This is a genomic window from Shimia sp. FJ5 (genome assembly GCF_032918335.1).
Taxonomy (GTDB): domain Bacteria; phylum Pseudomonadota; class Alphaproteobacteria; order Rhodobacterales; family Rhodobacteraceae; genus Shimia; species Shimia aestuarii_A.
The window spans coordinates 220124-276351 of the sequence record NZ_JAWJUV010000001.1 but is presented as its reverse complement, the minus strand read 5'-3'; the positions used below and the strand labels follow the sequence as shown (position 1 = coordinate 276351).

59 protein-coding genes and 1 tRNA gene (2 of these 60 running past the window's edge) are annotated in these 56228 nt (G+C 62.3%); 29 read left to right on the top strand and 31 right to left on the bottom strand.

Annotated elements, in window-relative coordinates; translation table 11 throughout:
• Positions 1-881 carry the 5' end (the start) of a dihydroxy-acid dehydratase gene (ilvD, locus tag R1W01_RS01505; RefSeq protein ID WP_297756414.1) on the bottom strand. 973 nt of this gene lie to the left of the window's left edge, so 881 of the gene's 1854 nt are visible here — the first part of the coding sequence; its start codon is at positions 879-881; its stop codon lies beyond the left edge, outside the window.
• Positions 882-1394: 513 nt separating this feature from the next.
• Here ilvD and urtA point away from each other — a divergent pair.
• The 9 genes from urtA (at position 1395) to R1W01_RS01460 (ending at position 11591) form a co-directional block, all read left to right on the top strand.
• Complete coding sequence (urtA, locus tag R1W01_RS01500; protein WP_297756415.1) at positions 1395-2675, top strand: urea ABC transporter substrate-binding protein; 1281 nt, start codon at positions 1395-1397, stop codon at positions 2673-2675.
• Positions 2676-2752: 77 nt separating this feature from the next.
• Positions 2753-4717 (top strand): urea ABC transporter permease subunit UrtB, encoded by a 1965-nt coding sequence (gene urtB / locus R1W01_RS01495; RefSeq protein ID WP_297756416.1) that lies wholly within the window; start codon positions 2753-2755, stop codon positions 4715-4717.
• 111 nt (positions 4718-4828) lie between these two features.
• Entirely contained in the window at positions 4829-6064 is a 1236-nt protein-coding gene (gene urtC, locus R1W01_RS01490) for an urea ABC transporter permease subunit UrtC (protein ID WP_297756417.1), read from the top strand.
• Positions 6061-6801, top strand: a complete 741-nt coding sequence (gene urtD, locus R1W01_RS01485) for an urea ABC transporter ATP-binding protein UrtD (protein ID WP_297756418.1) — start codon at positions 6061-6063, stop codon at positions 6799-6801. The genes urtC and urtD overlap by 4 nt, the downstream gene beginning before the upstream one ends.
• A gap of 3 nt (positions 6802-6804) precedes the next feature.
• The gene (urtE, locus tag R1W01_RS01480) at positions 6805-7500 is read left to right on the top strand and encodes an urea ABC transporter ATP-binding subunit UrtE (protein ID WP_243611276.1); all 696 of its coding nucleotides are present in this window, start codon (positions 6805-6807) and stop codon (positions 7498-7500) included.
• 139 nt (positions 7501-7639) lie between these two features.
• Positions 7640-9067 carry a circularly permuted type 2 ATP-grasp protein gene (locus tag R1W01_RS01475; RefSeq protein ID WP_297756419.1) on the top strand — a complete coding sequence of 476 codons (1428 nt, stop codon included), beginning with the start codon at positions 7640-7642 and terminating at the stop codon, positions 9065-9067.
• A gap of 4 nt (positions 9068-9071) precedes the next feature.
• Positions 9072-10013: an alpha-E domain-containing protein gene (locus tag R1W01_RS01470; protein ID WP_243611278.1), complete on the top strand. Its 942-nt coding sequence runs from the start codon at positions 9072-9074 to the stop codon at positions 10011-10013.
• A gap of 6 nt (positions 10014-10019) precedes the next feature.
• Positions 10020-10817, top strand: coding sequence for a transglutaminase family protein (locus R1W01_RS01465; RefSeq protein WP_243611279.1), 798 nt, complete (start codon positions 10020-10022; stop codon positions 10815-10817).
• A gap of 39 nt (positions 10818-10856) precedes the next feature.
• The gene (locus R1W01_RS01460) at positions 10857-11591 is read left to right on the top strand and encodes a proteasome-type protease (RefSeq protein WP_297756420.1); all 735 of its coding nucleotides are present in this window, start codon (positions 10857-10859) and stop codon (positions 11589-11591) included.
• 64 nt (positions 11592-11655) lie between these two features.
• Here the strand turns inward: R1W01_RS01460 and R1W01_RS01455 are convergent, their stop codons facing one another.
• Positions 11656-12801, bottom strand: coding sequence for an alpha-D-ribose 1-methylphosphonate 5-triphosphate diphosphatase (locus R1W01_RS01455; protein WP_243611281.1), 1146 nt, complete (start codon positions 12799-12801; stop codon positions 11656-11658).
• A gap of 49 nt (positions 12802-12850) precedes the next feature.
• Here R1W01_RS01455 and R1W01_RS01450 point away from each other — a divergent pair, with 49 nt between their 5' ends.
• Positions 12851-13546 (top strand): DUF1045 domain-containing protein, encoded by a 696-nt coding sequence (locus R1W01_RS01450; RefSeq protein WP_297756421.1) that lies wholly within the window; start codon positions 12851-12853, stop codon positions 13544-13546.
• On the opposite strand, the gene phnN is transcribed toward R1W01_RS01450, so the two are convergent.
• From phnN to phnG, 8 genes are read right to left on the bottom strand one after another with little or no spacing between them, the layout of a single operon-like run.
• Positions 13513-14061 carry a phosphonate metabolism protein/1,5-bisphosphokinase (PRPP-forming) PhnN gene (gene phnN, locus R1W01_RS01445; RefSeq protein ID WP_297756422.1) on the bottom strand — a complete coding sequence of 183 codons (549 nt, stop codon included), beginning with the start codon at positions 14059-14061 and terminating at the stop codon, positions 13513-13515. The genes R1W01_RS01450 and phnN overlap by 34 nt on opposite strands.
• Positions 14061-14741 (bottom strand): phosphonate C-P lyase system protein PhnL, encoded by a 681-nt coding sequence (phnL, locus tag R1W01_RS01440; protein WP_297756579.1) that lies wholly within the window; start codon positions 14739-14741, stop codon positions 14061-14063. Before phnL ends, phnN begins: the two co-directional genes overlap by 1 nt.
• Positions 14742-14751: 10 nt before the next feature.
• The gene (phnK, locus tag R1W01_RS01435; RefSeq protein ID WP_297756423.1) at positions 14752-15522 is read right to left on the bottom strand and encodes a phosphonate C-P lyase system protein PhnK; all 771 of its coding nucleotides are present in this window, start codon (positions 15520-15522) and stop codon (positions 14752-14754) included.
• The gene (locus R1W01_RS01430; protein ID WP_297756424.1) at positions 15519-16397 is read right to left on the bottom strand and encodes an alpha-D-ribose 1-methylphosphonate 5-phosphate C-P-lyase PhnJ; all 879 of its coding nucleotides are present in this window, start codon (positions 16395-16397) and stop codon (positions 15519-15521) included. Before R1W01_RS01430 ends, phnK begins: the two co-directional genes overlap by 4 nt.
• Complete coding sequence (locus R1W01_RS01425; protein ID WP_317275015.1) at positions 16394-16999, bottom strand: hypothetical protein; 606 nt, start codon at positions 16997-16999, stop codon at positions 16394-16396. The genes R1W01_RS01430 and R1W01_RS01425 overlap by 4 nt, the downstream gene beginning before the upstream one ends.
• Positions 16996-18093: a carbon-phosphorus lyase complex subunit PhnI gene (locus tag R1W01_RS01420; protein WP_243611287.1), complete on the bottom strand. Its 1098-nt coding sequence runs from the start codon at positions 18091-18093 to the stop codon at positions 16996-16998. Before R1W01_RS01420 ends, R1W01_RS01425 begins: the two co-directional genes overlap by 4 nt.
• A complete protein-coding gene (gene phnH / locus R1W01_RS01415) occupies positions 18093-18662 on the bottom strand; it encodes a phosphonate C-P lyase system protein PhnH (RefSeq protein WP_297756426.1) in 570 nt (189 codons plus the stop codon). The genes R1W01_RS01420 and phnH overlap by 1 nt, the downstream gene beginning before the upstream one ends.
• Positions 18662-19105: a phosphonate C-P lyase system protein PhnG gene (gene phnG / locus R1W01_RS01410; RefSeq protein WP_297756427.1), complete on the bottom strand. Its 444-nt coding sequence runs from the start codon at positions 19103-19105 to the stop codon at positions 18662-18664. Before phnG ends, phnH begins: the two co-directional genes overlap by 1 nt.
• A 102-nt stretch (positions 19106-19207) precedes the next feature.
• Between phnG and phnF the strand changes: the two genes are divergently transcribed.
• The 4 genes from phnF (at position 19208) to R1W01_RS01390 (ending at position 24066) form a co-directional block, all read left to right on the top strand.
• The gene (phnF, locus tag R1W01_RS01405; RefSeq protein WP_297756428.1) at positions 19208-19939 is read left to right on the top strand and encodes a phosphonate metabolism transcriptional regulator PhnF; all 732 of its coding nucleotides are present in this window, start codon (positions 19208-19210) and stop codon (positions 19937-19939) included.
• 193 nt (positions 19940-20132) lie between these two features.
• Positions 20133-21059: a helix-turn-helix domain-containing protein gene (locus R1W01_RS01400; RefSeq protein ID WP_243611291.1), complete on the top strand. Its 927-nt coding sequence runs from the start codon at positions 20133-20135 to the stop codon at positions 21057-21059.
• A gap of 134 nt (positions 21060-21193) precedes the next feature.
• Positions 21194-22714 (top strand): aldehyde dehydrogenase, encoded by a 1521-nt coding sequence (gene adh / locus R1W01_RS01395; protein WP_243611292.1) that lies wholly within the window; start codon positions 21194-21196, stop codon positions 22712-22714.
• Positions 22715-22884: 170 nt separating this feature from the next.
• Positions 22885-24066, top strand: a complete 1182-nt coding sequence (locus tag R1W01_RS01390) for an alpha-D-ribose 1-methylphosphonate 5-triphosphate diphosphatase (RefSeq protein WP_297756429.1) — start codon at positions 22885-22887, stop codon at positions 24064-24066.
• On the opposite strand, the gene R1W01_RS01385 is transcribed toward R1W01_RS01390, so the two are convergent.
• The 13 genes from R1W01_RS01385 to pcaQ form a co-directional block, all read right to left on the bottom strand.
• Positions 24067-24678, bottom strand: a complete 612-nt coding sequence (locus tag R1W01_RS01385; RefSeq protein ID WP_297756430.1) for a chloramphenicol acetyltransferase — start codon at positions 24676-24678, stop codon at positions 24067-24069.
• A gap of 36 nt (positions 24679-24714) precedes the next feature.
• Positions 24715-26025 (bottom strand): phosphonate ABC transporter, permease protein PhnE, encoded by a 1311-nt coding sequence (gene phnE, locus R1W01_RS01380; protein WP_411028148.1) that lies wholly within the window; start codon positions 26023-26025, stop codon positions 24715-24717.
• A 2-nt stretch (positions 26026-26027) separates the two neighbouring features.
• Positions 26028-26906, bottom strand: a complete 879-nt coding sequence (gene phnE / locus R1W01_RS01375; RefSeq protein WP_297756432.1) for a phosphonate ABC transporter, permease protein PhnE — start codon at positions 26904-26906, stop codon at positions 26028-26030.
• Between the two features lie 68 nt (positions 26907-26974).
• The gene (gene phnD / locus R1W01_RS01370) at positions 26975-27877 is read right to left on the bottom strand and encodes a phosphonate ABC transporter substrate-binding protein (protein WP_243611297.1); all 903 of its coding nucleotides are present in this window, start codon (positions 27875-27877) and stop codon (positions 26975-26977) included.
• A gap of 56 nt (positions 27878-27933) precedes the next feature.
• Entirely contained in the window at positions 27934-28728 is a 795-nt protein-coding gene (gene phnC / locus R1W01_RS01365; protein ID WP_297756433.1) for a phosphonate ABC transporter ATP-binding protein, read from the bottom strand.
• An 86-nt stretch (positions 28729-28814) separates the two neighbouring features.
• Complete coding sequence (locus tag R1W01_RS01360; RefSeq protein ID WP_243611299.1) at positions 28815-29738, bottom strand: PHP domain-containing protein; 924 nt, start codon at positions 29736-29738, stop codon at positions 28815-28817.
• A 133-nt stretch (positions 29739-29871) separates the two neighbouring features.
• Complete coding sequence (locus R1W01_RS01355; protein ID WP_297756434.1) at positions 29872-30948, bottom strand: DUF1513 domain-containing protein; 1077 nt, start codon at positions 30946-30948, stop codon at positions 29872-29874.
• Positions 30949-30951: 3 nt separating this feature from the next.
• Positions 30952-31980, bottom strand: a complete 1029-nt coding sequence (locus R1W01_RS01350; protein ID WP_297756435.1) for an imelysin family protein — start codon at positions 31978-31980, stop codon at positions 30952-30954.
• Between the two features lie 14 nt (positions 31981-31994).
• Positions 31995-33461: a di-heme oxidoredictase family protein gene (locus R1W01_RS01345; RefSeq protein ID WP_411028132.1), complete on the bottom strand. Its 1467-nt coding sequence runs from the start codon at positions 33459-33461 to the stop codon at positions 31995-31997.
• A 107-nt stretch (positions 33462-33568) separates the two neighbouring features.
• The gene (locus R1W01_RS01340) at positions 33569-34579 is read right to left on the bottom strand and encodes a hypothetical protein (protein WP_297756436.1); all 1011 of its coding nucleotides are present in this window, start codon (positions 34577-34579) and stop codon (positions 33569-33571) included.
• A gap of 88 nt (positions 34580-34667) precedes the next feature.
• The gene (locus tag R1W01_RS01335; protein WP_297756437.1) at positions 34668-35933 is read right to left on the bottom strand and encodes an imelysin family protein; all 1266 of its coding nucleotides are present in this window, start codon (positions 35931-35933) and stop codon (positions 34668-34670) included.
• A gap of 77 nt (positions 35934-36010) precedes the next feature.
• On the bottom strand, positions 36011-36166 hold the full coding sequence (gene hemP, locus R1W01_RS01330) for a hemin uptake protein HemP (protein ID WP_243611304.1): 156 nt from the start codon (positions 36164-36166) through the stop codon (positions 36011-36013).
• 77 nt (positions 36167-36243) lie between these two features.
• Positions 36244-37167 (bottom strand): pca operon transcription factor PcaQ, encoded by a 924-nt coding sequence (gene pcaQ, locus R1W01_RS01325; RefSeq protein WP_243611305.1) that lies wholly within the window; start codon positions 37165-37167, stop codon positions 36244-36246.
• A 94-nt stretch (positions 37168-37261) separates the two neighbouring features.
• On the opposite strand from pcaQ, the gene pobA reads away from it, so the two are divergent.
• The 5 genes from pobA to R1W01_RS01300 are packed head-to-tail and all read left to right on the top strand — an operon-like array spanning position 37262 to position 41109.
• Positions 37262-38431 (top strand): 4-hydroxybenzoate 3-monooxygenase, encoded by a 1170-nt coding sequence (gene pobA / locus R1W01_RS01320; RefSeq protein ID WP_297756438.1) that lies wholly within the window; start codon positions 37262-37264, stop codon positions 38429-38431.
• A 17-nt stretch (positions 38432-38448) separates the two neighbouring features.
• Positions 38449-38829 (top strand): 4-carboxymuconolactone decarboxylase, encoded by a 381-nt coding sequence (gene pcaC / locus R1W01_RS01315; protein WP_243611307.1) that lies wholly within the window; start codon positions 38449-38451, stop codon positions 38827-38829.
• Between the two features lie 43 nt (positions 38830-38872).
• Entirely contained in the window at positions 38873-39601 is a 729-nt protein-coding gene (pcaH, locus tag R1W01_RS01310) for a protocatechuate 3,4-dioxygenase subunit beta (protein ID WP_243611308.1), read from the top strand.
• Positions 39601-40221, top strand: a complete 621-nt coding sequence (gene pcaG / locus R1W01_RS01305; protein ID WP_297756439.1) for a protocatechuate 3,4-dioxygenase subunit alpha — start codon at positions 39601-39603, stop codon at positions 40219-40221. Before pcaH ends, pcaG begins: the two co-directional genes overlap by 1 nt.
• 57 nt (positions 40222-40278) lie before the next feature.
• Positions 40279-41109, top strand: a complete 831-nt coding sequence (locus R1W01_RS01300; protein ID WP_297756440.1) for a 3-keto-5-aminohexanoate cleavage protein — start codon at positions 40279-40281, stop codon at positions 41107-41109.
• Between the two features lie 224 nt (positions 41110-41333).
• Here the strand turns inward: R1W01_RS01300 and R1W01_RS01295 are convergent.
• The 3 genes from R1W01_RS01295 to R1W01_RS01285 form a co-directional block, all read right to left on the bottom strand.
• Positions 41334-41410: transfer RNA gene (locus tag R1W01_RS01295), tRNA-Met, on the bottom strand.
• 79 nt (positions 41411-41489) lie between these two features.
• Positions 41490-42527: a GlxA family transcriptional regulator gene (locus tag R1W01_RS01290; protein WP_297756441.1), complete on the bottom strand. Its 1038-nt coding sequence runs from the start codon at positions 42525-42527 to the stop codon at positions 41490-41492.
• A 55-nt stretch (positions 42528-42582) separates the two neighbouring features.
• Positions 42583-43491, bottom strand: coding sequence for a LysR family transcriptional regulator (locus R1W01_RS01285; RefSeq protein WP_297756442.1), 909 nt, complete (start codon positions 43489-43491; stop codon positions 42583-42585).
• Positions 43492-43599: 108 nt separating this feature from the next.
• On the opposite strand from R1W01_RS01285, the gene R1W01_RS01280 reads away from it, so the two are divergent.
• The 7 genes from R1W01_RS01280 to R1W01_RS01250 all read left to right on the top strand — a co-directional run bounded on the left by R1W01_RS01280 (position 43600) and on the right by R1W01_RS01250 (position 49528).
• Complete coding sequence (locus R1W01_RS01280) at positions 43600-44781, top strand: lipid-transfer protein (protein WP_297756443.1); 1182 nt, start codon at positions 43600-43602, stop codon at positions 44779-44781.
• 3 nt (positions 44782-44784) lie between these two features.
• Positions 44785-45252 (top strand): MaoC family dehydratase N-terminal domain-containing protein, encoded by a 468-nt coding sequence (locus R1W01_RS01275; RefSeq protein WP_243611314.1) that lies wholly within the window; start codon positions 44785-44787, stop codon positions 45250-45252.
• A 12-nt stretch (positions 45253-45264) separates the two neighbouring features.
• Positions 45265-45681, top strand: a complete 417-nt coding sequence (locus R1W01_RS01270) for a MaoC family dehydratase (protein WP_243611315.1) — start codon at positions 45265-45267, stop codon at positions 45679-45681.
• 16 nt (positions 45682-45697) lie between these two features.
• A complete protein-coding gene (locus R1W01_RS01265) occupies positions 45698-46846 on the top strand; it encodes an acyl-CoA dehydrogenase family protein (protein WP_243611316.1) in 1149 nt (382 codons plus the stop codon).
• Between the two features lie 11 nt (positions 46847-46857).
• Positions 46858-47682 (top strand): SDR family NAD(P)-dependent oxidoreductase, encoded by an 825-nt coding sequence (locus R1W01_RS01260; protein WP_297756444.1) that lies wholly within the window; start codon positions 46858-46860, stop codon positions 47680-47682.
• 11 nt (positions 47683-47693) lie between these two features.
• Entirely contained in the window at positions 47694-48779 is a 1086-nt protein-coding gene (locus R1W01_RS01255) for a CaiB/BaiF CoA transferase family protein (protein ID WP_297756581.1), read from the top strand.
• Positions 48780-49027: 248 nt separating this feature from the next.
• Complete coding sequence (locus R1W01_RS01250; protein WP_243611319.1) at positions 49028-49528, top strand: hypothetical protein; 501 nt, start codon at positions 49028-49030, stop codon at positions 49526-49528.
• A gap of 111 nt (positions 49529-49639) precedes the next feature.
• Here R1W01_RS01250 and hemE read toward each other — a convergent pair whose 3' ends face one another.
• A complete protein-coding gene (gene hemE / locus R1W01_RS01245; RefSeq protein ID WP_297756445.1) occupies positions 49640-50674 on the bottom strand; it encodes a uroporphyrinogen decarboxylase in 1035 nt (344 codons plus the stop codon).
• Positions 50675-50777: 103 nt separating this feature from the next.
• Here hemE and hemC point away from each other — a divergent pair, with 103 nt between their 5' ends.
• Both hemC and R1W01_RS01235 read left to right on the top strand, forming a co-directional pair.
• Complete coding sequence (gene hemC, locus R1W01_RS01240; protein WP_297756446.1) at positions 50778-51737, top strand: hydroxymethylbilane synthase; 960 nt, start codon at positions 50778-50780, stop codon at positions 51735-51737.
• 180 nt (positions 51738-51917) lie between these two features.
• Positions 51918-52481 (top strand): hypothetical protein, encoded by a 564-nt coding sequence (locus R1W01_RS01235; protein WP_243611322.1) that lies wholly within the window; start codon positions 51918-51920, stop codon positions 52479-52481.
• Positions 52482-52493: 12 nt separating this feature from the next.
• Here R1W01_RS01235 and hemF read toward each other — a convergent pair whose 3' ends face one another.
• From hemF to clpS, 4 genes are read right to left on the bottom strand one after another with little or no spacing between them, the layout of a single operon-like run.
• Positions 52494-53387 carry an oxygen-dependent coproporphyrinogen oxidase gene (hemF, locus tag R1W01_RS01230; RefSeq protein WP_297756447.1) on the bottom strand — a complete coding sequence of 298 codons (894 nt, stop codon included), beginning with the start codon at positions 53385-53387 and terminating at the stop codon, positions 52494-52496.
• Positions 53388-53418: 31 nt separating this feature from the next.
• Positions 53419-54222 carry an SDR family NAD(P)-dependent oxidoreductase gene (locus tag R1W01_RS01225; RefSeq protein WP_243611324.1) on the bottom strand — a complete coding sequence of 268 codons (804 nt, stop codon included), beginning with the start codon at positions 54220-54222 and terminating at the stop codon, positions 53419-53421.
• Positions 54223-54259: 37 nt separating this feature from the next.
• Positions 54260-55237: a class I SAM-dependent methyltransferase gene (locus tag R1W01_RS01220; RefSeq protein WP_297756448.1), complete on the bottom strand. Its 978-nt coding sequence runs from the start codon at positions 55235-55237 to the stop codon at positions 54260-54262.
• Positions 55238-55262: 25 nt separating this feature from the next.
• A complete protein-coding gene (gene clpS / locus R1W01_RS01215) occupies positions 55263-55601 on the bottom strand; it encodes an ATP-dependent Clp protease adapter ClpS (protein ID WP_411028131.1) in 339 nt (112 codons plus the stop codon).
• Positions 55602-55700: 99 nt separating this feature from the next.
• On the opposite strand from clpS, the gene R1W01_RS01210 reads away from it, so the two are divergent.
• Positions 55701-56228, top strand: the 5' portion of a protein-coding gene (locus tag R1W01_RS01210) for an HAD family hydrolase (protein ID WP_297756449.1). It continues 174 nt past the right edge of the window; the window shows 528 of its 702 coding nt (coding positions 1-528); it begins with the start codon at positions 55701-55703; its stop codon lies off the right edge, out of view.

The window sequence follows — 56228 nt, the reverse complement described above, 5'->3', positions numbered from 1 at the left end:
ACCTCGCCCTCATGCGCGATGGCAAGGAGGTGCAGCACCGTGTTGGTCGACCCGCCCATCGCAATGTCGAGCGCCATGGCGTTCTCGAAGGCGTCAAAGGTCGCAATCCCGCGCGGCAGGGCGGTTTCGTCGCCGTCTTTGTACCAGCGCTCGCAAAGCTCCACGATCTTGCGCCCGGCTTCCTCGAAAAGCCCCCGGCGCTTGGAATGTGTCGCCAGAAGCGAGCCGTTCCCCGGCAGCGCGAGGCCAAGCGCCTCGGCAAGACAGTTCATCGAGTTCGCCGTGAACATGCCCGAGCACGAACCACAGGTCGGACAGGCCGAGCGTTCGAGCTTGTTGACCTCGTCCTCGCTGCGATCCTCATCGGTCGCGCCGACAATGGCGGTCACGAGGTCGGCCTTATGCTCGCCATCCTTGAGAAGCACCTTGCCCGCTTCCATCGGCCCGCCCGAAACGAAGATCGCCGGGATGTTGAGCCGCATCGCCGCCATGAGCATCCCCGGCGTGATCTTGTCACAGTTCGAGATACACACGAGCGCATCGGCGCAATGGGCATTGGCCATATATTCGACGCTGTCGGCAATGACTTCGCGCGACGGCAGCGAATAAAGCATCCCGTCATGGCCCATGGCGATCCCATCATCGACGGCGATCGTGTTCATTTCCTTGGCGACACCGCCCGCTTTCTCGATCTCTTCCGCGACCAGAGACCCCATGTTCTTGAGGTGCACGTGGCCGGGCACGAACTCGGTGAACGAGTTGACGACGCAGACAATCGGCTTGCCGAAATCTTCGGTCTGCATGCCTGTCGCGCGCCAAAGCGCACGGGCTGCGGCCATACGGCGGCCAAAGGTGGATGTCTTGGAACGAAGATCAGGCATCGGGCTCTCCTCGGATATCGCGCATCCCCTCGCGGGGCTGAAAAGAGGACGTGCCACCGAGAACAACAATTTGCAAGGGAGTTTGGCAACATTGTTACCCTCCCGCACCGCTTTCGCGCCAATATTGTCCGCCCCCCACGGCGCGGAATCATCCGGCAGCTCGCAACGCGCCCGGCGCAAGACGCGCAGAAATCAGGCAGGCTGCGCACCGCACCGCGCCTCAAACCGCCTATTCCGAAGGCAATCCCCCCTCAAGACTGCCCGCAAAAAGGGCAACCACGGTCCTCCGCCCGGTTTTTCACCGCATATGTTTGCCGGATTGCCGCAACGCAGAAACTGTAAGGGCGCCCAGAGGGAACGCTCGCCAGACCCTTGGGGAGTGTGACGGCCAGACGACTTGGACCTCGAACAGGCCGCCACACGTTACGCAACACATGTTGCAGGGCACGAGCTAGGCTTTCTTGCGCATTGCGGCAAGGGGAGCGCGGCAAAAAGCCCTGCTGGGAGACACTTATGAACTTTCTTAAGAACACGCTCGCCGGCTCGCTGGTCATGGCCGGCCTCGCCTCCTCGGCGCTCGCAGCGGACGACACGATCAAGGTCGGCGTCCTGCACTCGCTCTCGGGCACCATGGCCATCTCCGAAACGACGCTGAAAGACACCATGCTGATGCTCATCGAAGAGCAGAACGCCAAGGGCGGTGTGCTCGGCAAACAGCTCGAAGCCGTGGTCGTCGATCCCGCCTCCGACTGGCCCCTCTTCGCCGAGAAAGCGCGCGAGTTGCTGACCGTCGAGGACGTGGACGTGATGTTCGGCTGCTGGACGTCCGTGTCGCGCAAATCGGTGCTGCCGGTGATCGAGGAGTTGAACGGTCTCCTCTTCTACCCGGTGCAATATGAGGGCGAAGAAAGCTCCAAGAACGTCTTCTACACCGGCGCCGCGCCCAACCAACAGGCGATCCCCGCCACCGACTATTTCCTCGAGGAACTCGGCGTCGAGAAATTCGCCCTCCTCGGCACCGACTATGTTTATCCCCGCACCACCAACAACATCCTTGAAAGCTATCTCAAGGGCAAAGGCATCGCCGAGGAAGACATCTTCGTCAACTATACCCCGTTTGGCCATTCCGACTGGTCCAAGATCGTCGCGGACGTTGTGGCGCTTGGCGCGGACGGCAAAAAGGTCGGCGTGATCTCGACAATCAACGGCGACGCCAACATCGGCTTCTATAAAGAACTCGCCGCCGCCGGCGTCTCCGCCGACGACATTCCCGTCGTCGCCTTCTCGGTCGGCGAAGAGGAACTCTCCGGTCTCGACACCACCAACCTCGTCGGCCACCTCGCCGCTTGGAACTATTTCCAGTCGGCAGAGAGCGACCTCAACGAGGAATTCATCGCCGCATGGAAAGCCAAAATGGGCGAAGAGCGCGTGACCAACGACCCGATGGAAGCGCACGTGATCGGCTTCAACATGTATATCAAAGCGCTTGAAGCGGCTGGCACGACCGACGTCGACGCCGTGCGCGAAGCGATGTATGGCCTCGAGGTTCCGAATCTGACCGGCGGCACCGCCGTGATGCTGCCGAACCATCACCTCGCCAAGCCGGTTCTCATCGGCGAGATTCAGGAAGATGGCCAGTTCGACATCATCTCCCAGACCGCCGAAGTTCCGGGCGACGCCTGGACCGACTTCCTGCCGGAATCTGCGGTTCTCAAGTCGGATTGGAAAGACCTCGGCTGCGGTATGTACAACACCGACACCAACTCCTGCGTGCAGATTCAGTCGAACTACTGATCTGATCGACCTCTCGGAAAGGGGGCTCCGGCCCCCTTTCTTTTCCTGACGCCCCTTTCTCCCAACAGGTAGGACTCATGCGGGTTTTCCTTCTGGCGCTTGCCGCCATCCTGTCCCTTGCGCCTTCGCTTCAGGCCCAGAGCGGCCCCGGCAATACCCCGGTGCAAGACCTCCTTCAGGTGCATCGCGCCCTGATCGAAAAAGGCTCGCGCAAATCCATCGCCCCGGCCATCGACGCCATTGCGACAAGTGGCCTACCCGCCGCCCAAACCGTGCTTCAAACCTGGCAGTCCAAGGACATGTGGCAGCGCGAAGAAGACGGGCATTTCTTCCGCGCCGAGGAAATCGCCAAGAAAACCTACCGCCTCTATGACTTTGATAGCGGCGATGCCGTCGGCGACTATGACAAGGACGCCCTCGACCAGCTCAAACCCAATAGCGGCGTGCGCGCCATGATCGGCACCGCGCTTGTCGTGTTCCAACTCTCCGACCCCGATCCGGCTCGCCGCCGCGATGCGCTCGACGCGCTGCAGCGCGACGCCGAGGCCAGCCACCTCGCCCCCCTGCGCGCCTCCCTCGAAGGTGAGGCCGACCCAGAAATCAAGGCCCGCAAGGAACAGCTCGCCACGCTCCTGACCCTGCGCTTCGGCGCCGATGACACAGCCCGCATCGCCGCCATCGAAAGCATCGCAACCGATATCTCCCTCGACGCCCGCGCCGCGCTGAACATGCTCCTGACCACCAGTCGCGAAATCGCCCAAGGCCCGGTGCCCCAAGGCGTGAATGTCGCCGCCATCCTGACGCCCGGCGAAGACATGCCCGAGGCCGAGGCCTATGCCATGCTCGCCGACAAGGGCCTCGCCCCGCCGCGCCTCTCGCCCGATGATATCCGCTCCACGCTCGCCGCCCATATCGACGGCGGCAAGGTCGGGGGCGTCCCTCTCGCCGCGCTCAATACGGACGCCGCCCGCGCCACGGCCTACGCCGCTCTTGTCGAGGCGGGCCTCGCCCCGGCCCAACCGACCGAAGCCGCAATCAAAGAGGCCCTCGCCGCCCATACGATCTACGACGCCTATGCCGAGCCCTCCACCGCCGTGACCGCCGCCGCCGAGGACGCGCTCGCCGCGATCAAGACCCGCGTCGGCCTGAACCAGATGCTCGATCTGGCACTCGACGGCATCTCGCTCGCCTCGATCTTCTTCCTCGCGGCCATCGGCCTCGCCATCACTTTCGGCGTCATGGGCGTCATCAACATGGCGCATGGCGAGTTCATCATGATGGGCGCCTATACCGGCTATGTGGTGCAACAGTTGATCCCCAACTACACCGTCTCAATCCTCGTGGCCCTGCCCCTCGCCTTCGCCGTGACCTTCGCCGCGGGCGTCGCGATGGAACGCCTCGTGATCCGCTGGCTCTACAACCGCCCGTTGGAAACCCTTCTGGCGACCTTTGGCATCTCTATCGCGCTCCAGCAGATCGCCAAGAACATCTTCGGCACCCAGGCCCGCCCCCTGACCTCTCCGGGCTGGCTCGATGGCGCGTGGGTGATGAACGATGTGGTCTCGATCTCCTATATCCGCATCGCGATCTTCGTCCTCGCGCTGACTTTCCTCGCGCTATTCCTCTTCATCATGAAGCGCACACGCCTCGGCCTTGAAACCCGCGCCGTTACCCAAAACCCCCGCATGGCCGCCTCCATGGGGATTAATCCCGACCGCGTGAACATGCTGACCTTCGGCCTTGGCTCCGGCATCGCCGGAATCGCCGGCGTCGCCATCGGCCTCTTTGCCAAGGTCACCTCGGAACTTGGCTCCGACTATATCGTCCAATCCTTCATGACCGTGGTTGTCGGCGGTGTCGGCAATATCTGGGGCACGCTCGCAGGGGCGGCGATGATCGGTTTCCTGCAAAAGGGCATCGAATGGATGAACCCCTCAAACACCCTCGCGGCCCAAACCTACATGATCATCTTCATCATCATCTTCATTCAGTTCCGCCCCCGAGGCATCATCGCCCTCAAGGGCCGCGCCGCAGGAGACTGATCCAATGCCGCTCTGTTTCCCCGCCCTCTTCACCTGTCTCCCCCCGTCTTCATCAAAAGAAAACGGCCCGGGATGTTCAAAGAGTTCCGCCCCCGCCACGGAGGCCACCGCATGACCCGGCAACCCTTCATCGCGCGAAACCCCTCGCTGCTGATCTTCCTCGCCTGCCTTGCTCTGTTTACCCTTCTCGTGACGGTGTTTTCCGAAGCCATGGGCACCGGCCTCATCTCGACAAGCTTCGTCAAAACGCTGGGCAAGACGCTCTGCCTCTGCCTCGTCGCCATCGCAATGGACCTCGTCTGGGGCTATGCGGGTATCCTCTCGCTTGGCCATTTCGCCTTCTTCGGGCTCGGCGGCTACATGATCGGCATGTGGCTCATGTATGCCCGCACCCGCGACATCGTCGTGACCTCCATGACCAATGCCGAGATCCCGCCAACCGACGCCGAGGTCATCTCCGGCATTGGCAACCAGATCTTCGGCGTCGTCGGAAGCTCCGACTTCCCCCTGATCTGGGCCTTCTCCCATAGCCTGACGCTGCAACTGATCCTCGTGGTCGCCGTGCCGGGCCTGCTGGCACTGGTCTTCGGCTGGCTGGCCTTCCGCTCGCGCGTCACGGGCGTTTACCTCTCGATCCTGACCCAGGCCATGACCCTCGCCCTCGCCCTCTACCTGTTCCAGAACGACAGCGGCTTGCGCGGCAATAACGGCCTTTCCGGCCTTCAAAACCTCCCCGGCGCCGACGCCATCCCGCAGGCCACGATCTCGCTCTGGTTCCTCTGGGCCTCGGCCATTGCCCTCGCGCTTGGCTATGGCTTTGCGACATGGGTCGTCTCGGGCAAGTTCGGCTCGGTCCTGCGCGGCATCCGTGATGACGAGGCGCGCGTGCGCTTCCTTGGCTACTCGGTCGAGGGCTACAAGCTCTTTATCTTTACCGTCACCGCCATCATCGCCGCCATCGCCGGCGCGCTCTATTACCCACAGGCGGGCATCATCAACCCCGCCGAAATCGCACCCATCGCCTCAATCTACCTCGCGGTCTGGGTCGCCATCGGCGGGCGTGGCCGCCTCTACGGCGCGGTCATCGGCGCGGCCTTCGTGTCGCTCGTCTCCACATGGTTCACCGGCGGCCAGGTGCCCTCGATCCCGCTCGGCTTCTACACGGTCGACTGGGTCGACTGGTGGCTCGTTCTCCTTGGCCTCTCCTTCGTCCTCGTGACGCTTTTCGCGCCCAAGGGCATCGGCGGCCTCTTCGACCTCATCACCGACCGCCACAGCCCGATGCGCCACGGCCAAGACCTCGGCCCTGACCAAGGCGCGCTTCAGGAAAAGGAGGCCGACGTATGAAAACCCTTCTCGAAGTCTCCGGCGTCTCGGTCTCTTTCGACGGCTTCAAGGCGATCAACAACCTCTCCTTCCAGATCGGCAAGGCCGAGATGCGCGCCATCATCGGCCCCAACGGCGCGGGCAAGACAACCTTCATGGACATCATCACCGGCAAAACCCGCGCCAACGAAGGCCGTGTGCTCTGGGGCGACAAATCCGTCTCGCTCCTGAAGATGAGCGAAGCCCAGATCGCTCGCGCCGGGATCGGCCGCAAATTCCAGCGCCCAACCGTCTTCGAGGATCAGACCGTCTTTGCCAACCTCCTCCTCGCGCTCAAGAAAGACCGTGGCCCTTTCGCCGTCCTGTTCTACCGCCAGAACGCTGCGGATACCGAGAAGGTCGCGGCGCTCGCCGCCGAGATCGGCCTGACGGATCACTTATCGCGCAAATCGGGCGAACTCTCCCACGGTCAGAAACAATGGCTCGAGATCGGCATGTTGCTGGCGCAAGACCCGCAACTTCTCCTTGTCGATGAACCCGCCGCTGGCATGACGCCTGAGGAACGCGAACACACAACCGCGATCCTTGTGGAGGCCGCCAAGACCCGCGCCGTGGTCGTCGTCGAACATGACATGGAATTCGTGCGCCGCCTCAACTGCAAGGTCACCGTCTTGCACGAAGGTTCGGTTCTCGCCGAAGGCGGCCTCGACCACGTGACAAGCAATCAGGACGTCATCGACGTCTATCTGGGACGCTAAGCGATGCTCAAACTCGACAATCTCACGCTCCACTACGGCAGCTCGCAAATCCTCAACGACATCTCGATGCAAGCCGACCTTGGCAAGATCACCTGCGTCATGGGCACCAATGGCGTCGGTAAGACCTCGCTCCTCAAGGCGATCTCCGGCACCCATATCCGAAGCGGCGGCGCCATGACCTTCAACGACGAGGACATCGGCAAACTCCCCGCCCACGCCATGGCCCGGCGCGGGGTCGGCTACGTGCCGCAGGGGCGCGATATCTTCCCGCTGCTGACGGTGCGCGAGAACCTCGAGACGGGCTATGCCTGCTTGCCGCCTTCCGAACACGTCATCCCGGACGAGATTTTCGAGCTGTTCCCGATCCTCAAGGACTTCCTGCACCGGCGCGGCGGCGACCTTTCGGGCGGCCAACAACAGCAGCTCGCCATCGCGCGCGCGCTCATCACCAAGCCGAAACTGCTGCTTCTGGATGAGCCAACCGAGGGCATTCAGCCCAATATCATCAAGCAAATCGGCAAGGTCATCACCTACCTGCGCGACCGGGGTGACATGGCAATTATCCTCGTCGAGCAGTTCTTTGATTTCGCCTATGACCACGCCGACGATTTCGTCATCCTGCGCCGAGGCAGCGTGGTCAAATCCGGTCCCCGCGCCACGCTCAGCCGTGATGAACTTCTCGAAGCGGTCTCTGTCTGAGACGCCTCTCAATCCACATTCCGCCTACTTCTTGGGCGCGGCTGCCTAAGAAATGGCGCAACCGCCCGGTTTTCACGTCAAGGTGATGGGAAATGAGGCATCTCATTGCCGCCATACCGGGGCGGCGTAGCGTGGTGATATGACAGAATCAAAGCCCCATTTTGACGAGATGTTCGTCTCCGAGGGTGCCCCCCGCGCCCCTTATGAACTTTATCACGATTGGTTCTCCGGAGAGGACATCAAGCACCTGCGGCGCAAGTCCGCCGAAGCCGAAGCTTTCTTTCGCCGCATCGGCATTACCTTCAATGTCTACGGTCAGGAAGACGCCGACGAACGCCTGATCCCCTTTGACATTGTGCCCCGTGTGATCTCGGCCCGCGAATGGGCCCGGCTCGAACGCGGCATCGAACAGCGCGTGCGCGCGATCAACGCCTTCCTGCACGACATCTACCACCGTCAGGAAATCCTGCGCGCAGGCCGCGTCCCGAAAGAGCTGATCGCCGGGAATGAGGCTTTCCTCCCCGAGATGATCGGCGTCTCGCCCCCCGGCGGCGTCTATACTCATATCGTCGGCGTCGATCTCGTGCGCACCGGCCCGGACGAGTTTTTCGTGCTCGAGGACAACGCCCGCACACCCTCCGGCGTCTCCTATATGCTCGAGAACCGCGAGACGATGCTCCAGATGTTCCCCGAGCTGTTCACCAACATGAAGGTGCGGCCTGTCTCCGACTATCCCCGCGCCCTGCGCCGCTCGCTCGCCGCCAGCGCCCCGCCCTGTGTGACCGGCAAACCCGAGGTCGCCGTGCTCACCCCCGGTATCCACAACTCTGCCTATTTCGAACATGCCTTCCTCGCCGACCAAATGGGCGCCGAACTTGTCGAAAGCACCGATCTGCGGATCACCGATGGCCGTGTCTCGATGCGCACGACGCAAGGCTACAAACCTGTTGACGTGCTCTATCGCCGGGTCGATGACGCCTATCTCGACCCGCTGACCTTTAACCCCGAAAGCCTGCTTGGCGTGCCGGGGATCATGGATGTCTATCGCGCGGGCAATATCACCATCGCCAATGCGCCCGGCACCGGGATCGCCGACGACAAGGCGCTCTATTCCTACATGCCCGATATCGTCGAGTTCTACACCGGCGAGCGAGCCATTCTTCAGAACGTGCCGACATGGCGCTGCTCAGAGCCGGACGCGCTCAAATACGTGCTCGACAACCTTGCCGATCTGGTCGTGAAAGAGGTGCATGGCTCGGGCGGCTACGGCATGCTCGTCGGCCCCGCCGCCTCCAAACGCGAGCTGGCCACCTTCGAGAAGAAACTCCGCGCCCGCCCCGCGAACTATATCGCCCAACCGACGCTGGCGCTGTCGACCGTGCCGATCCTGACCCAGAAGGGCCTCGCGCCGCGCCATGTCGACCTGCGCCCCTTCGTGCTCGTCTCGCCCAACGAGATCAACATCACACCCGGCGGCCTGACCCGCGTGGCGCTCAAGAAGGGCTCTCTCGTGGTGAACTCGTCACAGGGCGGCGGCACCAAGGACACATGGGTATTGGGGGAGTAACCAGATGCTAGGAAGAACCGCAGGTGGCCTGTTCTGGATGTTCCGCTACCTTGAACGCGCCGAAAACACCGCACGCCTGATCGAAACCGGCTGGCGCATCGCCCTGACCCGTTCTGAACGGGCCGAAACCGAATGGGAAAGCGTGGTGACGACCGCCGGTCTGCGCGACGCCTTCCTCGCAAAGTACGACAGCTTTGATCCCCAATCCGTCGTCAACTTCCTCCTGCGCGACCGCGATACCCCGTCCTCTGTGCTCTGCACCCTAAGCGCTGCGCGCTCCAACGCCCGCATGGTGCGCACCGCGCTCTCCTCCGAGGTCTGGGAGGCCACCAATGAATGCTGGATGGCCATCAAAGACGCGCTCTCCCGCCCGGTGACTACGCGCACCCTGCCCGAGATCCTTGCCGCGATCCGCTACCGCACCGCCGTGGTACGCGGCGCCCTGCATGGCACCATGCTGCGCAACGACATTTTCGCCTTTGCCCGCCTCGGCACGTTTATCGAACGCGCCGACAACACGGCGCGCATCCTCGATGTGAAATACTACGTCCTCTTGCCCTCCGCCGCCTTCGTCGGAAGCTCGATGGACAACACGCAATGGGAAACCATCCTGCGCTCGGTCTCTGCCGACCGCGCCTTCCGCTGGCTGCATGCTGGCGAAAGCTCGCCTCTCGCCATTGCCGACTTCCTGATCCTCGATCAACGCATGCCGCGTTCTCTCGCCTTCTGCTGCGCCGAGATCGGCGACAACCTCGCCATGCTCGAACGCGAATACGGCGAAAGAAGCCCCTGCATGGACCTCGCCCAGACCCTCTGCCAAGGCTTCATGTCGCGCAACATCGACGAGATCTTCGAAGACGGCCTGCACGAATTCCTAAGCGATACCCTATCCGCTGCCGCCTGCCTCGCCGGACAGATCGAGCAGGATTTCAGGTTCAACGGATAACATCACATGCGCCTCCGGATATCTCACAAGACCACCTACAATTACGACACACCCGTCCACTACGCGCTTCAACAGTTGCGCCTGCGCCCCCGAACCGGCCACGGCCAGACCGTCCACGACTGGACCACCGAGATTTCCGGCGCCACGCGCCAGTTGAGCTTTGAGGACCAATACACCAACCAGACCGACCTCCTCCTCGCGGATGATGGCACAACCCATATCGAGGTTCATTGCGAGGGCATCGTCGAGACCACGGATACCGCGGGCGTCATCGGACGGCACAAGGGTTTTGCCCCGCTCTGGCTCTTCGAGAACGAAACCGCGCGCACCAAACCCGGCCCCGAGCTGCGCCGCCTTGCCCGCGACGTCGCCAATGCCGACGACACGCTCGCCCAGATGCACGCCCTTTCGGCAACGATCTACGAACAGGTCACCTACGACATCGGCAAGACCGACAGCACGACACCCGCCGAAACCGCCCTCGCCGCCGGGCATGGTGTCTGTCAGGACCACGCCCATATCATGATCGCCGCCGCCCGCCTGCTCGGCCATCCCGCCCGCTACATTAGCGGCTATCTCCTGATGGAGGGCCTCGTGGAACAGGACGCCTCGCATGCCTGGTGCGAAGTCTGGACCGACTCGCTCGGTTGGGTCGGTTTCGATGTCTCCAACCGCATTTGCCCGGACGACCGCTATGTCCGCGTCGCCACGGGGCGCGACTATGGCGACGCCGCCCCGATCCTCGGAATTCGGCAAGGTATGGGACAGGAAGACCTCCATGTCGCCTTGCAAGTTCAGCAATAAAGCTGTTCTTAGGGTCAAACCTCAAAGGACGAGACGTCGATGACATATTGCGTTGGGATGATGCTGGACCGCGGGATGGTGTTCATGTCGGACACCCGGACGAATTCCGGCGTCGACAATATCTCCACCTTCCGCAAGATGGTGATCTGGGAGAAGCCCGGCACCGCCTGCATCACGGTGATGACCGCCGGAAACCTCGCCACGACGCAGGCCGTGATCTCGCTCCTCGAGGAACGCTCCAAATCGCCCTCCGAACGCGATCCCGATATTCTTAGCGCAAGCTCGATGTTTCAGGTCGCCACGATGATCGGCAACACCCTGCGCGAGGTCATCTCGACCCATGCCGACGAAGGCCAACGCGCCGACGCCGCCTTCAACGCGACGATCCTCGTCGGCGGCCAGATCGCAGGCGGCGAGCCGCGCCTCTTCCTGATCTATCCCGAGGGCAACTTCATCGAGGCCAGCGCCGACACCCCCTTCTTCCAGATCGGCGAGACCAAATATGGCCGCCCGATCCTCCTGCGCGCCTATGATCCGGCGATGAGCTATGAAGAGGCAATCAAGCTCCTGCTCGTCTCCTTTGACTCCACGATCAAGGCCAACCTATCGGTCTCCCTGCCGCTCGACGTGCATGTCTACGAGAAAGGCGCGCTCACCACCGGCCGCCGCTTCCGCATCACGGGCGATGATCCCTACTACCAGGAAATCTCCGCCGGCTGGGGCGACGCCCTCAAAGCCGCCTTCGCCCAACTGCCGGAATTCTCCTTCGACTGAGGCCGCACCACCGCGATACCGACGCAATACCGACGTGATACATATGTGAGCCTGCGCACAGATCCTAGGCCACGCGATTGCCTTTGCTCCATACCGCACGAAGCGCCGGAACGCCTTCGGTCAGGCGGAAGCGGATCAGATCGCCTTGAAGCCCCGCCTCGATCCGGCCTCGGTCATGCAGTTCCGTCATCCGCGCAGGCGTCGCCGTCACCGTCGCCATGCCTTTGGCCATATCGCCCCAATGCTGCCCCAACTGCACCGCCCCAAGGAGAAGCGAGCCGGGCACATAGTCGGACGAGATGATGTCGAGAAGATCGAGATCGGCGAGGTCAATCGCCGCGACATTGCCCGAATGCGACCCCCCCCGCACAAGGTTCGGCCCGCCCATGATCGTCGCGATTTCCTTTTGATGACAGGCCCTTGCGGCCTCTTCCGTGGTCGGGAATTCGGCCAGGTGAATCCCGTAGGAGGCCGAGGTCTCGACCTGCTCCGCGGTGGTATCGTCATGGCTCGCAAGCACCGCGCCAAACCGTTTCGCCGCCGCCACGGTCGCTTGCTCATGCTTTTCGCCAAGCCGGTCCCGCAGCCCATAGAGGAAATCGCAATATTCCTTGAACCCTTCCGCCGGAAGCGCGTATTTGCCCCGGATATAGGCTTCAAACTTGGAAATATCGGTGAATTGCCGCTGCCCCGGCGTATGGTCCATCAGGCTCACGATGCCGACCCGGTCTTCCGGCCCGAACTCCTCCAATTCCTCGATCAACGTCTCCGAACACGTCTCCGCCCTGAGGTGCAGATGGTGGCTGATCTTGAGGCCTCCATGCTCGCGCATCGACAGGATTTCATTGGCCATCTCGCGCGCATATTTGCCGTATTTCTTATTCGGATCCGATAGGATCGACCCAACCCGGATCGCGTCGAAAACCGTTGTAATCCCGACACTTGCAAGCTCGGCGTCATGGGCCACAATCGCCGCCTGATGCGGCCAGTCGACCTTGGGGCGCGGATGCAGGTGGCGCTCAAGGTTGTCGGTGTGAAGCTCGATCAGGCCCGGCGCAACAAAGTCGCCGTCGCAATCTTCTGCGCCCGCAGGCACCGCCGTGCCGCTATCAACCGCGGTGATGATGCCGTCCTTTACGACAAGGCTGCCGCGGAGCGTTTCTTTCTCAAGAACAAGGGTGGCATTGGCGAGGATCATGTCTTGTGTCATCAGGATGTTACGCTGTTTTGTCAGTGGCGTGGAAAACGAAAGGGGCCCCATGCAGTTTCGCAGATTTGGCATCTACTACACCCCCCAAAGCGGCGCCTTCGCCACGTTCGGCGCGCAGTGGTTGGGTTGGGACATCGAGAACGGCGTGCGCGTCGCGCACCCAGAGATTTCGGGCCTGCCGCGCCCGGTCGAAGAGATGACCGCCACGCCGCGCAAATACGGGCTGCACGGCACGATCAAGCCGCCCTTCCAACTTGCGGAGGGGACGACGCAGGAGGGGCTTGAAAGCGCGATGGCAAGTCTCGCGACGCGCCTCGCTCCGGTAACGCTCGACGGGCTGAGCCTGAGCCGCATCGGCAGCTTCGTGGCCCTCACCATCGCAGGCGATCAGTCGCCGCTCGCGGACCTTGCCGGAGAGGTCGTCCAAGATCTCGACGCCTTCCGCGCCCCGCCAAGCGACACTGAACTCGCCCGCCGCCGCAAATCCAACCTCACCGCGCGCCAAGAGGCGCTTCTGGCCGCGTGGGGCTACCCTTACGTGTTGGACGAGTTCCGCTTTCACATCACGCTCACAGGCCGCCTTGCGCGTGGCGAGGCCGAAGCCGTGCAAACCGCCCTCGCGCCGCATCTCGCGCCGCTCTTGCCCGTGCCCTTCGAGGTGCCGGACCTGACACTTGTCGGTGAGGATGAGGACGGAATGTTCCATGAAATTCAATGCTTTGCCCTTTCCGGAGAGAGCGCCTGAAGCACCGCCGCGACGGTCTCGTCTAGCGGTCCGTCATTGCTGATCTCGATTACATCCGCACCTTCGGGCCGCACATAGCCCGCCCTTGCAAGCCGCGCCGCGATCTCTGCCTCGCTCTCGCGCCCGCGCCCGGCAAGCCGATGTGCAAGCGTCTCTGGCGCTGCTGTGAGGGATAGAACCGCAAACCCCGGATAGCGCGCCCTCGCCTCGTCGAGCACCGCCCGCGACAGGTTCACAAGGGCGATTTCTCCATCCGGGCGGTCCTCGACCTCCGAATGTGGAATGCCATAGGCCATCCCATGCGCGCGCCACCAAAGGCCGAAATCCCCCGCTGCGACACGCGCCGCGAAGTCCGCCTCGCTCACGCCCTCGAACGTCTCGCCCCCCGCATCTGAGGGCCGCGTGATGACCCGCCGCACGAGCCGCAATCCCGGCACGCGCGCGGCAAGCGCCGCCATGACGGAATCCTTCCCGACACCGGACGGCCCCACGACCCCTATGAGCCGCGCCGACATCAGGCGGCCTTGGGCGTATAGATCGAGACGTCGATCTCGCGGTCGCAAACCCGGTCGCGCGCCGCCTCGTCATGGAAAATCCCAACGATCGCCGCCCCCCGCGCCTTGGCCTCCTCGATCAGCGACAGAACCGTCTCGCGGTTCGCCGCATCAAGGCTCGCCGTCGGCTCGTCGAGAAGCATCGCCGGATAGTCATGTGCAAAGCCCCGCGCGATGTTCACCCGCTGCTGTTCACCGCCCGAGAACGAGGTCGGGCTGAGGCTCCAAAGCCGTTCGGGAATCCGCAGCCGCGTCAGCAGATCGCGCGCCCTGTCGCGTGCCGCCTCCGTCTCCACGCCCACCGCCAAAAGCGGCTCGGCCACAACATCGAGCGTCGGCACACGCGGCACCACGCGCAGGAATTGCGACACATAGCCAAGCGTATGGCGGCGCAGCTCGAGGATCTCGCGCGGCTCCGCCTTGGTCACATCGACCCCATCGACAAGGATATGCCCTGACGCCGCAAGGTAGTTGCCATAGATCATCCGCATGAGCGTCGACTTGCCCGCCCCTGACGCGCCGGTCAGCGCAACACATTGCCCGCGCGCGACCGAAAGCTCAGCCCCCTGCATCACGGGGATCACAACGCTGCCTTGATTGTGGAGCGTGAAGGTCTTGGAAAGATTGGAAATCTCGATCATCATCCGGTCCTCAAACTTGCAGCACAGAGCTGACGAGAAGCTGCGTGTAGGCGTGTTGCGGATCGTCCAGAACCTGATCCGTGAGGCCGCTTTCGACCACATGCCCGTCCTTCATCACCATGAGCCGATCCGCCAGAAGCCGCACAACGGCAAGGTCATGGGTCACGATGATCGCGCTCAATCCCATCTCGCGCACGAGGCCGCGCAACAGGTCGAGAAGCCGCGCCTGCACCGACACATCGAGGCCCCCCGTGGGCTCGTCCATAAAGACAAGCCGTGGCCCGGTGACGAGGTTGCGCGCGATCTGCAAGCGCTGCTGCATCCCGCCGGAAAACGCCGTTGGGCGGTCATCGACACGGCTCTCGTTGATCTCGACCCGGCCGAGCCAGTCAATCGCCTCATCGCGAATACGCCCGTAATGCCGCGCGCCCACGGCCATGAGCCTTTCGCCCACATTGCCGCCCGCCGAAACATTCATCCGTAGCCCATCGCGCGCATGCTGATGCACAAAGGCCCAGTCCGTGCGCGAGAGCATCCGCCGCTCCGGTTCCGACATCGTCACCGTGTCCTTCACCGCGCCATCGCGCATCTCGAACAAGACCTCGCCGGTATCTGGAGTCAAAATACCGGCGAGGCAGTTGAGAAGAGTGGATTTTCCCGATCCACTCTCGCCAACTATCCCCATGACCTCTCCGGGATAGAGATCAAAGCTCACATCACGACACCCGATCCGGGCGCCATAGCGTTTCTCGATGCCCTGCACCTTGAGAAGCGGGGTCATGCTGCGTCCTCCTCTTGCGTGGCGACGCCTTGCGCGCCCACATGGCCCGCCGCGCGTCGTCCTGCGCAGTAATCCGTGTCCGAGCACACGAACATCCGTGTGCCTTTGTCATCCATGATGACCTCATCGAGATAGCTGTCCTCTGCCCCGCAAAGGTCGCAGGGGTGGTCCGCCTTGCTCGCCTCAAAGGGGAAGTCCTCGAAATCGAGGCTGACCACCTGTGTATAGGGCGGCACGGCGTAAATCCTCTGCTCACGCCCCGCCCCAAAGAGCTGAATCGCCGCCATCTCGAGCTTGGGATTGTCGAATTTCGGGATCGGTGACGGGTCCATCACATACCGCCCCTCAACCTTCACAGGATAGGCATAGGCCGTCGCAATCGCCCCGTGCCGCGCAATATCCTCGTAGAGCTTCACATGCATGAGGCCATACTCCTCGAGGCTGTGCATCTTGCGGGTCTCGACCTCGGAAGGCTCAAGAAACCGGAGCGGCTCGGGGATCGGCACCTGATAGACAAGGATTTGATCCTCGCGCAGCGTCTCTTCGGGGATACGGTGGCGCGTTTGGATCACGCTCGCCTCCGCCGTCGCCTCAGTCGTCGCGACGCCCGCCGTCTTCTCAAAGAACTTGCGGATCGACACCGCGTTGGTCGTATCATCCGCGCCCTGGTCAATAACCTTCATCGTATCGTCCGGCGTGAGTGTCGCCGCCGACACCTGAACGCCCCCTGTGCCCCAGCCATAGGGCATCGGCATCTCACGGCTCGCAAACGGCACCTGATAGCCCGGAATGGCCAACCCCTTGAGGATCGCCCGCCGGATCATCCGCTTGGTCTGTTCGTCGAGATAGGCAAAATTATAAGCTTGGTCAGTCATAGCGCGCGCCCTCGCTCCGCTTGTCCAGAGTTTTGAATTTTGTTCCTGTGGAATTCCCAAAGCCACCGATCCAAGTCGAAAGGGCACATTTCCGTTTGAGCGCTCAGTTCGTTGATGACCAAAGAGTAGCCTTGGTAGTGGAATGATGTGAAAGCTATTCTCTTCGATGGGACCGCATCAAAATGCCTCAACGTTTCCCATACGCGAAAGTCGATGACGGCATACCGGGAAGGTTGGCACCAAGTCAGGATCGCAGATGCAGTCGGGATACCAACGCCAGGGATTGAAGCCAATAATGCAGAGCGCTGACCATAGGTGAGGTCGTTGTCTGCCAACGCAACTCCAGTAAGGGTCCTCATTCCACATTCGTCAGCCAAAGCATCAACACGTGCTGCTCTCCTAGGACTCTTGACGCGAGCAATTTCGTAGACCTCTGCTTTGTCCAGATGTGTTTTTCCAGCCATCTTTTTCAGAAGGCATGACAGTCGCTCATTGGGGGCAATGTGCTTCAGGCAGGTATCAGCCTTGATGGCGGCGACAAGGCCGTCCGGACAAGTTGGCCTCCAATCTTCAGGTGGTCTGGGTCGTCTTGTTTCGCTCATTCCGCGGCCTCCTGTTGCACGGTCTCGCCCGCCTCCATCGCCTCGCGGCGCAGCTTACGGATGAGTTCCAGCTCGGATTGGAAATCGACGTAATGGGGCAGCTTGATATGCTCGAGGAACCCCGTCGCCTGGATATTGTCAGAGTGATAAAGAACGAACTCCTCGTCCTGCGCCGGGGCGCCAAGGTTGTCCTCGCCCAACTCCTTCCAACGTAGCGCCCGGTCCACCAGCGCCATGGAGATCGACTTGCGCTCGGATTGACCAAAGACGAGGCCATAGCCGCGCGTGAACTGCGGCGGCTCGGTCTTGGAGCCCGCAAACTGGTTCACCGTCTCGCATTCCGTGAGTTCAATCTCGCCAATGTCGATGGCAAACCCAAGCTCGGGAATGTCCATCTCGACCGCCACGCGCCCGATCCGCAATTCCCCGACAAAGGCGTGGTTGCGCGCGTATCCGCGCTGCGTCGAATAGGCCATGCCAAGGACAAAGCCCTCGTCGCCGCGTGTGAGCGATTGCAGCCGCAACGCCCGATCCGCCGGAAGCTCAAGCGGCTCGCGGGTCAGATCGCCCGGCACCTCGTCGCTCTCATCCTCGGTCTGGATAAGCCCCTCTTTGTTGAGGAACTCCGTGATATGCGGCACCGGTCCGGGCTTTGCTTCGGCCTCTGCCGCCTCGGGCACCTCACCCTCTGCCGCCAAAGCGAAATCCAAAAGACGGTGCGTATAGTCAAACGTCGGCCCCAAGACCTGTCCGCCCGGCGCGTCCTTGAACGTCGCCGAAATCCGACGGTCACAGGCCATGTCCGCCGTCTCGACCGGCTTGGAATATCCGAACCGCGGCAGGGTCGTGCGATAGGCGCGAATAAGGAAGATCGCCTCAATCATATCGCCCCGCGCCTGCTTGATCGCCAGCGCCGCAAGGTCGGGATCATAAAGCGACCCTTCCGCCATCACCCGGTTCACGGCAAGGCTCAACTGCTCGCGGATCTGCGCGACGGAGAGCTCCGCCACATCGCGGTCGCCCCGCCGTTCCTCGGCGAGCCAGGCATGCGCGTTATCAATGGCGCGCTCGCCACCCTTCACAGCCACATACATCAGAGAGCCTCCACACGTGTGGTGCGCGGCAGCGCCGCAAGGCGCGCGCCGGCACAGAAAAAGAAATCGAGCCCGAGCGGGAACAACACCGCATTGCGCTGAAACGCTTCCACCTCGGGAAGCGAAAGCGCCGCTTGTGTCTTGATCCCCGGTCCACGCAGCACCGCACCTTCTGCCGCAAGCGCGTCCATCTCGACAATCACTGTCGCCGAGCGATCCGGATATTCCGCCGTGCCGATGGCATAGGCCTCAAGCGGCTGCACCGCCTCCCATGTCCCAACCACGAACATCGCCTTCTGCGGCGCCACGACCGGCGCACCGATATGGAACGCGATCCACTCGCGCACATCCGCGCAATCATGCGCCCCGCAAAGGGCAATCGGCGTTTCCGGGTCGCAGAGCGTCAAGAGCAACACCCCCGCCGCAACAGACATCGGCGCAGGCGGCACCGCGCCCGCGACCTCTTCGATCACACCGGGCCGCGCCATGACATTCATCGCTGCGCGAAACGCATGCGCCGCATCCACAGGCGCATCCGCGAACCCACCCTTGAGAACATCCGCATTCATCAGTCTTCCCCCCGCACCATGGTAAAGAAATCGACCTTGGTCGCCGCCGCCTTGGCCGCGCGCGAGGCGCTGTCTGCCGCCATCTCGTCCTGCAACGGGATCAGAAGCTCTGCGCGCACCTGCGCCGCCGCGTCCCCTTGCATGACAGCATCGACAAGCGCCGCAATCCGCGCCTTGTCCTTGTCGCGCCCCTGCACATAGCCATGCCCAACCTCGCCCGAGACAAGCTGGAGCGAGCAGCGCGTGACCGTCATTTCCCCAAGATTGAAGGGGGCACCCGTGCCGCCCATTCGTCCGCGCACCATCGTCGCGCCGATCTCCGGCGCCCGGAGCCACGTGAACTCCGGCGCCATCTCAAGCGCCTGCCAAAGCGCCGCAAGCCGCGCCGCCGGCGCCTTGGCCAGCGTGCTCATCCAATCGCGGCGGGTCATTTCAACTGTCATCTAGACACCTTGTCGATTTGTCTATTTTCCTATACAACTAGACAAATCATTACGCATTCCCCGCGAGTCGGGCAATCCCACCCCTCATGAAACTTTTTTGACATGACCCCACCGCGCAAAAAAACGCCTGTCTGGCAATCCATCTCCCAGAGCCTCACAGCCGACATCGGCGAAGGCCGCTATCGCCCCGGCGACAAGCTCCCGACCGAGGCCGAGCTTTCGGCGCGTTTCGGGGTCAATCGCCATACCGTCCGCCACGCGCTCAAGGACATGGCAGAGCGCGGCCTCGTCCACGCCCGGCGCGGTGCAGGTGTTTTCGTGGCCCAAAGCCCGACCGATTACCCCATCGGCAAACGCGTCCGGTTTCACCGCAACCTACAAAAGGCCGGACGCCTTCCGGCCAAGGAAACCCTCTCTATCGAAACCCGCTCTGCCGACGCGCGCGAGGCCGAAGCGCTGGCGCTCTCCAAGGGGGATCGCGTGCATGTCTACGAGGGCCTGTCGCTCGCCGATGACCAGCCCATTCTCGTCTTCCGAAGCGTCTTTCCCGCCGACCGATTTCCGGCCCTCCTCGAGCATATGACCGCCTCGCAATCCGTCACCGCCGCGCTTAAGGCCTGCGGCATCGAAGACTACACCCGCGCGTCGACCCGGCTGACCGCGAAACGAGCCACCGCGACACAGGCGCTACACCTCAGAATCCAGGAAGGCGACCCGATCCTGCGCAGCGTTGGAATCAACGTCGACCCCGATGGCGTGCCAATCGAATACGGCGTCTCATGGTTCGCAGGTGATCGCGTCACGCTGACTTTTGCCGAAGGCGATGAAGGCTAATCCATTGTATTCAAATAATGAATAGCCATTTCACGCAACGCCCTCAGGCTGCTCAAAAACCGCCCCTTCATCAAAGGATGGATTTTGGCAAATCTTTCTGTACCCTGATTCGGCGCGCTCCCGGAGGAGGAAGCCGGCCGCGCATTTCGCAGGAGGATCGGCCATCACGCCGCGCAAGACACACATCGACAAGGTGCTGAGCACGGTGCAATCCGGCTCTGCCGCGGCCCGTTCGACACTGGCCGCGTCGTGGCATCGTTCGGTCAAACACTACGGCCTCGATCCCGCCGAACACCGCGCCCCCCAACGCATCAGCGCAAGCGAATTGCAATCCCGCCACGAACAGCAGGAACGCTTCATGCTCGTCGCCGCCCCAAAGCTCGATCAGCTTTTTGGCCTGGTCGGCAATTCCGGCTGTGGCGTGCTGCTCACAGACGAGACGGGCGTGGTGCTCGACCAACGCTGTTCGGACGGCGACAGCGCGATTTTTCAGGACTGGGGCCTCTGGACCGGCGCCGACTGGAGCGAGGCCGCCGAGGGCACCAACGGCATCGGCACCTGCCTGACCGAGAAACGCCAGGTCATCGTACATCGTGACGACCATTTCTTTGCTCGCAACATCGGCATGAGCTGCATGGACGCGCCGATCTTCGGCACCGATGGCAACGTGGTCGCCGCGCTCGACGTCTCCTCCGCCCGTGCGGATCAGACCGAAGCCTTCAACCGCCTCATCGGTGCCACCGTCGCCCAGACCGCGCGCCAGATCGAAGCGGATTTCTTCCGGGCCTCCTTCCCCGACGCTCGCATTGTGATTGCCGATAGCGGCGAGACCGATAGCTCCGTCCTCCTCGCGATCGATGCCGACGATATCGTCATCGGCGCGACCCGTGGCGCACGCAAGTGCTTCGGGCTTGAGGCCAACGGCGCGCTCAAACCGCGCCCCGCGACCGACCTCTTTGGCCGCGAGGACGGCCCCTCGGGGTTCGAGAAAGCCGAGCGCGCCGCCGTCATGCGTGCACTGGCTCGCGCCGACGGCAACGTCTCGCGCGCCGCCCGCGCCCTCGGAATCGGACGCGCCACGCTCTATCGCCGCATGAAACGCCTCGGCATCGGCGATTAAGCGGCGCGACCTGTCTCATTCCTGAGACACATCCCCCCTCTGACCTGCTCTGCCCCCGCTGACTTGGGACCGCCCCCGCGTCATCCTCAGTCGCATCCGGGGAGAGGAGCCCCGGCTCAAGAGGAGGACAATCCATGAATGAAATGACACAAACCGCTGGGCAATTCGCATCGCCCTTCAAATCCCGCTACGACAACTTCATCGGCGGCAAGTTCGTCGCCCCCGTAAACGGCAAGTATTTCGACAACATCACCCCGATCACCGGTGCCAAGGTTTGCGAAGTTGCGCAATCCGATGCCGCCGATGTGGAGCTTGCCCTCGACGCGGCCCACGCCGCCAAGGACGCCTGGGGCAAGACCTCAGCCGCTGAACGCTCCAACATTCTGCTGAAGATCGCCGATGTGATCGACGCCAACCTCGACCTGATCGCGATGGCCGAGACATGGGACAACGGCAAGCCGATCCGCGAAACCACCGCCGCCGATATTCCGCTCTCCGCCGACCATTTCCGCTATTTCGCTGGCGTGCTGCGCGCCCAAGAAGGCAACATGTCGGAGATCGACGCCGATACCGTCGCCTATCACTTCCATGAGCCGCTCGGCGTCGTCGGCCAGATCATCCCGTGGAACTTCTCGATCCTGATGGCCGCTTGGAAACTCGCCCCGGCGCTGGCGGCAGGCAACTGCATCGTCCTGAAACCGGCGGAACAGACCCCTGCCGCGATCATGGTGCTTGTGGAACTGATCGCCGATCTCCTGCCCGCAGGCGTGCTCAATATCGTCAACGGCATGGGCCCGGATGTCGGCGGCCCGCTCGCACGTAGCCCGCGCATCGCCAAGATCGCCTTCACCGGCTCGACTGAGACCGGCCGCAAGATCATGCAGGCCGCGACCGAGAACCTGATCCCGGTGACGCTCGAACTGGGCGGCAAGTCGCCCAACATCTTCTTCTCCGACGTCATGGCCCAAGATGACGCCTTCCTCGACAAGGCGGTCGAAGGTTTCGTGCTCTTTGCCTTCAACCAAGGCGAGGTCTGCACCTGCCCGTCCCGCGCCTTGATCCAGGAAGACATCTATGAAGAGTTCATCGCCCGCTGCATCGAGCGCGTGAAAGCGATCAAACAGGGCGACCCGCGCCTGCCCGACACGATGGTCGGCGCTCAGGCGAGCCGCGAACAACAGGACAAGATCATGTCCTACCTGACCATCGGTGTCGAAGAAGGCGCCGAGGTGCTCGTGGGCGGCGACGCTGCGCGCTTCAACGGCGATATCGCAGAGGGCTATTACATCCAGCCGACGATCCTTAAAGGCCACAACAAGATGCGCGTCTTCCAGGAAGAGATCTTTGGCCCGGTCGTCTCGGTCACCACCTTCAAGGACGAGGAAGAAGCCCTCGCCATCGCCAATGACACGATGTATGGCCTCGGCGCCGGTGTCTGGACCCGCGACGCAAACCGTTGCTACCGCTTTGGCCGCGCCATCGAGGCAGGTCGCGTCTGGGTCAACAACTACCATGCCTACCCGGCCCACGCGGCCTTTGGCGGCTACAAACAGTCGGGCATCGGGCGCGAAACTCACAAGATGATGCTGGACCACTACCAGCAGACCAAGAACATCCTGATGAGCTACAACCCCAACAAGCTCGGGTTCTTCTAGACCCTCCCCCGTTCCGCTCCCCGGAACACTCCCGAGCCAAGCAGGCGCGCGCGATCCCCATCGCGCGCGTCTATCCGTTTGGTCAAGACTTTCCCGATTGTCACGCTGGCGACACAGAACACCCCTAAAATAAGCCGAAAACGTGTTTCACACACATCAAGAGCAGGCCCATGCCACAACGTCCTCTTTCCCTGCGCCTCACCGGCGCAACGATCCTGCGCGACGGCGCGCTACAGCAACGATCCCTCGTGATCGAGGACGGGCGCATTTCCAAGGGTCCGCTGCAAGAGGTCGACCTCTCCGGCTACCTGCTCCTGCCCGGCATCATCGACATGCATGGCGACGCCTTCGAACGCCACATCGCCCCGCGCCCCTCGGCGCCCTTCCCGCTCGAAACCGGTCTGCGCGCGACGGACCGTGACGCCGCCGTCAACGGCGTGACAACCGCCTGGCTCGCCCAGAGCTGGAGCTGGGAAGGCGGCCAGCGCGGCCCCGATTTCGCCGAAGAGCTGTTCTGCGCGATGGACGATTTCCGCGACCACGCCCTAAGCGACCTGCGCATCCAGATCCGTTGTGAAACGCACACCGTCGAGACCGCAGACCGCCTGCTCGCCGCCGTGGAACGCCACAAGATCGACTACGTGGTGTTCAACAACCACCTTGATGAGGCGCTGCATGTCGCCCGCCTGCGCCCCGAGGAAATCACCCTCTGGGCCAAGAAGGCCGGCCGCACCCCGACGCAGCACATGCGCCTCGTGCATGACGCGCTTGAACAAACGCCCCGCGTGCCGCGCTATCTCTGCCGCCTCGCAGAACGTTTTGACCAACTGGGCGTGCGCTATGGCTCGCATGACGATCCCGATGGCGAGACCCGCGAACGCTTTTCCATGATCGGCGCAAAAATCTGCGAATTCCCCACCGCGCGCTCCGCGGCAGGCCTCGCCCATGCGGTCGGCGATCATGTCGTCATGGGGGCGCCCAATATCGTGCGCGGCGGTTCACAATCGGGCAATATCGCCGCCGTCGATCTCGTAAGCGCTGGCCTCTGCGACGTGTTGGTCTCCGACTACTATTACCCCGCCCTCGCCCAAGCCGCCTTCCGCCTTGCTGATGATGGCATCCTGCCGCTCGAGAAGGCCTGGAAGATGATCTCGGAAACCCCGGCTCGCATCATGGGCCTCGCGGATCGCGGCTATTTCGACTATGGCCGCCGCGCCGATGTGGTGATCGTCAACGCCGCCACCCGCGCCATCGAGGGCACGATCTCCGCAGGCCGCATCACGCATCTCGTCGGCGAGGCCGCACACCGTTTCTTCGGCGCGGCAACCCCGATGCGCATGGCCGCCGAGTAGTTATTCGTATTTCTCGAGGAAGGCTTCCGCCTCAATGGCGCGGAAATCGTCAAGCGCGGCGCGCAGGCGGTCATGGTCCCAATCCCACCACGCCAACGCCATGAGACGCTCGGCAATCGCCTCTGGAAACCGCGCCCGGATCGGCTCTGCCGGGATGCCCGCGACGATCATATAGGGCGGCACGTCCTTGGTCACGACCGCCCCCGCCGCCACAACCGATCCATGGCCAAGCGTCACCTCAGGCTTCACCATCGCGCCATGGCCGATCCATGTATCATGCCCGATATGCGCCACGCGCGATTTGCGATGGGCAAAGAACGCCGCATCCGCCTCCGCATCGTCCCAATAATCCATCGACCGATAAAGAAAATGATGCAGGCTCGCCTTTTCCATCGGGTGATCCGTCGCGCCAATCCGGGTAAAGGCGGCGATATTGGCGAACTTGCCGATCTGCGCATTGGCGATCTCGGCCATCCGGTCACAATAGCTATAGTCGTCAAGATGCGCGTTCAGCACACGGCTCCCCGCGCCGATCTCGACAAAACGCCCAAAGGTGCAGTCCTCGACGATGCTGCCGGGATGGATGAACGGGGACTCGCCCAGACGTGCCATATCGTGTCTTTCTTTAGTGTCTGCTGGTGAGCGGGCTTAATGCCCGCTCTCGCTCCCGGCGATCAGGCGACGGCGGAGCCAGCCCGAGAACCAATCCATCGCCATGACCATGAGGATCACCAGAACGATGTAATAGCTGACCTCTTCCCAATCCTTCTGCGTAATCATCGCCTGCGTCAGAAGAAGGCCGATCCCGCCCCCGGTGATCGCGCCGATGATTGTCGCGCTGCGGGTGTTGGATTCAAGGTAATAGAGGATCTGGCTGAGAAGCACCGGCGTCACCTGCGGGATCACACCAAAGCGATAGCGCTGCACCGGCTTCGCCCCGGTCGATTGCACCCCTTCGATCTGCTTCTCATCCACGTTCTCAAGCGCCTCCGAGAACATCTTGCCGAAACTGCCCGTGTCCGTGATGAGAATAGCGAGCGCCCCGGTAAGCGGCCCCGGCCCAAAGGCGCGGGCAAGAACGATGGTCCAGATGAGCGCGTCCACACCGCGGAAAAAGTCAAAGAACCGCCGCATGACCTGCCGCACAGCCATCAGCGGCGAGAAGTTCTTCGCCGCAAGGAACGCCAGCGGAAGCGCCACAATCGCCGCGCCCATCGTGCCAAGGAAGGCCATCAGGATGGTCTCGAACAAGGCCCAGACAACTTCGCTATGGCGCCACATCTTGTTGTTCCAGAAATCATTCCAGATCGCCCCGGCCTCGCCATCAAAGGCACGCCCGACAAGATTGCCAAAGCTCATCCCGTGATAGGGGCTGTCGAGGGTAAAGAAGAACAATTCCCAGCCGGTGAAATAGCGGAAAACCTCGGTCCGGTTGCGCGTCACCGTAAGACGCCCGGCCTCCGTGGTGATCGTAAGACGGTTCTTGGATTTGTTGATCCACGCCGGCAGATCGCCCTCCGGCAGGGTCGTCACGACGCCCTTGCTACGCGAGGTCTGGGCATGGATCGTGCCATAGCCCGGAATGTCATAGGTCACGACCTGCTCGGGCAGGAATGTCACGACATGCCCATCCTCAAGGTCGATCCGCGTCGTCTCGCCAAGGCTGACCCAATCGGGCGCTTCGCCTTCCGGGTAGGTGCCCTTGCGCTCGCCCTCGATCGCGACCTCGACACCGCCAGTGCGGTTGTCGCGCGCCACATGGGTCTTGTAGCTATAGCTATCCGCGACAAGCGCGCGGGCATTGTCGATCTCAAACCGCTTGATGAGGCCCGGCACGTCGAAGGAAAAGAACGTGTAGGTGAGGTAAAGCAGGATCAATAGCGGCAAACCAAAGGCCAACAGGCGCTTGCGCCGGAAAATCCCGTCCGCTTCAAGTTTGAGCGTATCCGTCGCCGTCATGGTCATGCCGTCACCTTGCGTTTGTCTTTGCGCCCATGGGTGAGCTGTTCGCGGAAATGGCTCGAAATCTGATCCACCACGACGATCGAGAAGAACAGCAGGAGGAAGATCGCCGCCGCCTCGTCATACTGCCCCTTGCCCCAGCTCATGGCGTTCTTGAGCTCATAGCCGATGCCGCCCGCACCGACAAAGCCAAGGATGGCCGAGGCGCGGATGTTGATTTCAAAGCGCAGGAGCGCATAGCTGAGATAGTTCGGGCTGACCTGCGGAATGACCCCAAGCCACATCCGCTGGGACCAGTTCGCCCCGACCGAAGAAAGCCCCTCAACCGGCTTGAGCGACACGTTCTCGTTCACCTCGGAGAACAGCTTGCCAAGCGCGCCCGCCGTGTGAAACGCGATGGCGATCATCGCAGGCACCGGCCCACCACCCATCACAAAGATCAGGACAAGCGCGATCACGATCTCGGGGATCGCGCGCATGATGTCCATCAGGCGCCGGAACACCGGGATCAGGCGCGGCCACCGGGCAAGACCCCGCGTCGCCAGAAGCGACAGGATCATCGCCCCCATCGCCCCGATCAACGTCGCGGCCCCCGCGATATTGATGGTCTCGATAAGAGAGGGGAAAAACTTGACGAAATGCGCCGGAAGCTCGGTGACTTTCTCACCCGCCTCGCTGAGCACTTCTTTGGGGAAATCAAAGAACCGGTGAATCCCGTCCCAAAAGCCGCCGGCATTGCGGTCATCCGCAATCATGAACCCCGACACCATGAGCGCGATGAACACGATCAGGAGAATCCCGTCCATAAGCCGCTTGCGCCGGACGAGCGCGAGGTAATCCGCGCGCATTTCCTCGATATTGCCGTGTATTTCCGTCATGACTGCCCCTCGTCAGAAAACAGGCCCCGCGCTGGATTGCGGGGCCTGCCAATCGTGATCGAACCTGTTTAGTTCGACTTGAGTTTGCGTGCTTCGATGATGACTTCGTAAGCGTCGTGGGTGATCGGCATAAAGCCTTTCGCGTCACCCTGAAGAACGCCATAGGCGCATTCTTCGTCCATCGACTTCAGCGATGCCATCAGGCCGGTCATCTTGAGCTTGACGTCTTCCGGAAGCGCCTTGCGCAGTACAACCGGGCCTTCCGGGATCGGCTTGGACTTCCAGATTTCGACGAGATCGTTCATGTCGACGAGACCCGCATCCACGGCTTTGCGAAGTGCGCCCGAGTTGTAGCCGTCTTCCCAGTTGCCAAGGCCATCGGCCCAGGTCACGCCGGCGTCGATGTCGCCGTTGTTGACTGCAACGATGGTCTGCTCGTGGCCGCCGGTGAATTTCACTTCACCAAAGTAGTCGCCCGACGTCATGGTCGCGCCGGTCGCGGCCGGGATTTCGATCGACGGGATCAGGTAGCCCGAGGTCGAGTTCGGGTCGCCAAAGCCAAAGACCTTGCCCTTCATCGCTTCAAGGCTGTCGATGCCAGCGTCCTTGCGGGCAAACCCGATCGAGTAGTAGCCATAGCCGCCATCGGTGTTGACCTTGACGAGGATCGGCTCAACCGCTTCCGGGTCGCTCAGGAAGGTTTTCGCATAGCCCGATGCGCCGAGCCACGCCATGTCGATGGTGCCGCCAAGGAGGCCCTGAATGACGCCGTTATAGTCGGCCGGGGCAAAAAGCTTGGTTTCGACACCGAGCAGTTCTTCGGTCTTCGCGCGCAGGCACTCGTTCGAGTTCATGCGGTCCTGGGCGTTCTCGCCGCCAAGGATGCCGATGCGGAATTCGTTGATGTCTTCGGCCAGAACCGGGGTGGTCAGGGCGGTGGTTGCCAGTGCGGCAGCGATCAGTCTTTTCATCTTCTCTCTCTCCAGTTGGTAAAAGCCCCGCGTTCGCAGAACGGGGCAGATGAAACTCAGGCAGGGACGCTGTTCAGCGTTTGAATTTCTGTCGATGTGTAGGCTTCGTTAAAGCTGTCATCGGCGCCATAGATGTCGCGTGCGACACCCGTCGTCAGTTGCTCGGGCGTGCCGTCAAAGACGATCCGCCCGTCGCGCATCCCGATCACGCGGTCGCAATAGCGCCGCGCCGTATCAAGGGTGTGCAGGTTGGCAATCACCATGCGGCCATCCTCTTCGTGGATGGCGCGCAGGGATTGCATAACGACCTGCGCGTTCATCGGGTCGAGCGAGGCAATCGGCTCGTCCGCAAGGATGATGCGCGGGTCTTGCATGAGGGCACGGGCAATTGCCACGCGCTGTTGTTGACCGCCCGAAAGCGCTTCGGCGCGCTTGGGGCCATGTTCGGCAATCCCGAGACGGTCAAGAATATCAATCGCCCGGTGAATGTCTTCTCCCGGAAACAGGTTGAAGATCGTGGCCATCGTCGAGCGACGGTTCAGTGTCCCGTGCAACACGTTCGACACCACATCCATCCGCGGCACGAGGTTGAACTGCTGAAAGATCATCGCGCATTCGGACTGCCAGCGGCGCTTGTCGGCCCCCTTGAGGCTGGTGATCTCGCGCCCGTCGAACACGATCCGGCCCGAGGTCGCATCGCTCAGACGATTGAGCATCCGAAGAAGCGTCGATTTGCCTGCGCCGGACCGGCCAATAATGCCAATCATCGCCGGTTCGCGGATTTCGATATTTGCCGAATCCACGGCGACATTCGGACCAAAGGACTTGGTCAGGTTCTCGATCGTTAGCACAGCTTACCCCCAGCGTTCTTGAGCCGGGGGATAGGCCCGCCCGAAGAAGAAGACTTGTCAGTTTGGTGAAAGTTTTGTGACGCGGGTCACTTGATCCAGATCGGATTCGACCAGGCCCGCTTGCCTGCCGCATCAATGACCGAGATGCGCACCCAGTCGCTATTGTAGAACCGCTGCAGCGGCACTTCCGTGCGCGTCATCGAATGACCATGCACTGCCGTTGCCGCCGTTCCGTTGCCCTGCGCGATCACGCTCACCACCGAGGAACTCTCGACCGTGACCGATTTCTCGTTGGCCTCAACAAGATGCAATTCCGGCCCCTGGCTCGAATAATAGTCGCCCCGCTTGAGCGCCTCGAGCAGGAGGTCCGGCTCGTTCGCCTCGGCCTTGACCATGACCCAGCCGCCGAAATGGTCCGGCTCGGTGAAATGCGCGTCATCCGTCGCCACGAGGTCAAGCTTGCGCCCCTCCGCCAGAAGAAGATCAAGCGTGTGGAACCCGTCCGGACGGTCACAGCCCGTCGCACAGCCGTGGTTATAAACCTCGACCGCATGCGCCGCCTCAAGGCTGCGCGCATCCTCAAGCGTGAGGCCTGACCACTGCGGATGCGCCACGGCGACAAACGCCCCGGCGTCACGGGCGCGCTTGGCAATCTCCGCACCGCTTTCCTGCCCCTCGACCGGAAGGAAAGCCGGCGAATGGCTGGGTTCGAAATCGGCCGGAAGACCCACCGCAAGGATATGCCACAACTCGCCATTCGCCATCGCCCCGGAATGCAACTCCGCCCCGAGGATCGTGGTGAAATTCTCGTCGCGGAACGGCACCGTGTCTGCGATGGGATACTTATAGATACCGATGAAATGATCCGTCAGGCTGATGAAATCATAGCCTTCCGCCTTGTAGCGCCGACAGACTTCCTCCGGCGTCAGGCACCCATCCGAAAGGTTTGAATGCGTGTGCAGGTTGCCGCGATAGAAACGGCCGGGGGCGGTAAAGGCGGAATGGATCATGACGGGCTCCGTTGGTGGTCTTGTGCACGGTTTTCCGCCGAGTATCGGCCCGTGACGATAGTTTTGTGACGGTTATGGCATTGCACCGGGTCGCTGGGAAAGAAAATCGGGCCAACTGCCGGAAAATCGCGCGTCAGACCGCCACCATATGATTGTCCCAGCGGATATCCTGCCGCCCTGTCTCTTCAAGGCGATCGCCCACATAGCGCGCCACCCGGCCATCGCCGGACGTGAGGACAAACCCCGCCGCGTTGGCGCCGATGCCGCAGACATCCGCCATCGCCACAGACCGCGCAACGCGCATGCCCTCAAGGTCGATCACCTGCACAACCCCGCCCCGCGGCGAGGAAATCGCAACCTCCCGCCCGTCCTGCGAAAAGGTCACGCTGCCGACATAGGCGTTGAGCGCCGCATGCTGTTCCGGCGTTGGTTGCAGCAATCGCACCTCCTCGCCCAACCGATGCGCCCCGAACAGAACCGGCGCCTGCGCCCGGTCGCCCTGCCATTGCATCCCGAACGCAACCATCCCATCGTCGCGCACCGCGATATGGCGGATCGAATTCATATGCATCTCGCGCGGCAATTCCATCACCTCAATCTCCGCACCCTCGGGCGAAAGATAAGCAAGGTTCGGCTCCATCATCGGGATATTGAGCTTTGCCCGCCCCGCATCCGGATGCGTCTCAATCCCGCCATTGGCAACAACCAAGGTCTCGCGCCCCGGCAGCCGGCAAATCTGATGCGGCCCGACCCCACCCGAGGCGAACTCTCCAATCCGACGATACCCCGCGCTCCGATCCCAAACGCCGATAACGCCCTGCCCAGCCTCGAAATCGTTCTCCGTGGTGAAAAGCGTATTGCCGTCCATCGAAAAGGCACCATGGCCATAGAAATGCCGCCCCTCAGGCGCCTCCAACCGATGCAGCACCGCCCCGCTGAGGCAATCGACGACAAAGGCGAAATTGCCCGGCCTGCGCGCGAACCCGACGGCCTCTGCCGCGCTCGGATGCGCCGCCGCCGCATGGCCCCGCGCCGGAAGCGGCACCGAAAACACCGGCGCGCCCGTCTCCGCCATCCCGATGAGGCGATAGGCCCCCTCCCGGTCCTGCGCCGCGCTAAGGAAATGCACATCCCCAAGCCCGGCCCATGTCACCGTCGATACCGACCCCGCCGCCAATGCGCCCGCGATAAATCCCCGCCGTGTGACCATGGCTCAGTCTCCGTCCAATGCGTTGAACCCGGCCACCACACCAAGGTGACTGCCAAGCTCCACCGCCGCGATCTCGCGCAGATCATCAAGCACCGCCTGGATCGTCTCGATATTAAGCCGCTTGGCCGGATCACTCACCGTCGCCAGAACCGGATCGTCAAGCGCGACGCTTGCCGCGCGCACATAGTCGAACCCTTCGTGGAACTGTGCCGCAAGGCTCGGCGAGCCTGCCGAAAGCATCCCCGCCAGCTCGTCGAGTGCCTCCGCCGACAGGATCACATGCCGCACTGACCGTCCCGAAAGCCGCGCCTCTGCCCGGTTCGGACGCGGGCGTTCAAAACTGCCCAACGGCCGCTGGAGCCGCATATCCGCCGTCACCTGAAGCCCGGTGCCAAGCGCCTTGAAAAGCTCCTGCACCCCTTCTTCCTCTGTGCGGTAAACGGCGTTGTCCTCGGCCCCCGCACGCCGCAGCGTCTCGGCATAAGAGGCGCGCCAATCGGCCTCAATCGCCCGCGTCACCGCCGCGATCTGCCCCGCCATCGCCCGCACAAGATCACAACGAAACGCCTCGCTGCCAAGGGTCGCGATCTCCGGATCATAGAGAAGGTATTCCATCGCGTAGTAGCCCTGCACTGCGATGGACTGGATCGCAAAGCCCTCGGGTGTAAGGACGCTCTCATCCCCCTTGAGGATCATCGCCCGAAGCGCCTTGGGCGTCTTTCCCCGGCTATCGGGCCAAAAGGCGAGCGCGAAGGCGCGGTTGTCGGTCTCCGACGGGCCAAACCGCAAATGGCTGACCCCGATCCACGCATCAAACGCCAGCCCCCACGCCGTGCGCAGCGCCGCATCTTCCGCCCCGCAATGCGCCTCTGCCGTCTCGGCAAGCGCCGCGCCCGTCTCGGCAAGTGCCGCGTAGCGGGGCAGGATATGCTGATCCGTAACCGACGCGATCAGCGCCCCCCGGTCCGAAACCTCCGCCCCTGCCCCGATAGGCAAAAGGCCAAGACACAAGACTGCCAAAAGACGTTTCATCGCTATCGCCCTCCTTAAAGGCTCTTCAAGAACCGGATCAGCGCCGCGCGCTCTTCCGGTGGCAAGGACACGACCCGCTCCCGCGCCGCCTTGGCCTCCCCCCCGTGCCAGAGCACCGCCTCAAGAAGGCTGCGCGCCCGGCCATCGTGCAAGTATCGCTCCTGCCCTGCAACCGCGCCCGTCTGGCCAAGCCCCCAAAGCGGCGGCGTTTTCCATTCCCGGCCCGTCGCCATGCCCTCGGGGCGGTGATCCGCAAGCCCCTCTCCCATATCGTGCAGGAGGAAATCCGAATAGGGCCAGATCAGTTGAAACGACCGCGACGGATCGTCCTTGAGGCGGTGGGTGACATAGGCGGGCCTGTGACACGCGGCACAGCCCAGCTCGTGAAACACCGCCTTGCCCCGCAAGACCTCGGGCGCATCCGCCTCTCTCCGCTCAGGCACGGCAAGATGCGCGGTATAAAGCGTCAAAAGATCGAGCCCCTTGGCGTCGATCTCAAACACGCGCACATCCTCATCCCCATGTGGGCGATCACGGCATTCGCCCTGCGCCGCGCTACAATCGCCCCATGGATCGGGATAAAGCGGGCTGGAAATGCCGATATCGTTCGAGAACGCATCCGCCGATTGCTCGCGCACCGTCGCCATCGCGCCCTTGCGTCCGAAGCGGCCAATCATCTCTGTGCCGTATTCGCGCGACATCACCCGGCGCGCGCGCCCCGAAATCCCGTCGCCATCCGCATCTTCCGGGTCTTCACCCGCAAGGATATCCTCGGCCCGGATCGCCTCGATGAGGCCAAGCCCCGGCAAGGGCGGCGCAAGCCGCGGGCTGGTCATCGCGCCCTCAGGCCACGACCCATAGCCCAGAGCGCTGACCGCATAGACCGGGTGGTGCAGCGTCACCACCTCGCCGCCCGCAAGCGTCACATTCTCGGTTTCATACTGCACGTCGAGCCGCGCTTCCGCTGCGAGACCCGAAAGGGAATTGGTCTGAAGCTGGCCACCATAGCCCGGCACACCCGAAAGCTTGAGCATCAGCGCCGCACCGCGATGCCCGCCACCGATCTGCCCCGCTTCCGGCACATGCCCGCGCCCGTTGCCCGGATGGCAGGCAAGGCACGAGCGCGCATTGTAAAGCGGCCCAAGCCCGTCCGATGCCTTGGTCGAGCTTGGCGCGCCAACCCATATTTTCTTGAAAAGCGCCCGCCCAGAAAGGAAGTCCAGCTCTTGGCGTGCTTCAAGCGTCGGCATGGCATGGCTAAAGGCTTTGTCGCCTGACGCCGCCACGCTCGCCGCCCCGGCAGAGAGATGTTCGAACCGATTGAGCGCCGCAGCACTCTCAGTCACCGCGGCGATCCGCGCCTCTTCCGCCGCACTGCGCGGCAAGGCGTCAAGATGCGGCTCGAGCGCCTCTGGCCCGGCGGCTCCGGCGCTGGCCCAACACAAGGCCCAAAGGCCCATCGCGATCGCGGCGCGTCTCATGCTTATTCGTGTCTCCCGACCCATGTCATGCCCTATGGCTACCGCAGGGCCAGACGGAACAACAGGGCGCGCAACCGCACGCCCTGCCGCATGTCATCAAATGGCGATTACCCGCCGAAGGGGATCACGAAAGCCGCACCGATCTGGGTCGAGTTCACACCCGCATCGTCGATGAAGGCCACCGCGCCGCCAAATTCCACACCGTTCTTGAACGTGTAATCCGCGCCGAACGTTGCCATCTTGGTCTCGCCCGCGCTGGTCACGTCGCGCAGGGCCAGCGAACCGGAAAGGGTGATGTCGCCAAAAGCGCGCGACGCATTGAGAAGCGCATAGGTCGCATCATCGCCTGCCGTGCCGCCATAGTTGTCGAACACGCCAACCTCACCGAAAAGCGTCACCGTGCCAATCGTGCCACCAACGCCCGCAACAAAACCGGTCTCGTCGGATTCGGTCGCGTTGCCGCTCAGGTGCCGCGCGCCGATGTTGTAGAACACGCCACCATCAAGCTCCTGCGCCCAATTGATCGCCAGGTTGTCGAACTGGCCGGTGTTGCCCGCGCCGGACCCCGCCACGCCCGAGACGTTCGGACCGACGTTAAAGCCAAGCTGCTCGCTAAAGATCGTGTCATCCGCGTAGAAGGTCGCGATCGAAAGCGTGCCGCCCGCGATCTCGATATCGGCGGCAAGCACAATCTGCTCTGTCAGCTCGTAGTCGTCGGCAAGGCCGCTGGCATAGAACCCGGCTGCCGAATCCCAGGCCGAACCGAACGCAACGCCGGTCTTACCAACGGTCAGTGTCGTGTTGCCAAGGCCAAAGGACAGGCCGATTTCGCCAAGATAGAACCCAAGATCTTCGAACGCCCGGTCATTGACTGCACCGGTCATCGACTCACCTGTGCCCGCGACGAAGAGGGTCACGTTGTCGGTGAGCGCCCATTCCGCCGCCACATCGACGATGCCATAAAGGTCGTTGACCTCGTTGCCGGCCACATCCGAGCTGACAACGCTGTCGATGCCGATCTCAAGCGATCCTTCCCAGGTCAGGCGCGGATCCGCGAGACCAGACGTTGCGGCGAGAGAGAGGGAGGCCGCCGCGACCCCCATGCTGAGGTGTTTCATTCTTCATTCCGTTTTGTGCCTCGACACAGGGGCTACTCGGTGTTGGCTGTGTATCGAAGGGTTTGTTATGTTATAACGTTAGATGCCCTTACTGGAACACAGCCGACGGATTGTCCAGACTGTCCGAGCCCTCAACGGCGATTCCGTCGAGACCAAGCACCGAAACAACGCGCTCAAAGCTCTTTGTTTGTGCAACAAGCCCGTTGACGCCGCCCATGACGAGCGCTTCGCCCTTGGCGTTGCCCGGCGCAAGCATCTGGTCATAAGACATCTCGCCCGCATCCGCCGCGGCCTTCATCTCGCCCATCGCGGCCATGGTCGCTTCAAGTTTGGCGATCACTTCGGCATTCAGCTCTGCATCCTGTGCCGCCACGAGATCGGACACCGACGCGCCCTCGACGACCGAGCCATCCACGCGGGTATAGGCACCGAGATAGACGTTCTGAATCCCTGCCGCATCGTAGTAGTGGCTATTGTGGGTGTTGTCCGAGAAGCAATCATGCTCTTCTTCCGGGTCGTTGAGCATCAGGCCAAGGCGCATCCGCTCCCCGGCAAGCTCCCCATAAGAAAGCGACCCCATGCCCGTCAGAATCGCGGTCAGGCCTGCGGTTTCGTCCTTCATGACCTCGGCCCGCGCGGCGCCGCCCTCTGCCCAGGCGCCCGCCATGTCCTCAAGATCGCTCACGAGGAGATCGGTCGCCGCCTTGAGATAGGCTGCGCGACGGTCGCAATTGCCCCCGGTACAGCCTTCTCCCGTGACAAAATCGGTATAGGGGCGGTTGCCCGCACCGGCCTCGGTGCCATTGAGGTCTTGGCCCCAAAGCAGGAATTCAATCGCGTGATAGCCGGTCGCCACATTCGCCTCGACCTCGTCCGCCTCATGCAGCGTTTCTGCGAGGAGCGCCGGGGTGATCTCGCTGGCATCCACCGTCTCACCCGAAAGCGCAAAGGTCGGATTGGCGATCACATTGGCCGCGTAAAGCGCGTTCTCTTCGTTCTCCGCGCCATAGCTGGTGTCCACATAGTCGATCAAACCTTCATCGAGCGGCCAGGCGTTCACCTTGCCTTCCCAATCATCCACGATGGCGTTGCCGAAACGGTAAACCTCGGTCTGCTGATACGGCACGCGCGACGCGAGCCAGGCCGACTTGGCCGCGGCAAGCGTCTCTTCCGAAGGGTTCGCGATCAGAGCATCCACCGCAGACCCGAGGGTGCGCGCCGTGATGAGGCTGTCTTCGTACCCGGCTGCCGCGATATCGGCATAGGTTTTGAGAACGGCCTGGTTGTCCGCTGCGAAGGCGGTGCTTGCAAAGCCAAGCGCGGCAAGCGTCACGCCAAGTTTAAGAGAGGTCATTGTGATGTCCTTCATATCCGGTGCTGTCTGATCCTTGTTGAGATCCCGCCTTCTGCGTGCGGGTATCCTGATGGGGTCTATTTGGTGAGAATGAGCTTGTTGGCGCGGGTGATCCGCAACGTGTAGACCTGACCGTCAAGAACAATGCGCGCCTGCGCCTTGCCTTGGGTCAGCTCTTTCGCATCATGAATTGGAAAATCTTCGATGGGCGGGGTCTTGTCCGTTTCCAACATATCTCAATCTCGTCCGTCAGAGGTCCTGTCGCGCCCCTTAACTGACTAAATTAATCAGAAACGTCAACCCGACTTATTTAGTCGGAAAAATCTTTCTCCGGTCCGATCACATTTTTAAGCGCCATGCGGAATATTTGCTCTTGCGGCGAAATCCCCTCGTCCGGCCGCCGCATGAGACCAACCGGTCCGCGTGTGATCCCGGTGTCAAAAGGCAAGGGCACAAGAAAGCCATCGGCGATCTCATTCGCCACAACCCCCGCCGAGATGATCCAGATCGCATCCGAGCGCCGCGTATAAACCCGCCCGAACGCGCCCGAAACGGTTTCGATCCGGTTCGGCACATTGCCCACCCCATGCGCAATCAGGAATCGCTCGATCAACGGACGGATCGCCGATCCCTGTGGCGGGTAGATGACCTGCCACTCGCCGATCCGCGCAAGGTCCGGCGCGTCAAGAAGCGGATGACCCGCGCGCACGATGAACTCGACCTTCTCTTCATAAAGCTGCGTGAACGAAAGCCCCTGCATCGTCTCCGGCCGCCCAAGCCGCCCAATCACAAGGTCCAGCCCCCCAAGCCGGAGCCGGTCGACAAGGAACCCGTGCGGGCCATCTTGCACATGCACCTCTACATCCGGGGCGATCTTCGACATCTCGGTCACCACCGCTGGCATGAGGCGCGCCGCCACCGACGGCAACGCACCGACCGCAATCCGCGCCTTGCCCGCCGTGCCGACCTGCTCTACCCCGGCAAGCCCCTGCTGAAGCGCTGCCAGCGACTGTTCCGCGAAATGCAGGAACACATCCCCCTGTGGCGTGAGCGTCACCCCCGCCCGCGACCGTTCAAGAAGCTCGGCGCCAAGGATCTCTTCAAGCTCCTTGAGCGTCTTGGAAATCGCCGGCTGCGTTAGAAAAAGCCGCTCCGCCGCGAGCTTCAAAGATCCTTCCCGGCAAATCTCCACGAAACATTGGATATGCCGGAACTTGATACGTCGATCGATCACATGCTTTCCACTTTTGGCAACTATATGGCGAATATCTTCATTTTACTTGCCAAGATCAACCATTCAATATCCCAATGTAACGGGAGGAAAAATCATGCGTACACAAGTGGCCATCATCGGTGGCGGCCCTTCGGGCCTGCTTCTGAGCCAGCTTTTGCACAAGGAAGGCATCGATAGCGTCGTGCTCGAACGCAAGACCCGCGACTACGTGCTTGGCCGTATTCGTGCCGGGATTCTCGAGCAGGGGTTCGTGGATCTGATGCATGAGGCTGGGGTCGGTGAGCGCATGGACCGCGAAAGTTTTGTGCATGACGGCACTGTGGTGTCCTATGGCGACGAAGAGTTCGGCATCAACTTCAAGGATCTGACCGGCACCTCCGTGGTCGTCTATGGCCAGACCGAAGTCACCCGCGACCTCTATGACGCCCGCGAGGCGATGGACGGCAAGATCGTCTTCAATACCGAGAACGTGCAAATCCACGAGGCCGACAGCGACGCGCCCTATGTGACCTATACGGTCGACGGCACCGAGCACCGCATCGACTGTGATTTCGTCGCCGGTTGCGATGGCTTCCACGGCGTCAGCCGCCAGACCATCCCCCTCACCGTGCGCCGCGAATACGAAAAGGTTTATCCCTTCGGCTGGCTCGGCATCCTCTCGGAAACGCCGCCCGTGCATGACGAACTGATCTACGCAGGCTCCGAGCGTGGCTTTGCCCTCTGCTCCATGCGCAACGACAACCTGAGCCGTTACTATATCCAGTGCTCCCTCTCCGACAGCCCCGAGGACTGGACCGACGCCGCCTTCTGGCAGGAACTCAAACGCCGCATCCCGGCGCATTACGCCGAGAACCTCGTCACCGGCCCCTCGATCGAGAAATCCATTGCGCCGCTGCGCTCCTTCGTGACCGAGCCGATGCGCTGGGGCCGTCTGTTCCTCTGTGGCGACGCCGCCCATATCGTGCCGCCCACCGGCGCCAAGGGCCTCAACACCGCAGCAAGCGATATCCACTATCTCTACAACGGCCTCGTCGCCCACTATCACGACGGCGACGACGAAGGCCTCGACCGCTATAGCGAAAAGGCGCTGGCCCGCATCTGGAAAGCCGAACGCTTCAGCTGGTGGTTCACCTCGCTGATGCACCGCTTCCCGGATCAATCCGATTTCGATCTCAAGATGCAGCAGGCCGACATCGCCTTCCTGCGCGACAACCGCGCCGCGCAAACGGTGATGGCCGAGAACTACGTCGGTCTGCCATACTGATCGCCATGAGGGACACGATGACCAACAAATACGATTCCGGCATGCAGGTCCGCCGCAAGATCCTCGGCGACGATCACGTGGACCGCGCCGAAGCCGCCAAGACCGATTTCGACGCCCCCTTCCAGACCCTCATCACCGAGGGCGCCTGGGGCACGGTCTGGGCCTCTGACGGCATCACTGATCGCGAACGCTCGATGTTGACGCTGGCGCTTCTGGCCGCTGCCGGGAACTTCGAGGAAATTCCCATGCACATCCGCGCCACCGCCCGCACCGGCGCGAGCAAGCAGGATGTGCTTGAGGTGTTTCAGCATGTCGCCGTCTATTGCGGCGTGCCGCGTGCCAACCACGCGCTGAAACTCGCCAAGCAGACCTACGCCGAAATGGAAAACGACGCCTAAGACGACCAACGGGAAACGCGCCCGCCCTAAGGAGACACCACCCATGAGCACACCAGGGGAATTCTACCAGCGAGATCGCTTGTGGCACCCGCCCGCCTTCGCGAAGGACTACAAGACCTCCGTGACGCGCTCGCCGCAATACGCGCTGATCTCGCTTCAGAACTCGGCGAGCGAGATCACCGGCCCGACCTTTGGCCACCGTGATATCGACCCGATCGACAACGACCTGATCTCGAACTACGCCAAAGCGGGCGAAAGCCCGATTGGCGAGCGTATCATCGTGCATGGCCGCGTTCTCGACGAGAATGGCCGTCCCGTGCCCAATACCCTCGTCGAAGTGTGGCAGGCCAACGCGGGCGGGCGCTATCGCCACAAGAAAGATACCTATCTCGCGCCCATCGATCCGAACTTCGGCGGCTGTGGCCGGACCCTCACCGACGAGAACGGCTATTACTACTTCCGCACCGTCAAACCCGGCGCCTACCCGTGGCGCAACTGGGTCAACGATTGGCGCCCGGCGCATATTCACGTCTCGGTTTTCGGCTCCGGCTTTGCCCAGCGCCTCATCACCCAGATGTATTTCGAGGGCGACCCGCTCATCGACACTTGCCCGATCGTCAACACGATCCCCGACAAGGCCGCCATCGGCCAGCTGATCGCCGCACTGGATCGCAACGCGACGATCCCGCTCGATACCATCGCCTACAAGTTCGATATCGTCCTGCGCGGTCGCCGCTCGACGCTGTTTGAAAACCGTCTGGAGGGCAACTGATGACCCAAGAGCTGAACTACCTCAAGGAATCCCCCTCCCAGACCGCCGGCCCCTACGTCCATATCGGCCTCGCTCCCGGCGCGGCAGGGTTTGACATCTACCGCCAGGAACTCGGCTGGGACATCGCTGGCCCCAACGCCAAGGGCGAACGCATCCGCGTCGAAGGCATCGTCATCGACGGCACCGGCTCGCCGATCAAGGATGTGCTGCTCGAGGCCTGGCAGGCCAATAGCGAAGGCGTCTACGCCCACCCCGAACATCCCGGCGAGGTCGAAGAGGGCTTTCGCGGCTGGGGCCGTGTCATCACCGATTTCGCCACCGGCGAATGGGGCTTTGATACGGTGAAACCGGGGGCCGTCATGGGCCGCAACGGTCATATGATGGCGCCGCATATCAACCTCTGGATCGTGGCGCGCGGCATCAATGTCGGCCTCAATACCCGCATCTATTTCGACGACGAGGCCGAGGCCAATGCCTCTGACCCGGTGCTCAACATCATTGAATGGGAACGCCGCCGCGCAACCCTGATCGCCAAACGGACCGAACGCGACGGCGAGATCGTCTACCGCTTTGACGTCAAGATGCAGGGCGAAGACGAAACCGTGTTCTTCGACATCTGATCACCGTGACAACCCGGCCCGCTCCGATATACGGTGCGGGCCAAAAAGGAATCCGCAATGAGCAACCCCTGTATTCTCTGCTGCGCCATCACGGGCAGCGTGCCGCGCAAATCTGACAACCCCGCCGTGCCAACCACGGTCGAGGAACAGATCGAAAGCAGCCACGCCGCTGTTGAGGCCGGCGCCTCCATCATCCACGCCCATGTGCGCAACGATGATGAAACCCCCTCCTCCGATCCCGAGCGCTTTGCCCGCCTCAAGGAAGGGCTTGAGAAACACTGCCCCGGCGTGATCATCCAATTCTCGACCGGCGGCCGCTCCGGCGCTGGCCACGAACGCGGCGGCATGCTGTCCCTGCGCCCTGACATGGCCTCGCTCTCGGTCGGCTCCAACAACTTCCCGACCCGCGTCTACGAGAACGCGCCGGACCTTGTCGCGTGGCTCTCCGCCGAGATGCAGACCTACGAGATCACCCCCGAGATCGAAGCCTTCGATCTGTCGCACCTGATTCAGGCGATCCGTATGCATGACGAGGGCAAGCTTTATGGCCGCCTCTACGTGCAATTCGTCATGGGCGTGAAGAACGCCATGCCCTGTGACAAGGAAGTCTTCGATTTCTACGTCCACATGATGAAGACCCGCGCGCCCAAGGCCGCGTGGTGTGCCGCCGGGATCGGCGCAAATCAGGCCGTGGTCAATGAATGGGCCATCGCCGCTGGTGGGCATACCCGTGCGGGCCTCGAGGACAACGTGCGCCTCGACCGCAACACGCTCGCACCCTCCAACGCCGCACTGATCGCGCGCGCCGCCGATCTCTGTGCGAAATACGAACGCCCCGTGGCGACTCCCGCACAAGCGCGCGAAATCCTCGGCCTGCGCTCGGCCTGAGGCGCGCAAGATTTTCGAAACTCCATGGGCCAAGCGATGCCAAAATCGCTTGGTCCCGCCCCGTTCACCGGGACGGTGCTGTAACGCTTCCCCACAGACGCAATACCGACGCGATACCGACGTTATACCGACGTCGGTTTTTCCGTTTACGATTGCCTGCATCGACCGGGGTCAGGGCCCAAAGAAAAGGCCCTGAAAGCGTCTGCTTTCAGGGCCGGAATTCTTGGTGGCGGTACAGGGACTTGAACCCCGGACACGCGGATTATGATTCCGCTGCTCTAACCAACTGAGCTATACCGCCTTAGGTGCAGAGCGATTTATGAGAACCTCCGCACGGGGTCAAGCGGAAAAACGGCCCCTCGCCAAAGTTTTCCCGCCGCTCAAGTGATGGCCACCGAGAAGGCATGCGGCGAGGTTCCGAACCGTTCCCGAAAGCGCCGCGAGAACTGCGTCGCCGAAGCGAACCCACAGGCCAACGCAACCTCTCCCACCGGCAAATCCGTCTCCGCCAAAAGCGCCCGCGCCCGCTGTAGGCGCAGGTCGATGAGATAGCGTTTCGGTGTGCGCCCGACATGATGCGCAAAGAGCCGCTCCATCTGGCGCCGCGACACGCCAACCCGCTCCGCAACTTCGTCGAGGCTAATCTCTTGGTCGATCTCGTCGTCAAAAATCCGCACGATTTCAAGGAGTCGCGCATTGCGCACCCCAAGCGTCGCCGCGCGCGACACCATCTGGCTATCCCCATCCGAGCGATGCACCGAATGCAGGCACATGTTGAGCACCGCCTGACTGAGCAGCGGGCCATACCGGTCGTCGATGAGCTTTAGGAACAAGTCCGTTGCCGCCGCCCCGCCGCCGCAGGTCATGATCCGCCCGTCTACGACATAAAGCTGTTCGCGCAGGTCTAGATCGGGATAGCTTTCACGGAATGGCACCTGATTTTCCCAATGCAGGGTCACACGACGCCCCTTGAGAATGCCCGCCCGCGCAAGCGTATAGGCCCCGGTACAGAGCCCGCCCACGGTCCGCCCCATCCGCCATTGATAACGGATCCAATCCGCCGCCTTGCGCGAGGCCGCCTTCTCCGGTTCGACCCCGGAACACACAAGCACATAGGCGCTGTTCGGGGTATCGCCCAGCGCCGCATCCACCGAGATCTCGACACCGTTCGAACACCGGACCGGCGCGCCATCCTCCGACATCGTCGTCCAGCGATAAAGCGCCCGCCCCGTCAGCTGGTTCGCAATCCGCAACGGCTCAATGGCCGAGGAAAACGCCAACATCGACAGGTTCGGCAAGAGCAGAAAAACAAAGTGCTCCGGCTCGCTCACCCCGTCGGGCCCAAGCTCTACATAGGCAACACCTTTCGGGATCAACCCGCCACTCATCTGCCAGTCCTCTCCTTTGCGACGGGACATGGTATGATCGCTGATACGACTCGGACAAGTCGGAAAACGACCCTATTTATAGCTTTTACCGCATGGAAACGCTGGCGGTGGGCGGATGCGCCCGAAGTGCCGCCCGAAACCACTGCATCGCCCGCCCCGGCCCGCTACCGGATCGCGACGCAAGCACCATCGGCAACGGCGCCCCCATATCGAAATCGATGACTTCAAACCGGCTCCGAAAGGCGTGGCTCTGCACAAAGGAATCCACCACCACGCCAAGCGCGTCTGTCCGCTCGATTATGCCCGACGCCATCGGAAAGTTCTCGATGATGTGCAAGCCGCGCACGGAATCCCCCTCGAGGTGATCGAGCACCTCGATCAACGGGCGCACATGGGGCCCCGAAAGGTCCGGTGCGATGATCGGATAGCGCGCCAGATCCTCCGCCCCGACAAGATGCCCGCTAAGCGGATGGCCCTTGCGCGCATACATCCGCGAGCGCAGCGGCGGCAGTGGCTCCATGGCAAATCCCGCCTCCCCCATAAGCCCATGTTCGGGCGCGATGAGCGTGTCGAGATCGCCCTGCCGCAGGAATTGAATCCCCGTCTCAAAAGTCACCCCGCGCAAATGCACCCGCACTTCCGAATGGCTCAGGACAAGGTGGCGCACGGCCCGGTTCATCAATCCCTCAAGCGACGGTGGCGCAATCCCGATGCGCAACACCCGGTCGCGCGTTTCTCGCCCGCTGCGGGTATCACTCACGAGTTGATCCATATCCGACAGGATACGCGCTGCCCGGTCGATGAATGTCCTGCCCGCCGCCGTCGCCACAACGCCACGGGCACGCCGCTCGAATATCGCAAATCCTAGGTCGGCCTCGATATCGGCAACCGCCTTGGTCACCGCCGACTGCGTGATATGCAGGTTGCGCGCCGCCGCAGAGATCGCCCCGGCCCGGTCCACCGCCAGAACATAGCGCAGTTTGCTTAGGTTCATTCTATGGACCCATTCCAATAATGAATATCATTGGACAATATAGAATTTGTCAGATGGATGAAAGCACCCCCATACTTCCCCCGAAACAGGGATTCGGGGAGGATACCCATGACCAAGACCATCGTTGCCGGTGTCGGCATGATCAAATTCGCCAAACCGGGCGCGTCCGACAGCTATGACAAGATGGGCGCCGATGCGATCCGCGCGGCGCTCGCGGATTCCGGCCTGTCCTATGAGGACGTGAAGCAAGCCTATGCCGGCTATGTCTACGGCGATTCCACCTGCGGCCAGAAAGCCCTCTATCAGGTCGGCATGACGGGCATCCCGGTGATCAACGTCAACAACAACTGTTCCACCGGCTCGACCGCGCTCTTTCTGGCGCGTCAAGCCATCGAGCATGGCATTGCCGATTGCGTCCTCGCGGTCGGCTTTGAACAGATGCAGCGCGGCGCGCTTCAGAGCCACTGGACCGATCGCCCAACGCCGTTCGACGATTTCGACCACGAGACCGATGTGCTCGTCGGGAACTCGCAAGTGCCGCTGGCGCTGCGTTACTTCGGTGGCGCGGGCAAAAGCCATATGGAGAAATACGGCACCGAGCTGCGCGACTTTGCCAAGATCCGTGCCAAGGCCTCGCGCCACGCGGTCAACAATCCCCTCGCCCTCTTCAACACCGAAGTGAGCGAAGACGACGTGATGAACGCCCCCTTCATGTGGGAAGGCGTAATGACCCGCCTCATGGCCTGCCCCCCGACCTGCGGCGGCGCGGCGGCCATCCTCTGCTCTGAAGAGTTTGCCAAAAAGCACAGCATCCCGACCACCGTCTCGATCGTCGGTCAGGCGATGACGACAGACTACCCCTCGACCTTCGATGCGCACGATATGATGCAGGTCGTCGGCTACGATATGACCGCCGCCGCCTCGAAACAGGTGCAGGAACAATCCGGTATCGACATCAAAGACGTGGACGTGGTCGAACTGCACGATTGCTTCGCCCATAACGAGCTCATCACCTATGAGGGCCTTGGCCTCTGCCCCGAGGGTGGTGCGCAGAAGTTCATTGCTGATGGCGACAATACCTATGGCGGCAAATACGTCACCAACCCCTCCGGCGGGCTACTCTCCAAGGGCCACCCGCTTGGCGCGACGGGCCTTGCGCAATGCTATGAGCTGACCCACCAACTGCGCGGCACTGCCGAGAACCGGCAGGTCGACGGCGCCAAGACCGCGCTTCAGCACAACCTCGGCCTCGGCGGCGCCTGCGTCGTGACGCTCTATCAGGCGGCCTGACCCATGGGGATTTTTGACCGAAGCACAGCGGGGCAGAAGACCCCGCCCATCGAGGTGACCCTTGAACGCGGCGCGATCGCCTTCTTTGCCGAAACCATTGGCGAGACAAACCCGATTCATTTCGACGTCGACGCCGCTCGCGCAGCCGGGCACCCGGACGTGGTCGCACCCGCAACCTACCCCGTGGTCGTCGGCACCTTCGCGGGCAAGGAAAGCATGCGTCGGGGATTGCCCGGCATCCATGCAATTATCAACGCTGACTTCCGCTGCCTTCTGCATGGCACCGAGAGCTACATCTATCACGGCCCAATACACGCGGGTGAAACCGTGTCGGTCGAGAACGAAGTGCTCGGCTTTGCCGATGCCAAGGGCGGCAAGCTGGAAATCGCGCAGGTCGCCACCCGCATCACCCACCCCGAGCGTGGCCTACTTGTCGAGGCCAAGCGCGACATCATTCACGTTCTGGGCTGAGGAGGCGCAACGATGACCATCACCCCCGCCACCGCCAAACCCGGCGACACGCTACCGACGCTCGTCTTTGGTCCTGTCTCGCGCACCAAGCTTGCGCTCTATGCCGGCGCGTCGGGCGATCACAACCCGATCCATATCGACCTTGATTTCGCCAAGGGCGCCGGGTTCGACGACGTCTTCGCGCACGGGATGCTGTCCATGGCGCAACTGGGCCGCCTCGTGACCGACTGGGCCGGACAGGAAAACGTCCGTACCCTCTCAACCCGCTTCACCGCCATCACCCCCGTCAACGCGACTGTGACCTGCGAAGGCAGCGTCGCTGAGATCGTCGAGAAGGATGGCGAGACGCTCTTGAAACTGACCCTGTCGGCCAAGGTCGACGACGGAACCCAAACCCTGAAAGGCGAAGCGCTCGTGCGCGCCGCCTGAAGACGGAGAGACCCCCATGCCCAACCATCTGTGGATGCAGGAAGACCACAAGGCGTTCGCCGACACGGTGCGCCGCTTCTTCGCCGAAGAAATCACCCCCAACAAGGACGCCTGGACCGAAGCCGGCACCGTGCCGAAATCGCTTTGGAAGAAGGCGGGCGAGCTTGGCATCCTCGGCGCGACCTTCCCCGAAGAACACGGCGGCCTCGGCCTCTCGCGCCATTTCGACGCCGTGACCTTCCTCGAACAAACCCGCGCCGGCGATAGCGGCTGGGGCGTCTCGGTCCACAACATCGCCGCCCACTACATCACCGCCTTCGGCACCGACGAACAAAAGGCCCGCTGGCTCCCCGGTCTCGCCTCGGGCGACAAGGTCGCCGCCATCGCGATGACCGAACCGGGCACCGGCTCCGACCTTCAGGCGGTCAAGACCACCGCCATCAAGGACGGCAATGAATACCTCATCAACGGCTCCAAGACCTTCATCACCAACGGCGGCAGCGCCGACCTGATCGTCCTCGTCGCCAAGACCGACCCCAAGGCCAAGGGCCGTGGCGTGTCACTCATCGTGGTGGAGACCGAAGGGCTCGAAGGTTTCTCTGTCGGTCGCCGCCTCAAGAAAATGGGCATGAAGCGCAACGACACCGCCGAATTGTCCTTCGAGGACGTGCGCGTGCCGCTTACCAACCTGATCGGCACCGAGGAAGGCCAGGGCTTCATCCAGCTGATGAAGCAACTGCCCTGGGAACGCCTGATCCTCGGCTTCATGGCCCTCGGCGCCTCGCAATGTGCGCTCGACATGACGCTCGACTACGTGCGCGAACGCAAGGCCTTTGGCCAACGCATCATGGACTTCCAGAACACCCGCTTCAAACTCGCCGAAGCGGCGACAAAGATCGAGCTCCTCGCCGCCTTCGTCGATCAATGCCTCGCCGAGCTGGAAACCGGCACCCTCACCCCGGAAAAGGCCGCCATGGCCAAGTGGTGGGGCACCCAGACCCAATGCGAGATCATCGACGAATGTCTCCAGCTTTTCGGCGGCTATGGCTACATGCAGGAATACCCGATCTCCGAACTCTATACCGACGCCCGCGTGCAGAAGATCTACGGCGGCACCAATGAAATCATGAAAGAACTGATCGCGCGCGATCTCGACCGCGACTGAGGGAGGACACCATGGGAAAACTTGACGGAAAGACCGCCTATATCACCGGCGCAGGCAACGGCATCGGCCGCGCGCTGGCCCTGAAACTCGCCTCCGAGGGGGCCAATGTCGTGGTCAACGACCTCGAAGCAGACCCCGCCATGGCCGTGGTCGAGGAAATCGCCGCCATGGGCGGCCATGCCATCGCCGTGCCCGGCTCCGTGACTGAACAAGGCTTTGCCGAACGCTTTATCGGGGCGGGCGTAGAGAAATGGAACGCCATCGACATCATCGTCAACAATGCGGGCTACACATGGGATAGCCTCATCGGCCACATGACCGACGAACAGTTCGACGCCATGATGGATGTGCATGTGAAGGCCCCCTTCCGCATCCTGCGCGCCGCCTCCGGCTTTATCAAAGGCGCCGCCGCGCAAGAGGCCGAAGACGGGCGCGAGGTGTTCCGCAAGGTGGTCAACATCTCCTCCATCGCGGGCACGTCAGGCAATGTCGGACAAGCCAACTACTCGACAGCGAAATCTGCCGTCCTTGGCCTCACCAAGACGCTCGCCAAGGAATGGGGCCGCCACAAGGTCAACGTCAACTGTGTCGCCTTCGGTTATATCGAAACCCGCCTGACCGAGGCCACGGACGAAAAGAAAACCATTACCGTGGACGGCAACGAGGTCGGCATCGGTATCCCGAAAAAGGTCGCTGGCGGGTTCGCCGCGATGGTGCCGCTTGGTCGCCCCGGCACTCCGGCAGAGGCCGCAGATGGCGTCTATCTCTTCTGCTGCCCGGAATCGAACTACGTCTCGGGCCAGACCCTCATCGTCGGTGGCGGCCTGACGGGATGACGCAGAAGGGCATGCTCTCCGGGGTCCGCATCGTCGAGATCGAAGGGCTTGGCCCCGGTCCCTTTGCCGCTATGACGCTGGCCGATCTTGGCGCTGATGTCATCGTGATCCATCGCAAGGGCAAAGGCGGTCAGGTCACCGCCGAGGCCTCGGTCCTCGACCGGGGCAAGCGCTCCATCGCGCTCGATCTCAAAGATCCCGACGACATCGCCACAGCCAAGGCGCTCATTGCCCGCGCCGATGGCCTTATCGAAGGGTTTCGCCCCGGTGTCATGGAACGGCTCGGCCTCGGCCCCGAGGCCTGCCACGCGGAAAATCCGGCCCTCGTCTATGGCCGCATGACCGGCTGGGGTCAGGACGGCCCACGCGCCCCCACCGCCGGGCATGATCTCAACTACATCGCGACCTCCGGCGCGCTGCACTACGCCTCGGAACCCGGAAGCCCCCCAATCACGCCCGCAACCCTCGTCGGCGACATCGGCGGCGGCGCGCTCTACCTCGTGGTCGGCATGCTCTCCGGCATTCTCAACGCCCGCGCGACCGGACAAGGCACGGTCGTCGACGCTGCCATCGTGGACGGCTCCGCCCATATGCTCGGCCTCCTCATGGCGATCCGCCAGAGCGGACAGCTTGTCGATGATCGTGGCCAGAGCCTGCTGGACGGCCCGCACTGGTCCCGTAGCTACGCCTGCGCCGATGGCGGCTTTATCTCGGTGCAATGCCTCGAGCCGCAATTCTACACGCTCTTCCTTGAAAAGCTCGGCCTTTCGGAAGACCCCGAGTTCCAGCGCCAACATGACAAGGCGCTCTGGACCAAGCTCACGGCGCGGCTCGAGGATATTTTCGCCGCCGAGCCCCGCGCTCACTGGGCCACGCTCTTTGACGGCTCTGACGCTTGCGTTGCGCCCGTGCTGTCTCCCGGCGAGGCCGCGGATGACCCGCACATGCGCGCGCGCCAAGTCTGGTCCGCACCGGACGGCGTGTTGCAAGCGGCCCCCGCCCCCCGGTTCGGTGGCGAATTGGCCCCGATCCACGCGCCCTGCACACGCGGCGCGCACAGCGCCGAGATTCTCGCGGAACTCACGCACAAAGCCTAGGCTGGGAAGATCTTTCAAAAGACCTTCCCCACGCGATTTCATAACGGTTTTCCTCGACCTCGCGGTGCCCGGCAAACGCAATCCCTCATGCCGCGACAAATAAACCCAAGATTGCACGATACGCCCCTTGAATACGCCTAAAGGATAGGTAAAACCGCAGCGACTATTCACGGTTCTGTGAGGCGGCACCCCTCGTGTTTTCTCCACGGAACGCCCCTTGCGTAATGATCAACACCGAAAGACCCCTTATGAAGAAAGCCTTTTTCATCCTGCCCGCCGCCATCGCCCTCGCGGCCTGTACCCAGAGCATGGAGATCACCCAAAAGCCCGTCGATTTCGCCCATGTCAGCACCAAGAACAAGGTCGTGCGCCTGAGCGCCGTGCCGGTGCGCACCTATGCCAAGGGCGAAGACGGCAAGAGCAAGGAAATCGGCGGTGCGGTCTGCACGATCAAGTCCGACGAGTTCAAGACCAGCTTCACCAGCCCGGCCATCGTCCGCTTCCCGACGACCGAAGGCAAATCCGCGCCGCTCGACGTGGCCTGCAAGCTGGATGAGAAAACCGCCACCGGCACGCTCGAGCCCAAGCTGCACGCGAACTACGCCTCGGTCACCTCGGGCACCCATGCGGGCGCCGCCCTCTTCGTCACGCTGGTGGCTGCCGCAGCGACCCACGCCGTCGCGACCGAGCGGGACCACTGGGCCTTCGTCAAGGATCCCGAAAGCGGCCTGCATTTCACCCTCAAGTGATCCGCGCGCGTCACGATTGCACACCACCGCGATACCGACGCAATACCGACGTGATACAGAAACAAAAAACGGGGCCCTCAGGCCCCGTTCTTTTTTGCTCTGTCGGTCGGTTTACTTGCCGCGCACCGTGTCGATCATCAACTGCACATTCTCCGGGTCCGCATCCGGTGTGATGCCGTGACCGAGGTTAAAAATATGCGGGCCGGAGCCAAGCGCCTCGACGATCTTGCGGGTTTCATCGACAAGCGCCTGCCCGCCCGTAACCATATGGGATGACTTGAGATTTCCCTGCACGCAGCCATCTTTCTGCACATGCTCGGCCACCCAGTCTGCGCTCACGGCGTCATCGACCGCAACGCAATCTGCCCCGGTCGCCTTGGCAAAGCCCTCATAGCGTTCTCCCGCACCGCGCGGAAAGGCGATGACCGGAATGCCCGGATGCCGTTCCTTGAGCGCCGCGATGATCTTCTTCGCAGGCTCAAGCGCATACTTGTCGAAATCCGCTCCCTTGAGCGACCCGGCCCAGCTATCAAAGATCTTCACGACCTCCGCGCCCGCCTCGATCTGTTTCGACAGGTAGTCAATTGTGCCCTCGGTCAGCAATTCGATCACCTGATCGAACAGCGCCGGGTTGCTATCCTTCAACGCATGCGCCGGGCCCTGATCCGGCGTGCCACGGCCCGCGATCATATAGGTCGCCACGGTCCAGGGCGCGCCCGCGAACCCGATAAGCGTCGTCTCATCCGGCAATTCGCGCGACAGGATGCGCACCGTCTCATAGATCGGGTTGAGCGTCTCGTGAATCTCGCTCGCCGGTTTGAGCTTGTCGAAATCCGCTTGGCTTTCGATCGTCGAAAGGCGCGGGCCTTCCCCGGTCACGAACCAAAGATCCGCCCCAAGCGCCTGCGGCAGCAAAAGGATATCGGCAAACAGGATCGCCGCATCGAACCCATAGCGGCGGATCGGCTGAAGCGTGACTTCCGCCGCCAGTTCCGAGTTATAGCAAAGCGACAGGAAATCCCCCGCCTCGGCCCGCGTCGCGCGATATTCCGGCAGGTAACGGCCCGCCTGACGCATCATCCAGATCGGGGGCGTGTCGAGCGTCTCGCCCGCAAGCGCGCGCAGAATTTTCTTGGTCGTAGCCATGTGCGGTCTCTCCTCTTTGCCGTCTGTAGGTCTCGCCACAGCGACGAGATGTCAAGCATGGATGACTTGAAAGGACAACCTGCCGCGACTAAGAGTTCGGGCCATGACATTGACCCTGCCCTCCCCCGACTCGCCCCTCAAGATCGGCACCCGCGGCTCCCCGCTCGCCTTGGCACAAGCGTATGAGACACGCCGCCGCCTCGCAGCGGCGTTCGACCTGCCCGAAGAGGCGTTTGAGATCGTCATCATCAAGACGACGGGCGATGATGCGGCGCTGATCGCCAAGGACAAGCCGCTCAAGGAGATCGGCGGCAAGGGTCTCTTCACCAAGGAGATCGAAGAAGACCTCCTGTCGGGCAAGATCGACATCGCCGTGCACTCCATGAAGGACATGCCGACGCTACAGCCCGAGGGTCTTTTGCTCGACACCTACCTGCCACGCGAAGACACGCGCGATGCGTTTGTCTCTTCCAAGGTCAAAACGCTCGCCGATCTGCCCAAAGGCGCCGTTGTCGGCACCTCCTCGCTGCGCCGGCGCGCCCAGCTTCTGAACTTCCGCCCCGACCTCAACGTGGTCGAATTCCGCGGCAACGTGCAGACCCGCCTCAAGAAACTCGAAGATGGCGTGGCCGAATGCACCTTCCTTGCCATGGCCGGGCTGCACCGTCTCGACATGGCCCATGTCGCAGCCTCCGCAATTGCCCCGGAAGAGATGCTGCCGGCCGTCGCCCAAGGAGCGATCGGCATTGAGCGGCGCGCGGACGATCGCCGCACGGCCGAGATGCTCGAGGCCATCCACGACACGCAAACGGGTCAGCGCCTCGCCGCCGAACGCGCTTTCCTCGCCGCGCTTGACGGGTCTTGCGAAACCCCGATTGCCGGGCTGGCCGAACTTGACGGCAATACCCTGCGCCTGCGTGGCCAAGTGCTGCGCCCTGATGGCTCCGAGAGCCTCTCCGACGACCGCACCGCCCCAATCGAGGATGGCGCCGCGCTCGGTCGCGAAATGGCCGAATCACTTCTCTCGCAGGCCGGTGCAGGCTTCTTCGACTGGCGGAGCTAGCCACCACGGCATCGCGATTCCCAAATAGGACAGGCGTCGAACTGCGCCGAAAATGCGGCGAAAACAAAGGGATCCGACCGGATTTCCCTTAACAAAGTCCTAATTTACCCAAAAGCCCTTCCACATTTGGACACTTTTTCTTGGCCTACTGCCGTTGGAAACGTGTTCGGAGGGAAGAGCATGAATGCAGCAGCTATCACCGATCTGACGGTCGGGCCGGTCAAGAAACGCAGTATCAAAACGTCGCGCCACGATCAGACATATCGCGCGCGTGAAACCGAAGGGTATTTTCGCACCACGACCCAAAGCGAAGCGGTCCTGCGCTTCATTGGTATCGTGATCGTGCTTGGTGCCTTCATTCAGTGGCTATTGCCCAACGGGGAAAGCATTGAGATGGTGATGACCAAGGTTGGCCTTGCCGTCGCGTTCTCGATCATCGGCCTTGCGCTCTACACTTTCACCATGCGGGGGAGCCGCTATGAAATCGCGCTGGACCCGACCGACCTGAGCTTGACGCTCTCGCGCCTCGATCGCCGCGACAATGTCCGCAAAGCGCGCAAATTCCCCCTCAGCGAGATCAAAAGCATCTATGTGCTCAAAGGGGATGGCGTCGGCGTGCCGTCAAAAATGCGCCTCCGCCTCCGTCACGAAAACGCCGAAATCACCGCCCTGCGCGGACGCTATGAAGACGTGGAGCTTATGCACCGCGCGCTCTGCCGAAGCATCCGTCAACTCCGCGCCTGACCGCCCCCCGGCTCAGACCCACTTCGCCATCGGCGGCAGGCTCATCAGCACGGCATTGGCGTCGTGCCCGGTCTCAAGGCCGAACTTCGTGCCCCGGTCATAGACGAGGTTGTATTCCGCATAGAGGCCGCGATGCACGAGCTGCGCGTCTTTCTCTGCCTCGCCGAACGCATCGACGCGGCGTTTCTCGACAAGCGGCACAAAGGCCGGAAGGAACGCTTTCCCGACATCTTGGATAAACGCGAAATCCGCCTCCCAGTCACCGCTGTTGTGGTCATCAAGGAAAATCCCGCCAACACCCCGCGCACGACCCCGGTGCGGCACATAGAAATACTCATCCGCCCAAGCCTTGAGGCGCGGATAATGCGCCTCGTCATGGCGGTCACAATGCGCCTTCTGCACATTGTGGAAATGTGCGGTGTCCTCGTCATACTCAAGACAGGGGTTGAGGTCCGATCCTCCCCCGAACCACCATCCATGCGGGGTCCAGAACATGCGCGTGTTCATGTGAACAGCCGGGCAATGCGGGTTTTGCATATGCGCGACAAGGCTGATCCCGCTGGCCCAGAAACGCGGGTCATCCTTCATGCCCGGAAAGCCCTTGCGCGCCGCCATCGCGGCCTGCGCACGTTCGCCGAGTTCGCCATAGACGGTCGAGACATTGACGCCGACCTTCTCAAACACGCGCCCGCCGCGCATCACCGACATCAAACCGCCGCCCGCATCCGAGCCATCGGCACTCGCGCGCGTGGTTTCGGTGACATCGAACCGCCCCGGCACCTGATCGGCAAAAGGCCCTTCGGCGTGACTATCCTCGAGCATCTCGAAGGCGGCAACGATCTGGTCCCGCAACTCCCGGAACCACGCGGACGCGCGTGCCTTTTCGCTTTCCATCTGGTCGCTCATCGCGTCCTCCCTGATCTTATTTTCTAGGCGTTCAATGCGCCGGAGCCGCCACAGGATCGACAAGCGTGCGCCCGCCATCCACCGTGATGATCTGCCCGGTCATGAACCCTGACCCTTCCGACGCCAGGTATTGCACCGCTTCCGCAAGCTCCCCCGGTCCCGCAATACGGCCAAGCGGTGTGTTGTCCTCGATGGTCTCGCGGAACTCGCTGTGATCCTTGAGCATGTTCTGGAGGCTCGTGGACATCACCGATCCGAACGCCACGGCGTTGACCCGGATCTTATGCGGCGCGAGAGCAACCGCCATCGCGCGCGTCATCTGGTCAAGGGCAGCGGTCGACACAGAATAGGCCATAAGGTCCGGATGCGACCGGCGCGAAGCGATCGAAGACAGGTTGACGATTGCACCCGCCTGTTTGCCGGGTTCGTTCCCCTCGGCCTGTTTGATCATGCGCTTGGCCACATATTGCGACAGGCGCAGCGAGGTCATGAGGTTCTGGTCGAGCATGGTTTCGACCGATTTGTCATCCGGATCGAGCGCATCCGAGCGGATCACCTGCCGACAACCGTTGACGAGGATGTCCACCGTATCAAACGCATCAATCGTCGCGGAAAGCAGGTTGGCAATCGTAAGCTTCTCGCGCAAATCGCCCGCGAAATAGCGGATATTGCCCTCTTCCTTGTTTTCGCCGACCTCTTCGACAAGCCGCTGTTCGTCCATGTCGGCGAACATCACATTGGCACCATGGTCTGCAAAGTGACGCGCCACGGCAAGGCCGATCCCATTCGCCGCACCGGTCACGATGGCGGTCTTGCCTGCAATCGAGAAAGACATGTCTTAACTCCTGTGATTCTCTTGAGCAGCTTACGCGCTAACCCCGTCTCACGCGAGACGGGCGCGCAGCGTGAAGCACCTTGAACCGGCCGTCGCCAGCGACTTCCTCCACTGCGCCAAACCGCTCTCTGAGCGCCGCCTCGTAAGGCAAGTGGCGGTTCGCGACAAGCCAAAGCTGCCCGGTCGGGGCAAGCATGCGTGCCGCCGCCGCGATAAAGGCTTCTCCAAGTGCGGGCTCTGCACTGCGTCCGGTATGAAACGGCGGGTTCATCACCACCGCATCCATCCGCGCCCGCGCTTCCCAAGTCGTCGCATCGGCCCAGTGAAACTCCGCCCGCGGATCCGTCACATTCTCGCGCGCGCAGTCGAGCGCGACGTGATCGGCCTCTACAAGGTACAGCGTTTCAACCGTCTCCCGCGCAAGAATTTCCCGCGCGAGATAGCCCCACCCTGCGCCAAGATCGGCAACATTCCGTCCGAGTTTCGCCGGCAACGTCTTCGCCAGAAGCCTTGAAGCCGGGTCGATCCCGTCCGCCGAAAACACGCCCGCGCGCGTCACGAACCCATCGACCTGCGTGGGCACCGCGCGCCAATCGTTGAAATCGCCGCCCTTGAACCAAAAGAGCTTGCCATGTGCCTTCGACAGCACGCCGCCAATCTCTGCCCGTTTCTTGCACTCTTTCAGTAGGCTATCCGCGCCTTCGGTCTTTTGCCCATCCACGATCACCAGATCGGCCACCGCCACGGCCCGTGCGATCAGGTCGCGTGCAAGCTGTTTGGCGCGCGGCAAAAAGACGATGGCCGCGCCATAGCGCCCTGCCTCCACCACGTCACAGGCATAGCCCGCCCGGCGAAACGCCTCGTAATCGACGCGGTTCGGCTGGATGATCCGCACCCTTGCGCGCTCCAGCGCGCCAAGGTCGGCGCCCGCGCGCGGGGCAAAGACGGCGATCTCACCTTCGGGCAGGTCAAAACCATGCCCTTCAAGGGCGAGGGTCAAACGCGATTGGGACATGGGCTCTCAACGATCCGCAGCGGGATCATTCCTTTTCCATGGTGCATTGCAAAGGATGCTGGTGGCGACGCGCGAAATCCATCACCTGCGTCACCTTGGTCTCGGCGATCTCGTGGCTGAATACGCCAACCACGGCCACCCCCTTCTTGTGCACCGTAAGCATGATCTCGAACGCCTGCGCATGGGTCATGCCAAAGAATCGCTCAAGGATATGCACGACGAATTCCATCGGCGTGTAATCGTCATTCAGCAGAAGAACCTTGTAGAGCGGCGGGCGCTTTGTTTTGGCGCGCGTCTGCAGGGCAACACCAAGGTCGCCATCATCACCATCATCGGCGGACATATGAATCGGCTCGAAAGTCATGACCTGGCGCGTTGAGACTCCTGTTGTCGCTCTGAGCGATCTATATAACCTGTCATGCACCTGAGAAAAGAGGCAGGGCAAGGGAATTGCGAGGCTATCATGCAACAGAGCCTGACAACGATCGGTTTCGACGCGGATGACACGCTCTGGCACAACGAGCGTTTCTTCCGCATCACACAAGATCGCTTTGCCCGCCTTCTCGCCGACTATACCGAACGCGATCACCTCGAAGACCGCCTGCTCGCCGCCGAGAAACGCAACCTCGGACACTACGGCTTTGGCATCAAGGGCTTTGTGCTTTCCATGATCGAAACAGCGATCGAAGTGACCGAAGGCAAGGTGCCCACCGCCGTCATCGCCGAGTTGATGGAGGCCGGGCGCGAAATGCTCGAACACCCGATCGAGCTTTTGCCCCATGCCCGCGAAGCGATTGAGGCGCTCGCCCCCGATTATCGCATCCTCTTGATAACCAAAGGAGATCTGATCGACCAAGAGCGCAAGCTCGCGCAATCGGGCCTTGGCGATCTCTTCGATGGGGTGGAAATCGTCTCGCACAAGACCACCGAAACCTATGTCGAGATCTTCGCCCGACATTGCCAAGACGCCTCGCGCGCCATGATGGTTGGC

Coding starts and splice junctions, on each gene's coding strand:
- urtA (WP_297756415.1), top strand. CDS start 1,395: ATGAACTTTCTTAAGAACACGCTCGCCGGCTCGCTGGTCATGGCCGGC.
- urtB (WP_297756416.1), top strand. CDS start 2,753: ATGCGGGTTTTCCTTCTGGCGCTTGCCGCCATCCTGTCCCTTGCGCCT.
- urtC (WP_297756417.1), top strand. CDS start 4,829: ATGACCCGGCAACCCTTCATCGCGCGAAACCCCTCGCTGCTGATCTTC.
- urtD (WP_297756418.1), top strand. CDS start 6,061: ATGAAAACCCTTCTCGAAGTCTCCGGCGTCTCGGTCTCTTTCGACGGC.
- urtE (WP_243611276.1), top strand. CDS start 6,805: ATGCTCAAACTCGACAATCTCACGCTCCACTACGGCAGCTCGCAAATC.
- R1W01_RS01475 (WP_297756419.1), top strand. CDS start 7,640: ATGACAGAATCAAAGCCCCATTTTGACGAGATGTTCGTCTCCGAGGGT.
- R1W01_RS01470 (WP_243611278.1), top strand. CDS start 9,072: ATGCTAGGAAGAACCGCAGGTGGCCTGTTCTGGATGTTCCGCTACCTT.
- R1W01_RS01465 (WP_243611279.1), top strand. CDS start 10,020: ATGCGCCTCCGGATATCTCACAAGACCACCTACAATTACGACACACCC.
- R1W01_RS01460 (WP_297756420.1), top strand. CDS start 10,857: ATGACATATTGCGTTGGGATGATGCTGGACCGCGGGATGGTGTTCATG.
- R1W01_RS01455 (WP_243611281.1), bottom strand. CDS start 12,801: ATGACACAAGACATGATCCTCGCCAATGCCACCCTTGTTCTTGAGAAA.
- R1W01_RS01450 (WP_297756421.1), top strand. CDS start 12,851: ATGCAGTTTCGCAGATTTGGCATCTACTACACCCCCCAAAGCGGCGCC.
- phnN (WP_297756422.1), bottom strand. CDS start 14,061: ATGTCGGCGCGGCTCATAGGGGTCGTGGGGCCGTCCGGTGTCGGGAAG.
- phnL (WP_297756579.1), bottom strand. CDS start 14,741: ATGATCGAGATTTCCAATCTTTCCAAGACCTTCACGCTCCACAATCAA.
- phnK (WP_297756423.1), bottom strand. CDS start 15,522: ATGACCCCGCTTCTCAAGGTGCAGGGCATCGAGAAACGCTATGGCGCC.
- R1W01_RS01430 (WP_297756424.1), bottom strand. CDS start 16,397: ATGACTGACCAAGCTTATAATTTTGCCTATCTCGACGAACAGACCAAG.
- R1W01_RS01425 (WP_317275015.1), bottom strand. CDS start 16,999: ATGAGCGAAACAAGACGACCCAGACCACCTGAAGATTGGAGGCCAACT.
- R1W01_RS01420 (WP_243611287.1), bottom strand. CDS start 18,093: ATGTATGTGGCTGTGAAGGGTGGCGAGCGCGCCATTGATAACGCGCAT.
- phnH (WP_297756426.1), bottom strand. CDS start 18,662: ATGAATGCGGATGTTCTCAAGGGTGGGTTCGCGGATGCGCCTGTGGAT.
- phnG (WP_297756427.1), bottom strand. CDS start 19,105: ATGACAGTTGAAATGACCCGCCGCGATTGGATGAGCACGCTGGCCAAG.
- phnF (WP_297756428.1), top strand. CDS start 19,208: ATGACCCCACCGCGCAAAAAAACGCCTGTCTGGCAATCCATCTCCCAG.
- adh (WP_243611292.1), top strand. CDS start 21,194: ATGAATGAAATGACACAAACCGCTGGGCAATTCGCATCGCCCTTCAAA.
- R1W01_RS01390 (WP_297756429.1), top strand. CDS start 22,885: ATGCCACAACGTCCTCTTTCCCTGCGCCTCACCGGCGCAACGATCCTG.
- R1W01_RS01385 (WP_297756430.1), bottom strand. CDS start 24,678: ATGGCACGTCTGGGCGAGTCCCCGTTCATCCATCCCGGCAGCATCGTC.
- phnE (WP_411028148.1), bottom strand. CDS start 26,025: ATGACGGCGACGGATACGCTCAAACTTGAAGCGGACGGGATTTTCCGG.
- phnE (WP_297756432.1), bottom strand. CDS start 26,906: ATGACGGAAATACACGGCAATATCGAGGAAATGCGCGCGGATTACCTC.
- phnD (WP_243611297.1), bottom strand. CDS start 27,877: ATGAAAAGACTGATCGCTGCCGCACTGGCAACCACCGCCCTGACCACC.
- R1W01_RS01360 (WP_243611299.1), bottom strand. CDS start 29,738: ATGATCCATTCCGCCTTTACCGCCCCCGGCCGTTTCTATCGCGGCAAC.
- R1W01_RS01355 (WP_297756434.1), bottom strand. CDS start 30,948: ATGGTCACACGGCGGGGATTTATCGCGGGCGCATTGGCGGCGGGGTCG.
- R1W01_RS01350 (WP_297756435.1), bottom strand. CDS start 31,980: ATGAAACGTCTTTTGGCAGTCTTGTGTCTTGGCCTTTTGCCTATCGGG.
- R1W01_RS01345 (WP_411028132.1), bottom strand. CDS start 33,461: ATGAGACGCGCCGCGATCGCGATGGGCCTTTGGGCCTTGTGTTGGGCC.
- R1W01_RS01340 (WP_297756436.1), bottom strand. CDS start 34,579: ATGAAACACCTCAGCATGGGGGTCGCGGCGGCCTCCCTCTCTCTCGCC.
- R1W01_RS01335 (WP_297756437.1), bottom strand. CDS start 35,933: ATGACCTCTCTTAAACTTGGCGTGACGCTTGCCGCGCTTGGCTTTGCA.
- hemP (WP_243611304.1), bottom strand. CDS start 36,166: ATGTTGGAAACGGACAAGACCCCGCCCATCGAAGATTTTCCAATTCAT.
- pobA (WP_297756438.1), top strand. CDS start 37,262: ATGCGTACACAAGTGGCCATCATCGGTGGCGGCCCTTCGGGCCTGCTT.
- pcaC (WP_243611307.1), top strand. CDS start 38,449: ATGACCAACAAATACGATTCCGGCATGCAGGTCCGCCGCAAGATCCTC.
- pcaH (WP_243611308.1), top strand. CDS start 38,873: ATGAGCACACCAGGGGAATTCTACCAGCGAGATCGCTTGTGGCACCCG.
- pcaG (WP_297756439.1), top strand. CDS start 39,601: ATGACCCAAGAGCTGAACTACCTCAAGGAATCCCCCTCCCAGACCGCC.
- R1W01_RS01300 (WP_297756440.1), top strand. CDS start 40,279: ATGAGCAACCCCTGTATTCTCTGCTGCGCCATCACGGGCAGCGTGCCG.
- R1W01_RS01290 (WP_297756441.1), bottom strand. CDS start 42,527: ATGTCCCGTCGCAAAGGAGAGGACTGGCAGATGAGTGGCGGGTTGATC.
- R1W01_RS01285 (WP_297756442.1), bottom strand. CDS start 43,491: ATGAACCTAAGCAAACTGCGCTATGTTCTGGCGGTGGACCGGGCCGGG.
- R1W01_RS01280 (WP_297756443.1), top strand. CDS start 43,600: ATGACCAAGACCATCGTTGCCGGTGTCGGCATGATCAAATTCGCCAAA.
- R1W01_RS01275 (WP_243611314.1), top strand. CDS start 44,785: ATGGGGATTTTTGACCGAAGCACAGCGGGGCAGAAGACCCCGCCCATC.
- R1W01_RS01270 (WP_243611315.1), top strand. CDS start 45,265: ATGACCATCACCCCCGCCACCGCCAAACCCGGCGACACGCTACCGACG.
- R1W01_RS01265 (WP_243611316.1), top strand. CDS start 45,698: ATGCCCAACCATCTGTGGATGCAGGAAGACCACAAGGCGTTCGCCGAC.
- R1W01_RS01260 (WP_297756444.1), top strand. CDS start 46,858: ATGGGAAAACTTGACGGAAAGACCGCCTATATCACCGGCGCAGGCAAC.
- R1W01_RS01255 (WP_297756581.1), top strand. CDS start 47,694: ATGCTCTCCGGGGTCCGCATCGTCGAGATCGAAGGGCTTGGCCCCGGT.
- R1W01_RS01250 (WP_243611319.1), top strand. CDS start 49,028: ATGAAGAAAGCCTTTTTCATCCTGCCCGCCGCCATCGCCCTCGCGGCC.
- hemE (WP_297756445.1), bottom strand. CDS start 50,674: ATGGCTACGACCAAGAAAATTCTGCGCGCGCTTGCGGGCGAGACGCTC.
- hemC (WP_297756446.1), top strand. CDS start 50,778: ATGACATTGACCCTGCCCTCCCCCGACTCGCCCCTCAAGATCGGCACC.
- R1W01_RS01235 (WP_243611322.1), top strand. CDS start 51,918: ATGAATGCAGCAGCTATCACCGATCTGACGGTCGGGCCGGTCAAGAAA.
- hemF (WP_297756447.1), bottom strand. CDS start 53,387: ATGAGCGACCAGATGGAAAGCGAAAAGGCACGCGCGTCCGCGTGGTTC.
- R1W01_RS01225 (WP_243611324.1), bottom strand. CDS start 54,222: ATGTCTTTCTCGATTGCAGGCAAGACCGCCATCGTGACCGGTGCGGCG.
- R1W01_RS01220 (WP_297756448.1), bottom strand. CDS start 55,237: ATGTCCCAATCGCGTTTGACCCTCGCCCTTGAAGGGCATGGTTTTGAC.
- clpS (WP_411028131.1), bottom strand. CDS start 55,601: ATGACTTTCGAGCCGATTCATATGTCCGCCGATGATGGTGATGATGGC.